Origin of the sequence: Nocardia sp. GTS18 (assembly GCF_013839555.1) — a bacterium.
Classification (GTDB): domain Bacteria; phylum Actinomycetota; class Actinomycetes; order Mycobacteriales; family Mycobacteriaceae; genus Nocardia; species Nocardia rosealba.
The window spans coordinates 1-57,378 of the sequence record NZ_JACBIU010000018.1 but is presented as its reverse complement, the minus strand read 5'-3'; the positions used below and the strand labels follow the sequence as shown (position 1 = coordinate 57,378).

Genomic DNA, 57,378 nt, shown 5'->3' with positions numbered 1-57,378 from the left:
AGGTCGGGTTCTTCTATTTCTCCGCAACCTTTCACCGGCCGTGGCCAGGAGAAGAATCTCTGGTGAACACCCCCATCGGCCCCTCTACCGAGCGGTGATTCGCGCCTAGCATCCAACACCAGGCTCGACCGAATTCAGTGGCAACGGGGGGTTGCGTGCAGGTCTCACCAGAAGAACTCAGGACGGCGGCGGGGACCATCGACGAAGTCGTCGGTGATGTCGGGCGCTTACCAGCCTTCGATGCGGGTGGTGGGGTGCTCGGAACGCTCGGGTCGTTCATGCAGGGCTCGCTCACCGGTCCCGAACTCGACAAACTCGAATCAGCCCGCACCAAGGCCCTGCGTGTGGTGTCCGGACGGTACAGCGAGCTCGCCAGCGTGCTGCGGCACAGCGCCGACGCCTATCGGGAAACTGATATCGACACCGCGACCCGGCTGAGTGCGCTAGGCGACCTCAACGCGGGAGTGCGCTGACATGGCGCCTACCCGTTCACAAGTCATGTACTGGAATATCGACCTCGATTACCCGGCGCGACAAGCTGATTCGATCAGCCAAGGGCTCGTCACCGCCGCGTCGAAGATGTACACGACGATCGCGGGGCTCGACTGGTCGGGCGAGGCGTACACCGCCGCCGCGACCCGCGCCGATCGCGAGCAGACCCAGATGCGCGTTCTGGCAAGCGCATTCGACGACCTGGCCGCCGCATGCCGCACCGGGCAAGCGGCGATGGCGCCGATCGTGCAGAGCCTGAAGACAACCGTCCGAGACCTCGAGGCGGACAGTTTCACTGTGCACGAGCAGTGGGATGTCTCAGAAACGCTGACCAATGCCGCACCCGATGCGGTCCGTGCCAACGAAGCGGCCAATCAGACGGTGTCGTTGCAGCGTCTCGCCGCCGAGCTCGGCTGGGCGGATGAGGCATGCGCACAGGCCATCCGTACCGCTCTCACCGCGATTGCCACGCTGGCGCCCGAGTCGGCGGGCCTCAACCCGACCACCGCCGAACGCGACCTCGCGGACTTCATGAGTGGGAAAGCTACGCCGGAGGAACTCGAGCGGTTGACCCTCGCCACCACCCTCACTGAGCAGCAGCGTGCCGACCTGCTCGCTGGGCGACCGGTGGATCTACCCCAAGAACAGTACGATTACCTGCAGCAACTGATGCGCTCGATGGACGGCAAGAGCGTCGAACAGATCGCGGCGATCGGTGCGGGGTTGCCCGAGGACCAGCAGAACACCGTCAGCGCCGGTGTCGCCAACGCACTGCAGCTCATGTCGAACCCACAGGTCACCACAATGGGCATGGTGGGTGATACCGCTCAGGTTGCCGATCGCGGCGGCATGACCCAGCTGCCGGCCCCGATCCGCACACTGCTCACCGAGAGCCCGCTGCAGAAGGGCAAACCGGGCGATTCCGGCCACGGCAATCCCGTCGACCTCGGCGACACCGTGCCCCGAGCCGATGATTTCACCACGCTCGCCGAGTTGATGAACCGCGGCGACGACGGTCTCGCACAAGGCAGCGATCTGGACCGGGGTGTTCTGAAACAGGCGGCGGAAATCGTGGGCGGGGCAAACACCGTCGGCGAAACCGGAATCACCGCTGACAATCCGGACAAGCTCGCCAGTCGGATGCTGGAGGCGGCATCGGGCGACCATCAGGCGGTTCACGACTTCCTGACCGGCGACAATATGTCCGCAACTGTGTCTCCGGGGCAGACTTACGATGCACAACAGCACATCGGCGCATTGCTCGACAACAACTGGGCGGGCCAAGAACAGGGACTCACCGCCGTGTTGCAGGGCATCGATGCGCATGCGATGTCGGATGACCAGCATCTGAATTCGCAAGCGGGGGCCTCGGCCGGGGAAATTGCCGAATACATAGGCTCCCACAAGGATCAGCTGCTGCATATAGACGGCAGTGTCGAGTCGATCGGCTCGGCGAATCCCAAGATTACCGGGGCGCTCGGCGATCTGATGTCGAACTACATCCCGAATATGGTCGGCGTCCGACCCGAACTACTGCAGACCGGTGGATTCAGTGCACTCGGTCAGGATCAGGTGAACAATATCTTCGCGGTGATGGATTCCAATCCCCAAACGGCCGTGAATTTCAACACCTCGGCCTATGCTGCGATTTCGCAGCTGAATCAGCAGTTCGGGCTGAGCGGTGGTCAGGACTCGGCGCTTGGCATGTGGGCAGGCAAGATCGATCAGGGAGCCCAGGTCGGGATGCAACTCGAGTTGGACACCCGTATCAAGGACCAGGCCGAGGCGCTCAAGGAAAAGCAGGCGTTGTTCGATTCTGTGCGTGAGGGAACCGCCTTTGCGGGCAAGCGATTGCCGATTATCGGCGACGACAGTACCGAATTGGCATGGAAGATGACTTCTCCCCACGTGCGTTCGTGGCTCCTCGGATCGGTGCCCGAGATCGGACCACAAGCCGACATCAGCGCGGAGGGGAACTCGTCCGAGCGCTACTACAACGTGTTGCAGGGGATGTCGCTCGCATCCGGACAACCGGACTATCGTAACGACCCCGACGTCGGGCAATTCTTCGATCCGGCAACAGGGAAACTGAAGTCGTACGAGGACATCGGCCGGATGAACGGAGATTCCCCCGAGACGAATTTGGTCGAGTTCAATGGTGCGATGATGCGTTTTCTCCTCGGTCTCGTACAGTACGAAGCTCAGTGGGACAACGGGAAGGATCCCCGCGAGAGCGGGACTCGGTGATGGGGTGGGCGCGAGTGTGGGGCGCCGCCGCGGTAGTTCTCGTCGGTACGTGCGCCGGCTGTTCACCGAAGGATGCGGAGCCTTACCGATTGCCCGAGTATCTTCATGTCAGTTTTCGCTGGTCGGCAGATCCGGGTATCGAGGTGCGGTCCGCACCCGCTGCAGTTGTCCGGGGATTCGTTGAATCGTCGTTTGTCGCATGGGCGACCAACACAACCTTCCTGCACGAAGGTGTTGCCGACACAACGTATCCGGGATTTCGGGTATTTTTCGATAATGCCGAGACCAGCACGACTTTGTATTTCGGAAAGTTCGGACATGAAGTCATCGCCGCTGATCGACCAGCTTTCGGGACAATGTATGCGCATTTCGTCGACCTCGATCAGCAACCCGACGGTGGTTGGCGTGCGGGGGTCTGTACCTGGGCCGACGCGGTGGTGACTCAGCGGGGGCCCCGCGAATTTCAGCCGTTCGGTGCGAACGCCCTCAATCCACACTGGACAACGCTGGACTTCAGGCGGGCTACCGACAGACCAGCGGTGGTGGCGACGCTGTCCGGGCCCGCGCGATACCCCACCGACGATGTTTTCGAAGGATGGGTGCTGCGCGACACCACCATCACCGAGAAGTGGTCCACGCGCGCGGCCAGCGACCCTTGCGCCACAGTTGAGAACCCAGTGCCTCCGGAGCTGCGCAACCCGCAACCCTTCAGGCAACCTGCGGCGCTTCCAGAATTGCCACCCGAACCAGGATGGCCTGAGTAACAGGCGGATTCGGGGAGCTCGCGCTGGATCCTCTCACTTCGGGAGGGAACGCATTACTTCTACACTGCCGTCGGGCCGACCTTCTGATTACTCTGAAACGGTTAGTTCGTCCTGATTCATCGGTGCGGTAGCAACGGGATGGAGGATCGGCGTGGCTGTTTACGAGGTGGGGCATCGGTCGGCTGTGGTGAGTGGGGCGGGGTCGGGGATCGGGCGGGCGGTGGCGCTCGGGTTGGCAGGGAACGGGGCGTCGGTGGTGGTGTTCGATCTGAACGAGGGGGCGGCGCGGGAGGTTGCCGACGAGATCGTGGTGAACGGGGGGGACTGCGGTGGCGCTGGCCGGGGATGCGGCTGATCCGGGGGACGTGGCAAGGAGTGTGGCGGCCGCGCAGGAGATGTTGCCGTTGGGGATCGCTGTGAACAATGCGGGAATCACGGGGGAGCGCAACGCGATCGGTGATTATTCGATCGAGGGGTGGCGCAAGGTGATGGCGGTGAACCTCGACTCCGTGTTCTACGGAATGCGCGAGCAATTGCCGGTGCTCGCGGCGAACGGTGGCGGGGCGATCGTGAATATGGCCTCGATCCTCGCCAGTGTCGGAAATCCCGAATACGCCGGATATGTCACCGCCAAGCACGCGCTGCTCGGTCTGACGAAGAACGGTGCCCTCGAATACGCCAGGCAGAATGTCCGCGTGAACGCCGTCGGACCCGGCTACATCCGCACCCCGCTACTGGCCGACGATCCCGAAACCACCAAGTTCCTGGAAGACAAGCACCCGATCGGCCGTCTCGGTACGCCGGAAGAGGTCGCCAACCTGGTCCTGTTCCTCGCCAGCGACGCCGCCAGTTTCATCACCGGCAGTTATCACCTCGTCGACGGTGGCTACACCGCGCAGTGAAAGTGCCTGCCTACCAAGCTGACTGGTTTTGATCGGCGGCCGCTCGGGCGATGAGGTTTTGGAGCTCGTTGTTCAGGCGGTCGGAGGTCAGGGGGTGGGCTGAGACTCGGGTCGCGTCTCGAAGGAGATAGCGGCCGTCGTTGGTGTAGTCGATGACCTGGAGTGTTGTGCCACCTTCTTGCCAGCCGTCCAGGGCGGGACCCTTGTCGACGCGGAATTCGGCGGAGGTGCGGAACGGGCGTTTGAGGAATGCCAGGGCGTGTTCGGCCGGAGTACGACGGGTGGCGTAAGGGTCTGGGGTGGTGGTGAATTCGTCGCGGTGCAGGTCGAAACCCTGGCTTGTGCCCGGCGGAACCGTCGGCAGGATGGAGATCAGCCGCTGGGTCACGGCGTGGGCGGGGCGCAGGGAGATGAGGATGTTGCCGCCCTGGCCGTATTCGGGGCCGGGGAGTTGAGCCGCGACGGTGCCGATGGTGGACTCGGTCGTCGCACACGCTCGGACCATGCGGGTCCGGCCGTCGAAACGGTGACCGAACAATTCGATGCGGATCTCCGGATGCGCCAAGGCGTGCAGGGCGTGGTAAAGCGATTCGTCGTCACCGATCTTGGCGATGAGGGAATCGGCGGCGATGCGGCATTCACGGTCGAACTCGGCCTGGGTCTCCACGCCTGCGGTGAAGGTCAACGGCCACGGCATGCGGTCGTGGCCGAGAGTTTCCCAGGCGACCCAGAATTCGAACTGGGTGAGCTCCCAGTTGTCGGTCATGCGTCCCCACCGATGACCGGCGGGACATGCGCCCGGTCCGGACCGAGCAGTTCCTCCTGCACGCCGCGCAGATAGTCGGGAGCCCCGTGTTCGTTCTCGTCGTCCTTGCCACCGCGCGCGCCCGGTGCGCCCATGCCGCCCATGCCGGGCATCCCCGCCCGGCCCGCCGACCCGCCTGCGGACGCGGCGAGCTTCTGGCCTGCTCCGGCGCCGGGGGCGGCACCGCCTGCGCCGGGGAGCGAGCTGCCCGCGCCGGGAACGCTCGGGCTTCCGCCGCCCGCACCCGCACCCGCGCCTGCGCCGCCGCCTGAGCCCAGGCCGTTCGGGGTGGTGCCTGCGGGCGTGGTTGCGGCTGGGTTCGTCGCAGGGGTGGAGGCCGGTGTGGTGTCCTCGGGTGTCGTGGCGGCGGGTTCCTCCGTCGACGATGAGGAATCGTCGCCGCTGTCCTCGTCGTCGCCCGGTTCGGTCGTTGTAGGGTCTTCCGGCTCGGTGGTCGTGTTTGCCGGGTTCGTACCCGGGGTTCCACCGGTGTTGCTGTTGTCGCCGTTGGTGATTCCGCTGCCGGGGCCGTCGTCGGGATCGCCGTTCCCCGGGTTGTCCTGCTGCGGTTTGGACGGTCCCGGCACCTTGGGGACCTGGGTGTCGGACTGCTGGGCAACCGGCTGGTAGACGGTTCGCATGACCTCACGGGCGGCGGCCTGCGCGGCTTCCGCCCGGCCGGCGCTTGCGCTATCGATGACCTTCCCGGTGGCGGGCGAGAGAACCGACACCAGGATTCCCAATTTGCTGTCGCCCTGGTCGTCGGACTCGTGCGGGACCGAGTACTTCACCTGCTGAAAGCCCGACCGCGCCTCGTCCATCTTGTTGGCGATCAGCTTGGCGGCCTGATCGACCTTGTGGATATCGGTGAGATACGCCTTGGTGCTGGCCAGTGCCTGAGTGGCAGCGCTACCCGCCCATCCACGCTCCATCTCCTTGCTGATGTTGTCGTGGAAGGCGGTCGCTTTGGCCGTCGTATCGTTGGCCAGCTGGGTCCAGCCTTGAATGCTTGTACTCATCTGGCCGATGTCGATCGACTCGACGAACTGCATGATGCGGGAATGCGACATGTCGGTGAAAGTCTCCATCACCGGCGGCACGACCTGCTGGGTGTACTCACCGGAGAAACCCGAGGCCAGGGCCTGGTTCTCGCCGTAGATGCGGTTCCGCTCCTTGTTCCCGTCGGCCTGCGCGTCCAGTTCGGACTGCGCCGGCGCGATATCGGAATCGAACAGCGAGCCGACGCGATCCGTGGCCGCGCGCAGATTCGACAGTCCGGTCATAAAAGCTACGAACGGCATGGTTCCCCCAGTAGTCAGTCGAGCTTGTTGGTCTGCTGCTTGATCGCGAGTTGAGAGGCTTCGTCGCAGTTCTTGAATGCGGCACCGGCTTTGCGGTACATATCGGCCATTTGGGTAAGGATCTCGATGTGTTTGGTTACCGCATCCGTATACGAGCCACTGCCAGTTCCGCCGTTGGCGAGTTCTGCGAACTTCTTACCAAGAGTTGTAGCGGAATTCAGGTCGCCGAATGAGTCCACGAGCACCATGTCTTGTGCGCGGAGTGCCAATGAGCGTAAATCTGCGATGTAGTCATCGCACCATTTCGCGCAGCGTTCGGCCGCATCGTGTTCAATGATGAGACGACCGGCGGCCGCTTCGCCCGCGAGTGTCTGAAAATCGTTCGCAACCACGTTCGACTCTGCCATCGTCAGGTCCTTGTCTCGCGCTTACCGGGGCAGGACACTCACGAAATGCGGGGCGGCATCGTTTGCGAGTGTGCACGGGTCGGTCGGCGATTTGTCGTCGATGAACTTGCTGGCCTGTAGCAGAACTGTCCCTTGGCTGCTCTCGAAAGCTAATCCGCACTGGTTCGGAGGCGTACGGGTGCCGAGCAGATACTGGGTTGCCTTACGGTCGCCGACGGTCACGTCCTTGAAGTCGTGTAGGTAGTCGTTTGCGCGAACTTCCTGCATCGTATTGGCCGTGGTGAACAGTGAGATGAAATGATCGCCCGCGTTCCACCCGCACCCCTTCCACTCAGCCCTCGGCACCGAGAACGGATTGTCATCCTTCGACGCCGGATCGGCTCCCGCCGCGACCAACGCACTCTCCGGCACCCCACACGGATCGAACAACTGCTCCTTCGTCAACGGAGCACCACTCACCTCCGGCTGCCCGTCCACACTCTGCCCACACCCGGAGAGCACGAGCGCAACGCCCACCCCCACGGCGATCCCCACCAGTCGCATCGTCTCTCCTCTTCGCACAGAACCACTCGCTCTCTTTAGACGCGTGCCGACCCATTCCGGTTCCATTGCCGACCACCCCTCGAGTTGACGGGCCGACGCTGTCAGCCTCCTGCGGCCCGCGAGCGTTGCGGCTGGGCCGGGCGACGTAAAGCCGCTCGCCCACCGTATCCACGGTGTCCATATCGGCGGCGACCGAGTTATCGCCGTGGCGGTGCCCGTGGGTCGGCACGGGCACCAGTAGCGATCAGGCGGGGACGTTGGCTCCGTAGCCCAGATCATGGAGGGCGGCTTTGATCTTGGACTGGGCTTCGTCGAGGGATTCGGGGGTGGGGGAGTTGTCGGCTCCGGAGATGTCGAAGTCGCCCATGGAGTAGGCAGGGAAGACGTGGGTGTGAAGGTGGGGGACCTCGAGGCCAGCGATGAGGAGGCCGGCGCGTGGGGCGTCGAAGGCGGTGCGGACGGCCTGGCCGATCTTCTGGGCGACGGCCATGAGGCGGGCTATCACGTCGGGGTCGATGTCTTGCCACTGGTCGATCTCGGCGCGGGGCACCACGAGGGTGTGGCCCTGGGTGACGGGGGCGATGGTGAGGAAGGCGACGAATTCGTCGTCCTCCCAGACGAAGCGGCCGGGGATCTGACCTGCGATGATCGCGCTGAAAACGGATGCCATGCAGGCGAGCCTAGTTAGATCGCGACGTAGTGGGACAAGATGCCCTGCACCTCGTAGATGTCGACCTGGCGGTTGAATCGCTGCTTGACCGGTTCGTGGCTGCCGCTGAGCCAGATGTAGAGCTCGGCGTCGAGGTCGAAGGTGCCTGCTGTTTCGACGGCGAAGTGGGTGATCGAGCGGTACGGGATGCTGTGGTAGCTCACCTTGCGGCCGGTGACGCCCTGTTTGTCGATCATGATGAGGCGCCGGTTGGTGAACAGCATGGCGTCGCGGACCAGCAGGTAGGCGGCGTACACCTGCTCGCCCTGGCCGAACAGTTTGGCGTATTCCTGCTGGGCGGCGGCGGGGTCGATGCGACCCGCGTTGCCCATCATGCCGTCGAGCAATCCCACGATCGTCCCCCGCTTCCGCTGTTGGATCCATTGTGGCCCAAGCCGACCCGATACGGCCAGGGTGAACTGTGGTCGACGGGCGGATGTCGGGATCAGGGGGTCGCGAGTGGACGCGCGGCGGCGCGACTAATCTGTTCCGGTGCGCGTACTCGTCATCGGTTCCGGAGCCCGTGAACATGCCCTCGTCCTGGCGCTGCGCCGGGATCCGTCGGTGACGGCGGTGATCGCCGCCCCGGGCAATCCCGGTATCGGCCAGCAGGCCGAGCTGCGGCCGGTCGATCCCTGCTCGGCCGAGGACGTGGCCGCGCTGGCCGGTGAGGTCGCGGCCGACCTGGTGGTGATCGGGCCGGAGGTGCCGCTGGTGCTCGGTGTGGCCGACGCGGTGCGCGCGGCCGGGATCCCCGTGTTCGGTCCGTCGGCCGACGCGGCGCGGATCGAAGGGTCCAAGGCGTTCGCCAAGGATGTGATGGCGGCGGCGGGTGTGCGGACGGCGCACAGCGAGATCGTCGACACCCCGGCCGACCTGGACGCCGCACTCGACCGTTTCGGCCCCACCTGGGTGGTCAAGGACGACGGTCTCGCCGCGGGCAAGGGTGTCGTGGTGACCGCCGATCGCCGGGCCGCCCGCGATCACGGTGCCGAACTGCTCGAGCAGGGTCATCCGGTGCTGCTCGAGTCGTTCCTCGACGGGCCGGAGGTTTCGCTGTTCTGCCTGGTCGACGGCGAGACCGTGGTGCCGCTGCTGCCCGCGCAGGACCACAAGCGCGTCGGTGACGGCGACGCGGGCCCCAACACCGGTGGCATGGGCGCCTACACCCCGCTGCCGTGGCTGCCCGCCGAGACGCTCACCGAGATCGTCGACGAGGTCGTGAAGCCCGTTGCGGCCGAACTGGTTCGGCGCGGCAGCGGTTTCTCCGGGCTGCTGTACGCCGGTCTGGCGATCGGCACCAACGGTCCCGCCGTCGTCGAATTCAATTGCCGCTTCGGTGATCCCGAGACCCAGGCGGTGCTCGCGCTGCTCGACAGCCCGTTCGCCGAGCTGCTGCACGCCACCGCCACCGGCCGCCTCGCCGAGGTCGATCCGCCGCGCTGGAAGGACGGTTCGGCCGTCACGGTCGTGCTCGCCGCCGAGAACTACCCCGCCCGGCCCCGCACCGGCGACGTGATCACCGGCGCCGAGGAAGGCGCGCTCGACGGTGACACCCTCGTCCTGCACGCGGGCACGGCCCTGCGCGAGGACAAGGCCCTGGTCTCGGCGGGTGGCCGCGTCCTCAACGTCGTCGGCATCGGCGAGGACCTGGCCGAGGCCCGCGAACGCGCCTACGCCCGTCTCGCCAAGATCAAGCTTCCCGGCAGCCACTTCCGCACCGATATCGGCGCCACCGAGGTCGTAGTCCCGGAACGGAAGCGGTAGCCGGTCAGGTCAGGCTGAGCCCGTGCAGGGCCAGCCAGGCCTGCGGGTCCACGTGCTGGCCGTTCTGGACTATCTCGAAGTGCAGGTGGGGGCCGGTGGAGTCGCCCCGGTTGCCGATGCGGGCGATCTGCATGCCCGCGGGGACGCGTTCGCCCGGGGAGACGAAGAAGTCGTACATGTGGCCGTAGATGCTGATGGTTCCGTCGTCGTGGCGGATGCGGACCCACAGGCCGAAGCCCTGGGCGGGGCCCGCCTCGACGACGGTGCCGTCGGCGACGGCGTAGATGGGGCTGCCGATGGGGCCCGCGATGTCGATGCCGCGGTGCATGGTGCCCCAGCGTGAGCCGAAACCGGAGGTGAACAGGCCCTTGGCGGGCAGGCTGAAACCGCCGGTCGACGGGGTGCTCGCACCGGGAACCATGACGCCCGGCACCACGGGGGCGCGTTCGCCCATCCAGTCCTGCCACTGGCCCGACGACGCGGCCGCCGCCTCGGCTTTGGCGCGTTCCAGGGTGGCCCGGGCCGCCGCGGCGACCACTGCGGCCTCGCGGCGCTTCTCGCCGTTGTCGATGGCGACGAGCAGGCGGCGCACCGACTGCGGGTTGGGTGGGATCTGCGGGGGATAGGCGATGGCGACCCGCTGGGCCTCACCCGGTGCGAGCGGCCGGTCGACGAGCCCGCCGAACTGCCCGTCCGAAGCCGCGAGCACCGCGACCACCGCGACGCCCGCGATGAGCACACGCCGCTCGACGAGCACCGCACGCACCCGCTCGCTGCTCGGCCTGCGCGACCACAGTTCCGTCGCCCGCCGAGAAGGCCGCTCCCAGAACACTTTCCGAATGTCACCACGGCGCAGGTCAGCCGCGATATCCCCGAGCGCCGGATGCTTGCCGGCCCACGCCGACACCCGATCACGCACCGGCACCTGTGCAGGTAGATGCTCACGCCAATTCGCCCGGAGCACAAGACCGTTCATGGTCGAACGGCGAGTATGTAAGGTACCCGACCTGTTCGGTGTGACAGCCCCCATTTCATCGCTGTCCGACTCGGCACCGCCGTCCGAGCCCGCCCTCGGCCGTGCGGCGTGGCCCGCCGTCGGGACGACATCGCCGTTCGCCCTTGTCCCGCGTGGCGTGGAATCACCGTTCGCCTGCACGTCGCAGGCCTCGATCCCGTGCGCCTCCTCGGTGGTGTTCGCATCGGCGGACGCGGTGTCGCGATCGACCATCGCTCCGGGCACGGCATCGGCGACGACTCCTCGCCCCGCATCGGCAGGCTCGCGCACCCCACCCGACGCGAGTCCGTCCACCTCGGTCCGCCTCATACCGCCCCCACGACCCTGTCCCGGCGCCACGCTTCCAGTGGCGTCGGTGCCTGCGTATTCGCTGTCGGAGCCATTGTGCCGACCATATCTGTGCAGGCGCGCGATCGGGTGATCTACCGTCTCTCGGGTGTCCACAGAATCGCTACGGTCGACCATTCCTCCCTTCTACGTGATGGACGTGTGGAAGGCGGCCGCCGAACGGGCCAGGTCGCACGGTGACGTGCTGGTACTCGCGGCGGGGCAGCCGTCGACGCAGGCGCCCGCGCCGGTGCTGCGGGCGACACGTGCGGCGATCGACCACGAGCTGCTCGGGTACACCGAGACGTTCGGGATCCTGCCGCTACGCGAGGCCATCGCGGGCCATCACAGCGAGACCTACGGCTACGACGTGCACCCCGACGAGGTGGTGGTGACCACCGGATCGTCGGGCGCGTTCACGCTGATCTTCCTCGCCGCCTTCGACGTGGGCGACACCGTCGTGGTGGCCCGGCCGGGCTACCCGGCCTACCGCAACACGCTCACCGCCCTCGGTTGCCGGGTCGTCGAGCTGGACTGCGGCCCGCAGACCCGCTTCCAGCCGACGGTGGCGATGCTCGAGGCACTACCCGAACCGCCTGCGGGGCTGGTGCTGGCGAGCCCGGCGAATCCGACCGGAACCATGATCGACCCGGCGGAGCTGGCCGCCATCGCCCGCTGGTGCGAAACGCACGGCACGCTGCTGATCTCCGACGAGATCTATCACGGCATCACCTACGCGGGCGCGAGCACGCCGACCTCCTCGGCGTGGGAGTTCTCCCGCGACGCGGTGGTGATCGGGTCGGTGTCGAAGTACTTCTCGATGACCGGGTGGCGGCTGGGCTGGATGCTCGCGCCCGCGCACCTACGCCCCGCGTTGCAGCGGCTGGCGTCGAACATGACGGTGTGCCCGCCCGCGATCTCGCAGTACGCGGCGGTGCACGCCTTCGGGCCCGAGGCCAAGGACGAACTCGACGGGCACGTGCGGCGGTACGCGACCAATCGGGCGTTGCTGCTCGAGGGTTTGCCCGCGCTCGGCATCACCGATCTGGCACCCGCCGACGGTGCCTTCTACGCCTACGCGGATATCGGTCATTTGACCAGTAATTCACTGGAGTGGTGCGCACGGGTTCTCGCCGAAACCGGAGTGGCGGTGGCACCGGGACTCGACTTCGATACCGAGCGCGGTCTTCGCACGATTCGCTTTTCCTTCGCAGGCGCCACAAACGACATTTCCGCAGCGCTGGACCGGTTGTCAACGGTGATGTCCCCCAACAACTTTCCCTAGTACGAACACATCGGTGCCGGGATACGGTAAAACTCAGATATCCCGAATTCCCAGCGTTTCCCCGATGACGATTGCGCACGGTTGAACTGATGATGACTGGCACGATGGCACGGTGACCACCGCGACGACTCCGAAAGGCGAACGACGTCGCCAGGCTCTGGTGGCGGCGGCGGCTGAACTGTTGCTCGAAGGCGGCTTCGACGCCGTGCGACATCGTTCGGTGGCCTCGAGAGCCGATCTTCCCCTCGCGTCCACCACCTACTACTTCGCCTCACTGGAAGATCTGATCGCCAGCGCCGTCGAGTTCAGCGGCGCCCGTGAACTCGACGCGATGCGCCGCCGCGTCGGCGACGTGAGCCACCGCCGACGCGGTACCGAGGCGACCGTCGACCTGGTGCTCGACCTGCTGGTCGGTCCCGACGACAGCGATCTCGACGCCCGTGGGCAACTGATCGCCCGCTACGAGCGGTCGGTCGCCTCCGCGCGGCATCCCGAGCTGCGCGAGGTGCAGCTACGACTACGCACCCAGCTCGAAGACCTGCTCGCCGATGTGTTGCGCCGCTCCGACCGGGTGGTGCGTCCCGAGCAGTTACGCAGGCTCGTCGCCGTCGTCGACGGTGCCGTCGTCGCCGCGCTGATCGAGGGACACCCCGAGCCGCGCCGCCCCGCCCGAGCCGGCTTGCTCGAGATGATCGACATCGTCGCCCCGCCCGTGGTGCCCAACATGATGCCCCAGCAGGGCGAACGGGTCAGGCAACTAGACTGAGTGCTCGTGAGCCTCGTCCCGAATGTCCTCGCCACCCGATACGCCAGCCCGGAGCTCGTCGCGCTCTGGTCGCCCGAGAACAAGATCGTGCTCGAGCGCAAGCTGTGGCTCGAGGTGCTGCGCGCCCAGTCGCAGCTCGGGATCGACGTTCCCGCAGGGGTGGTCGAGGACTACGAGCGGGTCATCGATCACGTGGACCTGGCCTCGATCGCCGAGCGCGAGCGGGTCACCCGCCACGATGTGAAGGCCCGCATCGAGGAGTTCAACGCGCTGGCCGGCCACGAGCACGTGCACAAGGGCATGACCAGCCGCGACCTCACCGAGAACGTGGAGCAGCTGCAGATCCGGCTCTCGCTCGAGCACGTCTACGACCACGGTGTCGCCATCGCCGCGCGGCTCGGTGAGCGGGCCGCCGAGTATCAGGCGCTGGTGATGGCGGGCCGCTCGCACAATGTCGCCGCGCAGGCCACCACGCTCGGCAAGCGTTTCGCTTCGGCCGCCGACGAGGTGCTCGTCGCGCTCACCCGGCTGCGTGAGCTGATCGACCGCTACCCGCTGCGCGGCATCAAGGGCCCGATGGGCACCGCCCAGGACATGCTCGACCTGCTCGACGGCGACGCGGGCAAGCTCGCCGCCCTCGAGCAGCAGGTGGCGACCCACCTCGGTTTCAAGAACGTCTTCACCAGCGTGGGCCAGGTGTACCCGCGCTCGCTCGACCACGACGTGCTCTCGGCGCTGGTGCAGCTGGGTGCCGGGCCGTCGTCGTTCGCGCACACGATCCGCCTGATGGCGGGCCACGAGCTGGTCACCGAGGGATTCCAGCCGGGTCAGGTCGGGTCCTCGGCCATGCCACACAAGATGAACACCCGCTCCTGTGAGCGGGTGAACGGTCTGCAGGTGGTGCTGCGCGGCTACGGCTCGATGGCCGCGGAGCTGGCGGGCGCGCAGTGGAACGAGGGCGACGTGTTCTGCTCGGTGGTGCGTCGTGTCGCGCTGCCCGATGCCTTCTTCGCCATCGACGGGCAGATGGAGACGTTCCTGACCGTGCTCGCCGAGTTCGGTGCCTACCCGGCGGTGGTGTCGCGCGAGCTCGACCGGTACCTGCCGTTCCTGGCCACCACCCGCATCCTGATGGCGGCGGTGCGCGCCGGTGTCGGCCGCGAGACCGCGCACGAGGTCATCAAGGAGCACGCGGTGGCCGTCGCCCTCGCCATGCGTGAGCAGGGGCGCGAACCCGATCTGCTCGACCGGCTCGCCGCCGACGACCGGATGCCGCTCGACCGCGCCGCCCTCGACGCGGCGCTGGCCGACAAGTCCGCGTTCATCGGCGCGGCCACCGATCAGGTGTCCGAGGTGATCGCCCAGGTGCAGAAGCTGGTCGAGGCCAACCCGGAGGCCGCGCGGTACACGCCCTCGCCGATTCTGTAGAGCCGTGCGCGTGAGCCCGCCCCTGCCCGCCCTGCGGCGGCGGTGGCGGGCTCTCGTGCGTTTTCGATACCGTGCGCGGATGAATCCGTACACGATCTTCGCCGACATCGTCGCCGGTCGGGCGCCCGCTTCCAAGGTGTACGAGGACGATGATGTCCTGGCGTTCATGGATATTCGTCCCGTGACGCCCGGCCATGTGCTCGTGGTGCCCAAGGTGGCCGCGCCGAGCCTTGCCGAACTCGATCCGGTGTTGGGCGGCAAGCTGTTTCAGGTGGGGCAGCGGATCGCGGCGGCTCTGCGTGACAGCGAGGTGGCCGCCGACGGCGTGAATTTCTTTCTCGCCGACGGGGTTACGGCTGGGCAGGAAGTGTTCCACGTGCACCTGCACGTCATTCCGCGCACGCCCGGCGACGGCTTCGGGCTGCGCGCGCGACCCACCTCGCCCGCCCGCGCCGATCTGGATTATCTCGCGGGCTCGATCCGGGGCGCTCTTACCCGCTGACCTGCGATTTCGGACGAAGCGGGCAATACATACCCAAAAGTTTGCCGAAGAAACGCCCAAATCGCCGAATGCTTCCTTGGTGTTCATCGGTGGGTTACTTTGGACTGTCATTGGCATGCGGTTATGGAGGGTAGATCGTGCGTCGTTCAGGTGTTGCTGCTTCAGTGCTGGCATTCGCCATCGCGTTCATCGGTCCGGGCATTCTGCAGCCCGCACCCGCCGCGGCCGCGGACATCGTCGGGGAGCGTGCGCTCACCCCGAACCGCACCGCGATCACCGTCACCTCGCCCGCGATGGGGCGCAATATCGAGCTGCAGGTTCTGCACCCGGCGGGTGGCGGAGCGCGCGGTACGTACTACCTGCTCGACGGCCTCGATCCGGGCATCGGCCAGAGCACCTGGACCAATGCCACCGACGCCGAGGCGTTCTTCCGTGGCAAGCACGTGAACGTGGTGCTGCCGATGGGCGGGCAGGCCAGCTACTACACCGACTGGATCGCCGACGACCCGCGTTTCGGCCGGTACAAGTGGGAAACGTTCCTCACCCGTGAACTGCCGGGCCTGATCGACGCTCGCTTCGACGGCAACGGCGTGAACGCCATCGGTGGCCTGTCGATGGGCGGCAACGCGGCCTACATCCTGGCCGCTCGCAACCCCGGCCTCTACCGGGCCGTCGCCGGCTACAGCGCGTGCCCCGACATGGGCATGGCGGCGGGCGCGATGATGTTCTCCATCACCAACCGCGGTGGTAACCCACTCAATATGTGGGGCGCGCCGGGCAGTCCCGAATGGGCGGCGCACGACCCGGCCCAGCTGCTCGACAACCTGCGCGGCAAGGCGCTGTACATGTCGACCGGCACCGGCATCCCCGGCCACCACGAGGCCCAGCTCAAGCCTCAGCTGCCGGAGAACATCGTTCTCGGCGGCCCCATCGAGGTCGGCGTCAACGGCTGCATGGCTTCCTTCGGCCAGCGGCTTGCGGCCGCGGGCATCGGGGCCGACATCGACTACCACCCTGTCGGCACCCACTCCTGGGGTTACTGGCAGGACGCCCTGCACCACTCCTGGCCCACCATCGGACCCGCTCTCGGGGCCTAACGTGTCGAGCGGCGGCGCAGCAATGCGCCGCCTGCCACGGCCAGGATCGACAGTGCCACGGCGACAAGGACGTAACCTGCGGGGAAGCCGAGGATTTCGACGTACTCCTTCTCGACTACGCGGTCGCGCACTGCGGTGTCGGTGTCGGCCGGGCCGAAGGTGAAGTCGGTGGTGATGGTGGCAGGGCGGGGAATGGAGACCGACAGTTCGGTCAGGTAGGTCTTGCCCGCGGCGAGCGCGATCAGATCGGGGTCGGTGAGAGCGCCCACGGGGGAAGCGAATTCGGTCGTGGTGAACTGGGATTCGGTGTCGGCGTCGGTGCGGGTCAGGCGGTGGTCGCCGAAGACGTAGAGGTGCACCGACTGGGGAGTGGTCGCCGCCGCCGACATGCGCATCGGGTAGACGAGGCGATCGGAATCGAAGGTGAGGCGCACCGGGTCCAGGGCGCCGTCGAGGGGTTCGGGGCTGGTGAGCCGCATGGCGACGAACGACCAGCCTTCGCGCAGATACGGGTCGAGGGTGGCACTCACCTCGGGGCGCAGTTGATAGCCGTTGGCGGACAACCATTCCCGCACACCGGTGAGGTCACCACCGCGCAGCGTTGTCGCCTCGAGCGGACCCAGTTGCACCTGGCCGAGCACTTGCGGCCCGGAACCCGGCGCACCGCCGGAGGACTCGTATCTGTCGCTGTCGAACCAGTACCGGTCGACCACCACCTCCGGCGCGGTCAGCCGCGACAGCTCGGCGAACGAAGCCGCACTACCCGCCGACACCGCGGCAGGCGTGGGGGTCGGCACGATCAACGCCGCATCGGCACCGGTGAACCGCATCCCCAACCGCATCAGAATGGTTTCGCGCCGCCCGTCCCAACCGAGCACGGCGGTCTCACTGTCCACCCGCGCCGAGCCGTCGCCGCTCACCACCCCGCCACACGCACACGCCACCGCGTGCGCCACGACAACCGAACCGGAAGCCAGCAGCAGCGCACCGGCGACAACAAGCGAACGAACCGTCCCGCGAATCCCCATGCGAGCAGGTTACGGACCCCGCCCCGAGCCGCCATCCGCAGAAATACTCACCGCCATGAGCGGGGCGGATCCCGGTGACGGCCGAGTTGGCGGGCCGGGGTCGGGGGTGGCGACTACGGTGGACACATGGCTGGCGAGAATCAGACGGTGGTGTCGGCGCCGATCGCGAAGAAGGTGCCCGTCGAACGGGTGCACCACGGCGACACGTTCGTCGACGAGTACGAGTGGCTGCGGGACAAGGAAGATCCCGAGGTCATCGCGTACCTGGAGGACGAGAACGCCTACACCGCGGCGCGCACCGATCAGCTGCAGCCCCTGCGGGACAAGATCTTCGACGAGATCAAGGCGCGCACCCAGGAAACGGACCTGTCGGTGCCGACCCGGCTGGGGGAGTACTGGTACTACTCGCGCAGCTTCGAGGGCAAGCAGTACGGCGTGCACTGCCGCTGTCCGATCGACGCCGAGGCCGAGGGCATCGACGCCTGGACGCCGCCGCAACTCGAGGTCGACACCTCCATCGAGGGTGAGCAGGTGCTGCTCGACAGCAATGTGCTCGCCGAGGGGCTCGACTTCTTCGCACTCGGTGCGTTCTCGCTGAGCCACGACGGCAACCTGCTCGCCTACTCGGTCGACAGCACCGGCGACGAGCGCTACACCCTGCGCATCAAGGACCTGCGCACCGGCGAACTGCTGCCCGACGAGGTCGTCGGCGCCGCACCGGGGGCCACCTGGTCGCTGGACGGGACGCACATCTTCTATCAAACGGTCGACGAATCCTGGCGCCCCGACACCGTGTGGCGGCACCGCGTCGGCACCGCGTCCACCGACGACGTGAAGGTCTTCCACGAGCCGGACGAGCGCTACTGGGTGAGCGTCGGCGCCACCCGCTCCGAGAAGTACCTGATGATCTGGCTGGGTTCCAAGATCACCACCGAGGGCTGGGTGCTGGAGTCGGACAACCCCGAGGGCGAGTTCCGCGTGCTGCTGCCACGGCGCGAGGGTGTGGAGTACTCGGCCGAGCACGCGGTGATCGCGGGTGCGGACCGTTTCCTGATCCTGCACAACGACGTGGTCGACGGCGTGAAGGCGGAGAACTTCGTGCTCGCCGAAGCGCCTGCCACCGACCCGTCGGACATGACGATCCTGATCGGGCACCGCGAGGACGTGCGGCTCGAGGACATCGACGCCTTCGCCGACCACCTGGTACTCGGCTACCGCCGCGGCGCCCTGCCCCGCCTCGCGGTGTGGCCGCTCACCCCGGCGGGCTACGGCGAGCTGACCGAACTCGAGTTCGGGCTCGAATTGTTCTCCGCCGGTATGGGATCCAGCCCGGAGTGGGAGCAGCCGACGCTGCGGGTGGGTGTCACCTCGTTCATCACCCCGATGCAGGTGTTCGACTACGTGCCAGCCACCGGGGAACTGCTGCTGCGCAAGGAGCAGCCGGTGCTCGGTGGCTACAACGCCGAAGACTATGAGCAGCACCGTGATTGGGCAGTGGCCTCCGACGGCACCCGCATCCCGATCTCGCTGATCCAGCGGCGCGATCTGCCCGCCGGGCCCAAGCCGATGTTGCTGTACGGGTACGGCTCCTACGAGGCCAGCATCGATCCGTCGTTCTCGGTGTCGCGGCTGTCGCTGCTGGATCGCGGCATGGTGTTCGCGGTGGCCCATGTGCGCGGCGGCGGCGAGATGGGCCGGCTCTGGTACGAGCACGGCAAGACCCTGTCGAAGATGAACACTTTTACCGACTTCGTCTCTGTCGCAAGCCATCTCGTCGACGCGGGGACCACCGCACCCGACCGGCTCGTCGCCGACGGCGGCAGTGCGGGCGGTCTGCTGATGGGCGCGGTGGCCAACCTGGCGCCGGAGCTGTTCGCGGGCATCCTGGCCAATGTCCCGTTCGTCGACCCGCTCACCTCCATCCTCGATCCGTCGCTGCCGCTGACGGTGATCGAGTGGGACGAGTGGGGAAATCCGTTGGCCGACAAGGACGTCTACGAGTACATGAAGTCGTACTCGCCGTACGAGAACGTCGAGGCCAAGGACTATCCGCCGATCCTGGCGATCACCAGCCTCAACGACACCCGTGTGCTGTACGTGGAGCCGGCCAAGTGGGTCGCCAAGCTGCGCGCCACCAAGGCCGGTGACAGCGAAGTGCTGCTGAAAACGGAGATGAGCGCGGGCCACGGCGGGGTGAGCGGCCGCTACGAGAAGTGGAAGGAAGTCGCGTTCGAGTACGCCTGGGTGCTCGACACGGTGGACCTGGCCGACAAATAGACGCTCGCTACTGTTCATCGCGCAACCACGCGGCCGTCACCTCCGGCTGCCATCGTTGACACATGAACGGCGAGCTGATCGTTTCGGTGTCGGGAATCCGGGATACCACGCGCGATGCCGCGATCGAGTTCGCGGAGCTGATGGATCAGCGCGGGGTGCGGCTGTCGTTGCTGGTCGCGCCCCGGCTGAAGGGCAAATACCGGCTGGTCGACGATCCGGCGACGCAATCGTGGTTGCGCGGGCGGCGGCTGGCCGGTGACGCCATCGTGCTGCACGGCTACGACCAGGCGGCCACCAAGTCGCGGCGGGCCGAATTCGCCACGCTGCCCCGGCACGAGGCGACGCTGCGGCTCAAAGCGGCCGATCGGGTGATGGAACAGGTGCAGTTGCGCACCCGGCTGTTCGCGGCCCCGCGCTGGGACGCCTCCGCCGGTGCGCTCGCCGCGCTCCCCGACGTGGGTTTCCGCCTCGCCCTCGGCCTGACCACCATGCTCGACCTGGAGAACAATGTGGCGCAGCGTTCGCGGGTGTACGGCATCGGCGAGGGCTTCCGGGCCGAACCCTGGTGGTGCCGGGCGCTGGTGATGGGCGCGGCCCGCACGGCCCGGCGCGGCGGCGTCCTGCGCCTGGCGATCTCGGGTGCGCAGTTGCAGCGCTCGGGCCCGCGCCAGGCCGTGCTCGACGCGGTCGACCTCGCGCTCTACCACGGCGCCCGGAGCACCGTTTACCGCTGGGAGCCGGTCCCGGCGAGCAAAGCCGCCTGACCGGCCCCGCCGCGCGCGTATCGGCGATCACCCGCGCGCGGCGGCGGCCTATCGGCTGCCCCTGCCTTCGCTGTCCGAATATTCGCGCTGTAATCGTGCCCGTTTCGAAGCCGCCGGTCGGCTGCCACACGGTTACGATCCTCGAGCGTTATTCGAGGGTTTCCGCTAGTTGTGCGAACACGGCAGGAGGCAGCGCTGATGACGGGCACCGCGACGAAAGCCGCGACCACCACGAAATACCTGTCCTGGGTGACATTGGCGCTGATGACCACGAGTTCGGTGGCGAGTCTGCGGTCCGCACCGACAATGGCCGTCTACGGACTTGCCTGTGTTTTCCTCTACATCGTTCCCGCCGTTCTCTTTCTCATGCCGACCTCGCTGGTCGCGGCGGAATTGGCATCGGGCTGGGACGGCGGTGTCTACAAATGGGTGGGCGACGGCCTGAGTAAACCGCTGGGTTTCCTCGCGGTGTGGTGCCAGTTCGCCATGACGATTTTCTACTATCCGAGCCTGCTGGCTTATGTGGCAAGCACTTTCGCCTACATCATTCACCCCTCGCTCGCGTCGAACGGCCCGTACGTGGCGATCGTGATCATCACCGTCTACTGGGCGGGGGTGTATGTGTCCTCGCGCGGCACGACGACGGTGGCCGGGTTGTCCAGCATGGGACTGATCATCGGCACGCTGGTTCCCGGCACGCTGCTCGTCGTCCTCGGGCTGGTATTCCTCGGCCAGGGCAATCCTTCGGCGGCACCGATGGACTCGGCGAATCTGCTGCCTGCCTGGACCGGCCTGGCGAGCCTGGTCCTGATCGTGAACAACTTCCTGTCCTACGCGGGGATGGAGATGAACGCGGTCCACGTGTCGTCGCTGCGCAACCCCGGCAAGGAATTCCCCAAGGCCATGGCATTGGCAGCAGGATTGGTGCTGGTCATCTTCATCCTGCCCGCGCTCGCGATCAGCTGGGTGGTGCCCTCGGCGAGTTTGAGCCTGACGGCCGGGGTGATGCAGGCGTTCGACGGATTCTTCAGCCACTTTCACATCGGATTCCTCACCCCGATCGTCGGCATCGCCCTGGTGGCAGCCGCGCTGGGCGGGATGCTCACCTGGCTGGCCGGACCGTCCAAGGGGCTGCTGCTGATCGGGCGGAGCGAGGGCTATCTGCCGCCGGTCCTCACCCGGCTCAACAAGCATGGTGTACAGCAGAACATGCTGGTCGCCCAAGGAGTTTTCACCACGGCCATCGCCTTGCTCTACGCATTGATTCCCAATGTGTCGAGCGCGTACTGGATTCTGTCGGTGATCACCACGCAGGTATATCTCATCATGTATGTGCTGATGTTTGCAGCGGCCGCGAAATTGCGCCGCGACGACCCGGATCATCCCCGTGGTTACCGGGCGCCCGCGTTGTACGCGCTGTGTCTGCTCGGATCGGTGTCCTCGGTGGCGGCGTTCGCCATCGGTTTCGTGCCGCCCTCGCAATTCGGTAGCGGTAATCCGCTGATGTATTTCGCGATTGTCGGCGGCGGTATGGGCATCGTCGGGTTGCTCATTCCCTATCTGTTCTATCGGAATCGCCGGGAAAGCTGGAAGATCGCCGTTCCGCAGGAGGCTCAGTGATGAGTACCGCAGATGCCCCCGACCGCACCAGGATCTGGATATACCTCACGGCCGCCGTGCTGCTCGTCGTTTTCGCCTTGATCGGGTTGCTCACCTTCGACGAAATCCACCGGAACAACGAGGCGACCGCGAAAGCCGAACAGCTGCACAGCAATTTGCTCGCCGCAGGCCTGTCCGCGCCCGAGCCGGATGTCATCGCCTCGGCGCTCGGTGACGACGGCGGCTCGGTGTGCCAGGACCCGGACGCGGCCCACATCAAGGCGAAATATCAAGCCGCGCTCAGCAATGGCGCGTCCGGGCCCGGACAGCGGCCGGTGATCGGCTCGAAGGAGGCCGCCGAGGCGGTCGGCCAGGCGATCGCCGTCTACTGCCCGCAGCACCTGGCCGACTACCGTGCACATCTCGACACCCTGCATCTCGACGACACGACGAAGTGAGGCCACGATGACCAAGGCTCCCGATGTCGACGCGCTGCGCGCCAAGGTTTCCGGACTCATGGGCGAGGCGAAAAACGACCTCGCACAGCTGGTTTCGTTCCGATCCGTGGCCGACCCGCGCCAATTCCCGGCGGAAGGCTGCACGCAGGCAGCGCAATGGGTGGCCGATGCTTTCACCGAGCTCGGGCTGACGGTCGGCCTGCACGAGACGCCCGACGGCAGCCAGGCCGTCATCGGGCACCGGCCGGGTCCGCCCGGCAGCCCGACGGTGCTGCTGTACTGCCACTACGACGTGCAACCACCACTCGATGACCAGGCATGGGAAACCCCGGTCTGGACGCTCACGGAGAAGGACGGCCGCTGGTACGGGCGCGGCGCCGCCGACTGCAAGGGCAATATCGTCACCCACCTCACGGCCCTGCGCGCGATCGGCCCCGACTTCCCGGTCGGCATCAAGCTGGTGGCGGAGGGCTCGGAGGAACAGGGCACCGGTGGGCTGGAGAAATTCGTCGTCGCGAATCCCGAGCTGCTCACCGCCGACGCCATCCTGGTCGCCGACTGCGGCAATTTCGCCGTCGGCCTGCCGACCTTCACCCAGACCCTGCGCGGGCAGGTGAATGTCGTCGTCACCGTGACGACCCTCGCTGGGCCGATGCATTCGGGCATGTTCGGTGGGCCCGCACCCGACGCGCTGGCGGCGATGATCCAGCTGCTGTCGTCCCTGCGTGACGAGCACGGCAACACCACCGTCGACGGCCTCACCGCCGACCAGCAGTGGACCGGGGTGCAATACCCGCCCAAGGACTTCCGGGCCGACGCGGGCGTCCTCGACGGCGTGGACCTGATCGGCGGCGGCACCGTCGCCGACATGCTGTGGGCCCGTCCGGCGCTGACCGTGCTCGGCATGGACGTGCCCGCCGTGGTCGGCTCGTCGGCGGCGATCCAGCCGAGCACAAGGGCGCGGCTCAACCTGCGCATCCCGCCCGGCACCGACCCGCAACACGCCTACGAACTATTGGAAAAGCACCTGCGGGCGCACACACCGTGGAGCGCGCGGCTCGACATCGAACTGGAGGGGCTCGGCGAACCGTTCGTCGCCGCCGAACACGGCCCCGCCCGCGACGCGATGTCCGAGGCGATGGCGACCGCGTACGGCCGACCGGCCACGACGGAAGGCCAGGGCGGTTCGATCCCCCTGTGCAACGTCTTCGCCGACACCTACCCGAAGGCCGAGATCATGCTGATCGGGGTCGAGGAACCGAAGTGCCTCATCCACGCGCCCAACGAGAGCGTCGATCCGAGCGAGATCGAGCACATGGCGCTGGCCGAGGCGTTGTTCCTGATTACCTACGCGCGCTAGAACTGGTCCTGGTCCTCGGGGTCGATCACCCGGAACTCGGTTCCGGCCGGTGCCATCTCGGCGAGGCGGCCGAAGTAGATGCCGTGCGCGGAGCGATCGATGATGCCGAAATGGATCGGCAGGGCGGTGCGTGGGTTGACCGCGCGCAGGTAGTCGACGGTGTCCCAGATCCGCATCCACGGGGCGACGGCCGGGATGGCGAGCACGCCGACCGGCACCGGCGGCACCCACAGCGAGTCACCCGGATGCACCAGCTGGGCGGGATCGGCGGCGGTGCCCAACTGGAAGACCGTGTTGTCGATCACCGGGATCTCGGGGTGGATCACCGCGTGGCGGCCGCCGCCACCGGTGATCTGTAAGTCGCCGATGTCGAGAACCTGACCGGCAGATACCGGCTCCCAGCCCTCGCTGCGCTGCTGGGCGGTCTGCGGGTCCGACAGCAGCCGGGCGCCCGGATTGGCGTCGATCAGGTCGGCGATCCGGTTCGGGTCGATGTGGTCGGGGTGCTGGTGGGTCACCGCGATCGCGTCCAGACCGGTGATGCCCTCGAACCCGTGCGCGAACGTGCCGGGATCGAACAGCACTTTCGCGCCGTGCAGTTCCACGAGGATGCAGGAATGGCCGAAGTGGGCGATACGCATGACCCGATGCTAAGCGCCACAGACCCCGGAGGGCTGGCACGACGGCCGGGTCAACTAGGATTTCTGAGGTAACCCCCACACCACATGAGGAGCATTGCGTGGCACGAGTCGTGGTCGAGGTCATGCCGAAGGCCGAGATTCTGGACCCCCAGGGGCAGGCCGTGGTCGGCGCGCTCCCACGTCTGGGATTCGCCGGCATCTCGGATGTACGGCAGGGCAAGCGATTCGAGCTCGAGGTGGACGACAGCGTCTCCGACGCCCAGCTCGAACAGATCGCCGAGGCGCTGCTGGCCAATACGGTGATCGAGGACTGGAAGGTCGTCCGGGTCTCATGAGGGAGCGGAGCGAGCTCACAATGGGCACAGCTGCCCCAGCGCTCATGCCGGAGCCGAGCGTCAGCGAGGCGGAGGCATGAGTGCTCGCATCGGGGTCATCACGTTCCCGGGCACGCTCGACGATGTCGACGCGGCCCGCGCGGTGCGCCTGGCGGGCGCCGACGCGGTGAGCCTGTGGCACGCCGACGCCGACATCAAGGATGTCGACGCGGTGATCGTGCCCGGTGGCTTCTCCTACGGCGACTACCTGCGCTGCGGCGCCATCGCCCGGTTCGCGCCGGTGATGGGCGAAGTGGTCCGGGCCGCCGGTCAGGGCCTGCCGGTGCTCGGCATCTGCAACGGCTTCCAGGTGCTGTGCGAGGCCGGGCTGCTGCCCGGTGCGCTCACCCGCAACGAGGGCCTGCACTTCATCTGCCGGGACGAATGGCTCACGGTCGAGGCGACGAACACCGCCTGGACCTCGCGGTACGAGCCCGGCGCGCAGATCCTCATCCCGCTCAAGTCGGGCGAGGGCCGTTTCCAGGCGTCGACGAAGGTGCTCGACGAGCTGGAGGGGGAGGGCCGCGTGGTGTTCCGCTACTCCGGCGAGAACCCGAACGGTTCGCAGCGCGGAATCGCCGGTATCTCCTCGGCCGACGGCCGGGTCGTCGGCCTGATGCCGCACCCCGAGCACGCCACCGAGGCGCTCACCGGGCCGAGCGACGACGGTCTCGGGATGTTCTTCTCCGTGATCGACAGCTTCGTCAACGCCTGAATCAGTCCAACCGGTCGATGATGTCGAAGTCGACCCCGTCGGCCCGCGCCAGGTGCGTGGGGCCGACGGCCTGATTGCCGAGGAAACCGCGCCGGGTGGCCGGGCTGTCGACGGCGAGACCCTCGGCCAGCCGGGCCTGCAGGGTCGGCACGTCGAGCGTGCCGACGGTGTCGGCCACGCTGCGCAGCAGATGCACCGCCTCATAGGTGGAGTTGCCGAACGTTGTGAGCCCCGGGGCGAATTTCCCCTGGTGGCGGCGGTAGCGGGCGCGGCGGTCGTCGCTGTGGTCGAGGAAGAAACTCGAGGCGACATACAGATTCGTGTTGGCGCCGGGCCCCGCGCTGAGCAGCACGTTCTCGTCCACGGCGGGGCTGAGGCGCGGCAGGAAAGTCGGTAGTCCCACGGCGGTGAACTGCTTGTTGAAGCGGGCGGTGTCGGCGCCGACCATCAGGATCAGGACGGCGTCGGCGAACAGCAGGGCGGGTTCGTCGAGGAAGCTCGCGAAATCCGTGGTGCCCATCGGCACATAGCGTTCCAGCACGATATCGGCGGGTGAGGGCAGCGCGCGACGCAGCGCGTGCGCGGTCTGGCGCGGCCAGACGTAGTCGTTGCCGATCACCGCCCAGCGGCGCACCCCCAGCTCCCGGCCCATCCACGCGGCGGCGGGCACGGTCTGGTGATCGGGATGTTCGCCGACCATCAGCACGCCCGCGCGTTCGTCGGGCAGGCCTTCGTGATCGGTGGCGTACAGATACGGCACCCGGCTGTCGACGGCCGTGGCCACCGCACGGCGCACGGCCGAGGTGTGCCAGCCGGTGATCGCGCCGACCATTCCGGTGGCGAGCAATGCCTCGACTTCATTGGCGACCACGCTCGGTGGGCGGCCGCCGTCGATGGTCGTGAGCCGGATCTCGCGGCCGAGAATTCCTGTGCCGCTGTTGATTTCGTCTACCGCAAGCGATATCGCCGCAGTACACGACGGTGCGATGATGCCACCCGGGCCCTGGGTGGGCACGATCGAGAGAATCTCGATCGTCTCATCCCGGCTCTCGTCGAAGGTGGGCATTCTGTACTCTATCGCCTAGCTCGAGCAGCATTGTTCGAATGAATTTCTCGGCAGGTGGGAATGCGATCGGTGTCCATCATAAGTGGCTGTTCCACACTGCACGGCGCGCTGCGCTCGGCAGAGCGAAATTGGGTTCGCCGATTAGACGCGGCGCTGTCGGCCGACAATCTCACCGATGACCACTGGGCGATTCTCACCCAGCTGTCCACCGAGCACGGCGTGACCATGTCGGAGCTGGCCTCGCAGGCCCGCCTGGCCCCGTCCTCGGCCACCCGGCACGCCGACAATCTCGCCGAGCGCGGCCTGATCTTCCGCGTCGCGGCAACCGATGACCGGCGCCGGATTCTCATCGGACTGAGCAGCCTCGGCGCCAAGCTCGTGGCCAAGATCCGGCGCGAGGAACAGCTGGCCGAAGAGGAGTTGAAGGCGCGGCTGGGAGCCCGACGCTACAACGATCTCGTGGCTGCGCTCGCGGTGATCGCCGACCAGTAGCGGGTGCCGGTCCCGGCGTTCGGCCGCCGGAGCCGACGGTATTGCCCCTAGGATCGGCCCTATGCCGGTATCTCTGACTGCGGCCACGGCCAGTGGATTGTGTGCGTTCATCGATGCTTCGCCGTCGCCTTTTCATGTGTGCGCGACCGTCGCGGCGGAATTGGATGCCAATGGCTTCACGCCGTTGACCGAGGCGCAGTCCTGGGACGACGCGGGTGGGAAACACTATGTGGTCCGTGGCGGTTCGCTGATCGCCTGGGCCGATTACGACGCGGCGCCCGCCGACCCGTTTCGCGTGGTCGGGGCGCATACCGACAGCCCCAATCTGCGGGTGAAGCAGCATCCGGATCTGGCCGGGTCCGGGTGGCAGCTGGTCGGGCTCGAGCCCTACGGCGGTGCCTGGCTGAATTCGTGGCTCGACCGGGAGCTGGGGATCTCGGGGCGGCTGAGTGTGCGCGACGGTGCACGGATGCGCGACGTGCTGGTGCGCGTCGACGAACCGATTCTGCGGGTGCCGCAGCTGGCGATCCACCTGTCCGAGGACCGGCGCGGGGTGACGCTCGACCCGCAACGCCACGTGAACGCCATCTGGGGCATCGGTGATTCGCCCGCCTCGTTCCTGGATTTCGTGGCCGAGCGTGCCGGGGTGGACGGCGGCTCGGTGCTCGGCTGGGAACTGATGACCCACGATCTGGCGCCGAGCACCATCGTCGGCCGCCGGCACGACCTGGTGAGCGCGCCTCGCCTGGACAATCAGGGCACCTGTTACGCCGGACTGCAGGCGTTCCTCGCCGCCGCCGACGACCCCGGCGCGGCCACGGCGGTACTGGTGATGTTCGACCACGAGGAAGTGGGCAGCCAGTCCGATCGCGGCGCCCAATCGGATCTGCTGCCTGCCGTGCTCGAGCGGATCGTGCTCGCCCGTGGCGGTGGACGCGCGGACTACCTTGCCGCGCTTGCCGGTTCGGTGGTCGCCTCCGGTGACATGGCCCATGCCACCCACCCGAACTATCCCGACCGGCACGAACCCGCGCACCGGATCGAGGTCGGCGGCGGGCCGGTGCTCAAGGTCAACCAGAACCTGCGCTACGCCACCGACGCCGCCGGGGCCGGGGCGTTCGCGCTGGCGTGCGCCCAGGCCGAGGTGCCGTTGCAGCGGTATGTGCACCGCGCCGACCTTCCGTGCGGATCGACCATCGGCCCGATGACCGCGGCCCGCACCGGCATATCCACCGTCGACGTGGGCGCACCGCAGCTGGCCATGCATTCGTGCCGCGAACTGATGGGCGCCGCCGACATCCCCGCCTACGCCTCGGCGCTGGCCGCCTTCCTCACCCCGACGCCACTGGACTGAGGCCGATAGGTGATCACGGCGTACACCAGGACCGCGAAAGTGGCCCACACGTAATTACTTCCGATGATCTGCTGCCACCACGCCCAGTCGAGCTCGTGATCGCGGTTGTGCGGCAGCAACCATTGCGGGCCGATGATGAAGACCACCGTGAACACGGCGACCAGCGTCGTGAACGCGCGCGAACGCCTGCGCACCGCCAGGTCGACGGCGACGACCAGCGCCAGGGCCACCCACACCCAGTGATGCGACCACGACACAGGCGAGACGAGCAGGATCGCGGCGGCGTTCACCAGCATGGCCGCCACGTCACGTCCCGCCTCGATGAGCCGGTACATCCATATCGCTGCCAGCGTGATCGTCAACGCCGACAACAGGATCCAGAGCGCGGTGGCCACCGAGGAGTCGATGCCCAGTCGGTACAGAGTGCCCTTGATCGACTGGTTCCCGGCGAAATACGGAGTGCCGATGCGGCCGGTGTCGGTGACGGTGTGGAACCAGTACTCGACCGAATCACTCGGGAAGAGCAGGAAGCCGACGCCGACGGCGCCGGCGGCCGAAACCACAAGCGTCGCCGCGGCCTTCCAATCGCGGCGCAGCAGGAAATACAGCAGGTAACCGGCCGGGATCAGCTTGATCGACACGGCGATGCCGATCAGCATTCCGCGCGGCCAGAACGGTTTGCGCACCAGGATGTCGACGGTGACCGCCGCCATCAGGATCAGATTGATCTGCCCGAAGTTGACCGTCTGCCGCACCGGTTCCAGGAACTGCGCCAAGCCGAGACCGGCGATCACCACGGCGAGCACCGTGATCCGGTCGAACTCGGGCCGCACCCGGATGAGCACGAGCCACAGCGCGATCGCCAGGCTGAGCAACGAGGTGGTGAGCACGAGCACCTCGGCCGCGACCAGCGGCAACAGGGCGAGTGGGACGAAGAACAACGCGGCGAGCGGAGGATAGGTGAACGGCAGCCCGAGCCCGCGCACCGGCGGCATCGGTCCGTAGAGGTCGCCGCCGTCGAGCCAGACACGGGCACCGGTGCGGTACACCTGCAGGTCGATGAAGGCGGTCCACCAGTTCGCGGCGAAGGCGATCACGCCGGAGACCACGAACAACGCGATCGCGGCGGCCAGCAGGCGCCGTTGCCGACCCGGCCGCGAGTTCTGTTCCCGATCCCGGGCGCCCGACGCGATGCGCGCGGAAAACGGCGGCTCTACCTGCTCGGCAACCCCCGGACTTTCGTTCACGGCGCCAGCGTAACGGGTGCTCACCGCGGCGAACCGCAAGTGTGATCAGACCGGATCCGCGCACCACCGGCGGCCGGGGAGTACAGGCGGCGGGCCGCGACGGCCCTACCGATAGACTCGGAGCCAAGTTCCCCCCGGCCGAAAGGACCCTGGTCTCCCGTGACACTGCAGGTCGACACCGTCGCCACCGCCGCAGCCACCCCGGATGCTCCGCAGCCGTACAAGGAACTCGGTCTCAAAGACGACGAGTACGCCCGCATCAAGGAGATTCTCGGCCGTCGGCCCACCGACGCCGAGCTGGCCATGTACTCGGTGATGTGGAGCGAGCACTGCTCCTACAAGTCCTCGAAGGTGCACCTGCGCTACTTCGGTGAGACCACCACCGACGAGATGAAGGCCTCGATGCTGGCCGGCATCGGCGAGAACGCCGGTGTGGTCGACATCGGCGACGGCTGGGCCGTCACCTTCAAGGTCGAAAGCCACAACCACCCGTCGTACGTGGAGCCGTACCAGGGCGCGGCCACCGGCGTCGGCGGCATCGTGCGCGACATCATGGCCATGGGCGCGCGCCCGATCGCGGTGATGGACCAGCTGCGCTTCGGCGCGGCCGACGCCCCCGACACCCGTCGCGTGGTCGACGGGGTGGTGCGCGGCATCGGCGGCTACGGCAACTCCCTCGGCCTGCCCAATGTCGGCGGCGAGACGGTGTTCGACGCCTCCTACCAGGGCAACCCCCTCGTGAACGCGCTGTGCGCCGGCGCGATGCGCGTGGAAGACCTGCACCTGGCCTTCGCCTCCGGCGCGGGCAACAAGATCATCCTGTTCGGCGCGCGCACCGGCCTGGACGGCATCGGCGGCGTGTCGGTGCTCGCCTCCGACAGCTTCTCCGGCGACGAGTCCGGCACCGGCCGCAAGAAGCTGCCCGCCGTGCAGGTGGGCGACCCGTTCACCGAGAAGGTGCTCATCGAGTGCTGTCTCGACCTGTACGCGGCCGGCCTGGTCGTCGGCATCCAGGACCTCGGCGGCGCCGGACTGTCCTGTGCCACTTCCGAACTCGCCGCGGCGGGCGACGGCGGCATGCACATCGACCTCACCAAGGTGCCGCTGCGCGCCAAGCACATGACCCCCGCCGAGATCCTGTCGAGCGAGTCGCAGGAGCGCATGTGCGCGGTGGTCACCCCCGAGAACGTCGACGCGTTCATGGCGGTGTGCAAGAAGTGGGATGTGCTGGCCACCGTCATCGGTGAGGTCACCGACGGCGACCACCTCGTCATCAGCTGGCACGGCGAGACCGTGGTCGACGTGCCGCCGCGCACCGTCGCCCACGAGGGCCCGGTGTACGAGCGCCCGGTGCAGCGCCCGGACTACCAGGACGCGCTGATCGCCGACACCACCACGAACCTGCCCCGGCCCAAGACCGCCGACGAGCTGCGCGAAACCTTGCTGACCATGCTGGCCAGCCCGCAGCTGTGCAGCCGCAAGTGGATCACCGAACAGTACGACCGCTACGTGCGCGGCAACACCGTGCTCGCCGAGCACGCCGACGCGGGCGTGGTTCGCATCGACGAGACCTCGGGCCGTGGCATCGCCCTGGCCACCGACGCCTCGGGCCGCTACACCAAGCTCGACCCCTACACCGGCGCCCAGCTGGCGCTGGCCGAGGCCTACCGCAACGTCGCGACCACCGGCGCCACCCCGAAGGCCGTCACCAACTGCCTGAACTTCGGTTCGCCGGAGGACCCGGGCGTGATGTGGCAGTTCCAGCAGGCCGTGCGCGGTCTCGCGGACGGTTGCGCGGCGCTCGGCATCCCGGTCACCGGCGGCAACGTGAGCTTCTACAACCAGACCGGCAAGGACGCCATCCTGCCCACCCCGGTGGTCGGCGTGCTCGGCGTGATCGACGACGTGCACCGACGCATCCCGACCGGCCTCGGCCTCGAGCCGGGTGAGTCGCTGATCCTGCTCGGCGACACGCACGACGAACTCGACGGCTCCATCTGGTCGCAGGTGGTGCACGGTCACCTCGGTGGTGTGCCGCCCAAGGTCGACCTGGCCCGGGAGAAGCTGCTGTCGGAGGTGCTCGTCTCCGGTTCGCGCGACGGCATGATCTCGGCCGCCCACGACCTGTCCGAGGGCGGTCTCGCGCAGACCGTCGTCGAGGCCGCGCTGGCCGGTGAAACCGGTTGCCGCATCGTGCTTCCCGAGGGCAGCGACCCGTTCGTGCAGCTGTTCTCCGAGTCGGCCGGGCGCGTGCTCGTCGCGGTGCCGCGCTCGGAGGAGACCCGGTTCACCAAGATGTGCGACGCGCGGCAGCTGCCGTGGGTGCGCATCGGCGTGGTCGACCAGGGTTCGGATTCGATCGAGGTGCAGGGCCAGTTCTCGGTGACGCTCGCGGAATTGCGTGAGGTTTTCGAGGGCACGCTGCCTAAGCTGTTCGGAGCGCACACCTAGAGCAGGAGGAGCCGAGCTTGACCACATCGGAGACGAGCTCGGCACCCACCGGCGCCACCGCTGCACCCGCCGACAATCCGTTGTTGCGCGGAGTGCACCTGGCGGAACGGTTCTTCCACCCGAACTACACCGGGTTGCTCGTGGCGACCATGCTGTTCGGCTGGTCGCTCACACCGTCGCTGCTGCCGCGCGACTGGTTCTTCCAGGGCCTGGTCAGCGGTATCAATGCCACGATCGGGTACGGCCTCGGGTGTGCGTTGGCCTGGGCTTGGCGGCGGTGGGTGGTGCCGCGGGTGACGGTGCCGGAGCAGCTCGCCGCGTGGTGGGCGGAGCGTCCGCGGTGGACGCCGATGGCGGTGAAGGCGCTGATCGTGGTGGCGTGCGTGGTGTTCGCGGTGCTGATGTCGATCCAATCGGGTCGCTGGCAACGCGAGATCACCGATCTGATGGGGATGGCGCCGGTTTCGGACTCGTACGCGCGCACGGTGCTGCTCGGCGCCGCCGTGGTGGGGCTGCTGATCTGGATCGCGCGTGGAGTGCGCAAGTTGGTGCGTGGGGTGGCGCGCGGTCTCAATCAGTGGATCCGGGTGCCCGCGTCGTTCGCGCGACCGCTCGGGGTGCTGATCGTGGTGATCGGCGCGGTGCTGCTGTTCAACGGCGTGCTGGCGAAAGCCTTTTTCACGGTGGCGAATTCGGCGTTCAGCGCGCGCAACAGCCACACTTCCGCGCACGCGATCCAGCCGACGCTGCCCGAACGGTCCGGCAGCCCCGGCTCGCTGGCGGCGTGGGAAACGCTCGGTTCCGAAGGCCGCTGGTTCGTCTCGAACGCACCGACCGCCCTCGCCATCAGCCAGGTCACCGGCAAACCGGCCCGCGAACCCATCCGGGTATACGCGGGGCTGGAATCGGCCGACGGATTCGAGGCGCAAACCGATCTGGCCGTGGCCGAACTCGAACGAACCAAGGCTTTCGACCGCAAGGTGCTGGTGGTGATCAGCACCACCGGCACCGGCTGGGTCGACTCGACCAGCGCCGAATCGGTCGAGTTGATGTTCGGCGGGGACAGCGCTCTGGTCGCCACCCAGTACTCGTACCTGCCGAGTGCGCTGTCGTTCCTGTCCGACCGGGACAAGTCGATGAGCATGGGCCGCATGCTGTTCGACAAGGTGTACGAGCGCTGGTCGACGCTGCCCGAGAACGCTCGGCCCCAACTGCTCGTCTACGGGGAGAGCCTCGGTTCCCAGGGGTCGGAGGGCGCGTTCTCCGGGCTGGCCGACATCCGCAACCGCACCGACGGTGTGCTCTGGGTCGGCCCGCCCAACTCCAACCGGCTGTGGTCGGAATTCGTCGCCCGCCGTGATCCGGGAACCGACGAGATCACCCCGATCTTCGCCGACGGGCTCTCGGTGCGCTTCGCCGCCAGCGCCGATCAGCTCGCCCGGCCGTCGGACAACTGGACCGATCCGCGCATCGTGTATCTGCAGCACGCCTCGGACCCGGTGGTGTGGTGGTCGCCCGACCTGCTGTTCAGCAGGCCCGACTGGCTCACCGAGAAACGTGGTCCCGATGTGTCACCGGCGATGTCGTGGTATCCGATCGTCACCTTCTGGCAGGTGGCGGCGGATCTGCCACGGGCGCAATCGGTCTCGAACGGACACGGCCACAATTACGGGAATCTGGTGCCCGATGCCTGGGCAGCGATCGCTCGACCACCGGATTACACACCGGAATTGGCGCAGCGGATCCGGCTGTTCCTCGACGAATCCGCGGCCACCGAGCATCAACTGAAGTAGCCGAACCCCTCGATCGGCTACTTGCGGCTACGACACCGACTTGAACGGATTGTGTTCGGCGATCAGCTGTTCGATGCGTGCCTCGTCGAGGCGGCTCATCACGGTCTGGGTTTCCTGCTGGTCGCGCACCACCTTGGCGAGGGTGAAGCAGCTCGTCACCAGGAACAGGCCCGACATGGCGAGGAAGGCGCGCTGCCAGCCGTCCAGCGGCAGGTAGGCGATGCCCGCGCCGGTGCCGAACAGGCTGACGGCGAAGGCGATTGCGGCCTGGGCCATGTAGGCCGTGGTGTTCTTCGGCTTGGCATTGGGTGTGCTCATGGAACAAGCATGGGCGGCGCAGGATTCGCGCGGGCGCGTGAAACTACTCACCGGCGATGGGTACTTGCCGAAAGTGACCGACCCACCACTCACAACGACTGCCCCTGGCGCGCCCGCCAGCCATACTTGATCGGTGTCTGCGACCGGGTCGACCCTCGTCACGCTGCGTACGCGCGGCAAGCGGGTGGTGCGGCGCGTCGAGGACATCGTCGACCTGAACTACCCCGGACTCGTCGTCGCCACCCTGTTCTTCGCGCTGTCGGTGACGCCGTCGCTGGTGCCGCGCGACTGGCTGTTCCAGGGGCTCATCAGTGGGATCAACGCGGCCGTCGGCTACGGGCTCGGGTGCTTGCTCGAGTGGGGGTTGCGGCGGTGGGCGCGGCCACGGATCCCGCTGGCGGGGCCGCCTGACCGGGTGCGATACGCCATCAAGGCCGTGGTGCTGGTGGTGTGCGCGGTCGCGGCAGCCGGGATGCTCGTGCAGTCGGCGCGCTGGCAGCGGGAGATCACCTCGCTGATGGGGATGGAGGGCACGACCACCCCCGCGTATCTGCGGACCGGGCTGCTCAGTGTGGCCGTGGGGGTGGCGGTGGTCGCGGTGTACCGAACGGTGCGCGCGCTGATCCTCGTGCTGGCCCGTCAGCTCAACCAGTGGGTGCGGGTGCCACGCGAATTGGCGCCGTCGGCCGGGGCATTGGTGCTGGTGGTGTTCGCGGTGACGGTGTTCAACGGGGTGGCCTCGCGGGCGTTCTTCGCCGTCGCCAACTCCGCGTTCAGTGTGCGCAACGACCGGACCACCGAGTACGCGGTGCAGCCCGTGGCACCGGAGAAGTCCGGGAGCCCGGCTTCGCTCGCGCCCTGGGAGACACTCGGTTTCGAAGGGCGGTGGTTCGTCGCCAACGGTCCCGATGCCGCCGACATCGCCGCGGTGACGGGAAGGCCTGCGCGCGAACCGATCCGGGCCTATGTGGGGTTGGAATCGGTGCGCGGGGAGCAGACGGCGGCCGAGCTGGCGGTGGCCGAACTCGAGCGGACCAAAGCCTTCGAGCGGGCGGCGATGGTGCTGGTGACGACCACCGGGACCGGGTGGGTGAATGGGATGGCAGCCGGTTCGCTCGAATATCTCTACGGAGGTGACACGTCGATCGTGGCCACCCAGTACTCGTATCTGCCCAGCGTGTTGTCGTTTCTGTCCGACCGGGAGAAGGCTGCGGCGGCGAGCCGTGAGCTGTTCGACGCGGTGTACCGGCGGTGGTCGGCGCAGCCGGAACAGTTGCGGCCCAAGCTGTTCGTCTACGGGGAGAGCCTCGGGTCGCAGGGGTCGGAGGAGGCCTTCGACGGGCTGGCCGATCTGCGGGAGAAGGTCGACGGGGCGCTGTGGGTGGGGCCGCCCAATTCCAATCGGCTGTGGCGGCAGTTCGTGGCCCGGCGCGATCCGGGTTCACGAGAGGTGGCGCCGGTGTACGCCGACGGGCTGGTCGTCCGGTTCGCCGATGACGCAACGGATTTCGACTCCCCAGAGGTATGGCGCGAGCCCCGCATCGCCTACCTGCAGCATCCCTCCGACCCGATCGTGTGGTGGTCGGCGGACCTGATCCTCACCCGGCCGGACTGGTTGCGTGAACCGCGTGGTGACGATGTGTCGACACAGATGCGATGGGCGCCGTTCGTGACGTTCTGGCAGGTCACGGCGGATCTGACCAACGCGCAAGGGGTGTCGGACGGACACGGGCATCGATACGGGAGCCTCGTGCTGGACGGATGGTTGGCGGTGACGGGGCAGTCGGTGAGTGCCGATGTGGTCGAGAAGGCCAGGGTGGCAGTGGAATCCGCCGAGAAGCTGGAGCGGGAGGTGAAGTGAGAGCCGGGGAGAACGTGATTGGGGCCGGGCGGGAAGCGGGCACCGGGATCTGTGCGAATGAATCGGGTGCCGGGGTCTGGACGGTACCGGTAACGAGCGGTGCGCGTGAGATGAGAGCCGGGCGCGCGTTCATGCGGCGCCGGGCACGCGTGCGGAGCACTCGAGTGCGCCGAGTGGTCGAAGTCGGTGTGGCGCTGTGTATACCGCCGGTGTGGAACAACTGGTTTGTGCCTGCCCTCGGTCTGCCTCTGCGCGGACGATCGGTGGCCAACGTGCTGTTCGCCGGCGCGTACACCGGGGTGTTCAGTGGTCGCCCGAACTGGTTGTCCGCCAGCGGTTTACGGTGGGGTCTCGGTAGTTCTGCGGTGGTTCTCGCGGGTTACGGCGTGGTCTTGGCCGTTCCGGCGTTGCGCAAGCTGCCCGCCGAAGTCGCAGTGCGCGTCCCCGAAACCTCCACCCTCGAATGGATCGCCGTCCACATTCCCGTCGGCACGGTCCTGGCCGAGGAAGCCGTCTTCCGCGCCACCCTCGACCCGCTCCTCGATTCCCGCGGCTGCCCGCCCATCGTCGGCGCCGCCGACTTCGCCCTCTGGCACATCCACCCCGCCCGCACCGCGGGCGACTCCCTCCCCGTCACCCTGGCCGCGACCACCGTCGCCGGCCTGATCTTCAGCGCCCTGCGCCGCCGCGCCGACAGCGCCACCGCCCCGGCCCTCCTGCACCTCACGATCAACGCGGGCGGCGCCCTGTTGCCCACCCTGGCCACCTACGTCGAGACCCGACTTGCCGCCTGATCAGGCATCGGTCGGCTGCGCGGCCCGCTGACCATCCAGCCCTAGAGGCGGCCGCGATGTCGCGGACCGCGATGCTCGGGCGACGGTTTCGCCCTTCTCGGCGCGTCCGGCAACTCGGGGCATACGGTCTCTCGATTGCTGTCGGGGGCGGTCGGTAGCGTTTCACGTCATGGCTGGTCGGAATGTGGTCGATCCCGCTCAGGTGCGGGCGGCGGTGTTGGCGGTGGCGCAGTGGCTCGGGGACGAGAGTGTGCCCGCGCCGGGGCGGGGGGAGTTGGGGGCGGCGGTGAAGGGGACGGCGCGGGCGTTGGCGGCGAGTGCGCCGGGGCATTCGGTGGAGGTGCGGGTGCCGCCGTTCGTCGCGGTGCAGTGCATCGAGGGGCCTCGGCATACCAGGGGGAACCCGCCGAACGTGGTGGAGACCGATGCGCGGACGTGGTTGTTGCTGGCTACCGGGCTGCTGGAGTTCGACGATGCCGTGGCTTCGGGCGCCGTGTCGGCGTCCGGGACCAGGGCGGCGGAAATCTCCGGTTGGCTGCCGATCGTTCCCCTCCCGACGCCGCGCTGACGAGCCGCCCGCGCGGCTGACGGCTCAGTCGGAGTTGTTCTTGCGGTGCAGGCCCTTGTAGTCGTAGTAGCGGGTGATGATCGTGCCCGCCACGACGGCGATCGCGATGCCGAGCAGTGCCATCCAGATTCCCCGATCGAGCCCGGCCGAGTAGTTCGCGTCGAAGTACAGGATCGAGCGCACGCCGAGGAACACCTGGTGCATCGGTTCGAATTCGGCCAGCCAGGACAGGTAGGTCGGGGTCGCCTCGATGGGCACGGTGCCACCCGAGGACGGCAGGCCGAGGATGACGAACAGCACCAGGTTCACCAGCAGGCCCGCCGTGCCGAGCGCGGCCAGCGTCATCAGCGCCGTCCAGCCGACCGCGACCATGGCGAGCACCGAGTACAGGTACAGGGCGAGCGGATTGTCGATCGGCATGCCGACGAGCTTCGCCGCCAGCAGGAACACCGCCGAAACCACCACCGCGACAACTGTCGACACGCCCCACTTGACGAGCAGGGTGTGGAACCGGGAGATCGACGACGTCGGATAGTGCACGAACCACGGCCCGTACTCGGTTGGTACGAAACCGAACTGGGCGTCGACCATGGTGTGGATGACCATCGCCCCCACCATCCCCGCCAGCAGCAGGAGCAGGGCGAAGAAGAACGCCGTCAGGCCCTGACCGGTGCCGGGAGGCAGCGGTCGGTACTCCTGGGTGACGGTGTCGATGGGACTTTCGAGACTCAGCATCGCCGCACCGGAGATCTGCGGCGCGGGCGCGCCCTCCGGCGTCTGCGCGAGGGTGGCCTGCACCTGATCGACCAGCTGGACGCCGACCTGCTTGTCGACCTCGGCCAGCGCCTGTTCGCCGATCCGCTGCAGGATGGCGTCACCGTAGGCGCCCATGCGCGGATTGGTCTGCAGGGTGATGATGGGCTGTTCCATCTCGCCGGGCACGATCGAGCCCGCGCCGAGAATTCCCAGGCGTTTGCTGAAGTCGCCGGGGATGATGATCGCGCCGTACACCTGGCCGGTACGCAGCAACTGCTCGGACTCCGGCTTGCCGACCACCCGCAGGTCGATCTTGTCGGCGGGCACGTTCGCGACGAGCGCGTCGGTGACCTGCTTGCCGAAGTCGACCCGGCGCTGCTCACCACCGGTGTCGAGGACATCGCCCACATCGAGATTCACCAGCGCGACCGGGAAATCGTGCAGATTCTTCTCCGGATCGGCCACATAACCCAGGTACATCACCCCCAGCAGGCCGGTGAGCACGGCGAGCACCAGTGTCGGGGCGAACACAATCTTGGCCCAGTGACGCCGAGGGCGCGTCGATGTGTCGAACATCGCTTCGCGGGCGGACGTCTTGCCGGAATCGCTCGGCGTCGACCTGGCGTTCTCACTGTTCGAACGCGATTCACCGGCTGCAACGTCTGCACTGTCGTCCGTCGTCACAATCGGCACGGTAACAGCTCGAAGCGGCCGATCAGCGTGTTCCGCGCGGAGATTGCTGCCGGGATGCGAGCACCCGTGGTACGCACCGGCAATTCACCCGTAGACTGACGAGTGCCCCCAGCCCGCCCGAACAGGGAGCAAACGGTGACCGACGCCGATCCGACGATCGACACAACATCCGCCATTTCCGACGAGCCCGAAAACGAGCCTCGCGAGGAGTGTGGCGTCTTCGGCGTCTGGGCTCCCGACGAGGACGTGGCCAAACTCACCTACTACGGCCTGTACGCGCTGCAGCATCGCGGACAGGAGGCGGCCGGTATCGCGGTCTCCGACGGCTCCCAGATCCTGGTCTTCAAGGATCTCGGCCTGGTGTCCCAGGTCTTCGACGAGCAGACGCTCGGCGCCATGCCCGGCCATATCGCGGTCGGCCATTGTCGCTACTCCACCACCGGTGGGGTCACCTGGGAGAACGCCCAGCCCATCTTCCGCACCACCGCCGTCGGCTCCGGCCTGGCGCTGGGCCACAACGGCAACCTGGTGAACACCGCCGAATTGGCCGGGCGCGCACGCGAACTCGGCCTGATCGGTGCGGGTGTGGTGAACGGCCGCCCGCAGATGACCGGCGCCACGTCCGACTCCGACATCGTCACCGCGCTGCTCGCGCACGCCTCGGCGGACTCGAGCATCGAGCAGGCGGCGATGGAACTGCTGCCGCAACTGCGCGGCGCCTTCTGCCTGACGTTCATGGACGAGCACACCCTCTACGCCGCGCGCGACCCGCACGGTGTGCGTCCGCTGGTGCTCGGCCGCCTCGATCGCGGGTGGGTCGTCGCCTCGGAGACGGCCGCGCTCGACATCGTCGGCGCCGCCTTCGTCCGGGAGATCGAACCGGGCGAGCTGCTCGCCATCGACTCCGACGGTGTGCGCTCGCTGCGCTTCGCCAACCCCGAACCCAAGGGTTGCGTCTTCGAATACGTGTACCTGGCGCGCCCCGACACGACCATCGCGGGTCGTTCGGTGCATTCCACCCGCGTGGAGATCGGCCGCAAGCTGGCCAAGGAGAGCCCGGTCGAGGCCGACCTGGTGATCCCGGTGCCCGAGTCGGGCACGCCCGCCGCGGTCGGCTACGCCCAGGGCTCCGGCATTCCGTACGGCCAGGGTCTGATGAAGAACGCCTATGTGGGCCGCACCTTCATCCAGCCGAGCCAGACCATCCGTCAGCTCGGTATCCGGCTCAAGCTCAACCCGCTGCGCGAGGTGATCCGCGGCAAGCGGCTCATCGTCGTCGACGACTCCATCGTGCGCGGCAACACCCAGCGCGCCCTGATCCGGATGCTGCGCGAGGCCGGTGCGCTCGAGATCCATGTGCGCATCGCGTCGCCGCCGGTGAAGTGGCCGTGCTTCTACGGCATCGACTTCGCCTCGCGCGCGGAGCTCATCGCCAACGGCGCGGGCGGTTCCGACGACAGCTACGAGGCGATGGTCGAGAACGTGCGCCGCTCCATCGGTGCCGATTCGCTGGGCTACATCTCCACCGAGGGCATGATCGCGGCGACCGAGCAGCCGGCCTCGCGGCTGTGTACCGCCTGCTTCACCGGCGAGTACCCGATCGAGCTGCCGCAGGAGGCCGCCATCGGCAAGAACGTGCTCGAGGGGATGCTGTCGGGCCAGTCCGAGGCCGCGCTGCTCGGCGGCAATGTGAACGTCGACGCGCTCAGCCGCCCATAACCCATCGGCACAAGGGACCGGTCAGGATAAACCTGATCGGTCCCTTTTGTGTTGTGTACCTACAATTTTCCGGCCTATCCGAATTACGTAAGATTTGTTCATAACATCCGCGTAATTTTTCGCTCGATTTGAAACTGGGCGGTAATGGTTCGCCTGTACGGTCCCTCGTTATATCGCTAGCTCACCGCGTCGTCGCCGCTCCCGTGATCCGGGTGCGGCGACATCGCGGCGTTCGAGAATGGGACCTGATGTTGAACAGTGCAAAGAGCGCTCGCAAGAATCGCGCGAAACAAGCTGCGGCAGTGGGTGTTGCGGCTGTTGTCGCCGCCTCGCTTGCGGCCTGTGGGTCGGGACGCACCGATGACGCGGGCTCCGGCGCGGGGCTGGTCGTCGGCACCACGGACAAGATCTTCGCCCTCGACCCGGCCGCGGCCTACGACAACGGGTCGCTGCTCGTGGAGAACCAGATCTATTCGTATCTGCTGAACTTCGCACCCGGCGATACCACGCCCAAGCCGGATGCGGCGGAGAAATGCGAATTCACCGCACCGACGGTGTATACCTGCAAGATCAAGTCGGGTCTGAAATTCGCCAACGGTAATCCGTTGACCGCCAAGAGCGTCAAGTTCTCCTTCGACCGCATGGTCGCGATCAACGACCCGCACGGTCCCGCCGCACTGCTCGGCAACCTCGACAAGACCGATGTAGTCGACGATCTCACCGTCGCGTTCACCCTGAAGGTCGCCAACGATCAGACCTTCCCGACGATCCTGCCCACCCAGGCCGGACCGATCGTCGACGAGAAGGTGTTTCCGGCCGACAAGGTCGCCACCGACGAGGAAGTCGTTGCCGCCAAGGGCTATTCGGGCCCGTACACGATCAGCACCTACGACAAGAACAAGCTGGTCGAGTACAAGGCCAACGCCGACTACAACGGCATCCTCGGCAAGCCGAAGAACGACTCGGTCTCCACCAAGTACTACGCCACCTCCGACAACCTGAAGCTGGACCTGCAGAACGGCGCCATCGACGTCGGCTACCGCTCGTTCACGCCGACCGACATCGACAGCCTGCGTGCCGATTCCAAGGTGAAGGTCACCGACGGGCCCGGCGGCGAGCTGCGCTACATCGTGTTCAACATGAACACCATGCCGGGCAACACCCCCGAGCAGAAGCTGGCCGTGCGCAAGGCGATGGCGTCGTCGGTGGACCGCGAGGCGCTGGCCGCCGGTGTGTACAAGGGCACCTACCAGCCCGCGTACGGCTATGTGCCGCAGGGCATGATCGGTGCGGCCGAGCCGTTGAAGGACCTCTACGGCGCCAAGCCCGACAAGGACAAGGCGGCGAAGTTCCTCGCCGACGCGGGCGTGGCCACCCCGGTGACGCTGAACCTGCAGTACAACCCCGACCACTACGGCTCCAGTTCCTCGGAGGAGTACGCGGCGGTCAAGTCCCAGCTCGAGGCGTCGGGCCTGTTCAAGGTGAACCTGCAGTCCACCGAATGGGTCACCTACCAGAAGGAACGCGCCTCCGACGGCTACCCGATGTACCAGTTCGGCTGGTACCCGGACTTCCCGGACGGCGACAACTACCTGGCCCCGTTCTTCGGCCCGAACAACTTCCTGCAGTCGCATTTCGAGAACCCGGGCATCAACGCCCAGCTGACCGCCGAGCTCACCGAAGCCGATCCGGTCAAGCGAGTGGAGCTGATCAAGAAGATCCAGGCCGATCTGGCGCAGAACCACCTGCCGACGCTGCCGCTGCTCTCGGGCAAGCAGGTCGCGGTGTCCAAGCCCGGTGTGACCGGTGTGGATGAAACCCTCGACGGCTCCTTCAAGTTCCGGTTCACGGTACTGAGCAAGTGAGTGACGTTCCCGTCGCGCCCGGATCACCGGTCCGGGCGCAACGTTTCGGGTGGATGCGCGGCGGGGGTTCCCGCCAGGTGGCTTTGCTGCGGTACCTGCTGATCCGGCTCCTGCTGATCGTGCCGACCGCGTGGTTGCTGGTGACAGTGGTGTTTTTCCTGATGCGGGTGATCGGTGACCCCATCAGCGCGGCCATGGGTGGCCGGTTGACCCAGGACCAGATCGAGGAGCGCAAGGACGCGGCCGGGCTGAACCGGCCGATCCTGACCCAGTACTGGGAGTACATCACCGGGTTCCTGCGCGGTGACTTCGGGCGGACCCAGGACAACGAGGCCATCGCCGATGTGGTCGTCACCTACGGTGCGGCCACCTTCGAGCTGGTGTTCTGGGGACTGCTCGTCGCCTTCGCGGTGGGTATCCCGCTGGGCAGATACGCTGCGACACACCGGGATACGCCTGCCGACGCGGTGCTGCGGTTCTCGGCGGTGCTCGCCTACGCGGCGCCGGTGTTCTTCGTCGGCATGCTGCTGAAGCTGGTCTTCTCGGTGTGGCTGGGCTGGTTCCCGGTCGGTGGCCGGGCCAGTACGGATGTGGAGCTGGCGCTGCAGCACGTGTCGCCGAAGACGAACATCCTGTTCATCGATTCGATTCTCTACGGCGAACCGTCCTATGTGCTCGACGTGCTCGAACACGCGGTGCTGCCCGCGGTTGCGCTCGGCCTGCTCACCGGCGGCATCTTCCTGCGGCTGGTCCGGGTGAACCTGATCCAGACCCTGCGCAGCGACTACGTCGAGGCGGCGCGGGCGCGCGGGTTGTCCTCGCGGGTGGTCACCGGGCGGCACGCGGTGCGCAACGCGCTCATTCCGATCATCACGGTGATGGGCATGTGCATCGCGATGATGCTCGGCGGCGCGGTGCTCACCGAGACCACGTTCGAATGGAAGGGCCTCGGCTATCAGCTCGCCGAATACCTGCGGGCCCGTGACTTCATTGCGGTGCAGGGCATCGTGGCGTTCATCGCGCTGCTCGTCGCGGTGATGAGCTTCCTGGTGGATGCCGTTGTCGCACTGATCGATCCGAGGGTGAGGTTCTGATGGCAGTCACGAAACGCAGGCTGCCCGGCACCGAATTGTTGTCGAAAACCGTGGGGATGCAGCGGGTCACGCTCATCACCGGGTTGATTCTGGTGGCCGGATTCGTGCTGGTCGCGGCCTTCGCGCCGCTGCTCGCGCCCTACGATCTGGCGCAGAACACCTCCGATGGTGTGGCTTTCGCATCGCAGCAGGGTCCGTCGGCCGAGCACTGGTTCGGTACCTCGGTGCGCAGCGAGGACGTGCTGTCGCGGGTGCTGTTCGGCGCCCGCACCGCGCTGCTCGTCATCGCGATCGCGGTGACGCTGTCGCTGCTGATCGGGGTGCCGCTCGGGTTGCTGTCGGGCTACGTGGGCCGGTGGGTCGACCGGGTGCTGGTGATGGTGATGGACGCGATCTACGCGTTTCCGTCGCTGCTGCTCGCCATCGTCGTCTCGATCGTCATCGCGGGCGGCACGTCGAGCAGCTTGGGCGGCATGTTGTCGGCGGCGATCGCCATCACCGTTGTGTATGTGCCGCAGTACTTCCGGGTGGTGCGCAACGCGACGGTGGCGGTGAAGACGGAGCCGTACGTGGACGCCGCGCGGGTGACCGGTGCGTCGACGGCGCGAATCATGTTCCGCCACATCATGTCCAATGTCACCGGGTCGCTGCCGGTGATCGTCACCATCAACGCGGCCGATGCCATCCTCACCCTCGCCGCGCTCGGCTTCCTCGGGTTCGGCATCGAACCCACCCAGGCCGCCGAATGGGGTTACGACCTGAACAAGGCGCTCAACGATGTGTCCAACGGGATCTGGTGGACCTCCATCTTCCCCGGCACCGCCATCGTGCTCGTGGTACTCGGCATGACCCTGGTCGGGGAGAGTCTCGACGAATCGCTGAATCCGTTGCTGCGTACCAGGCGTGCGGTCACTTCGAAGGAGTGCGTCGATGAGTGAGAAGACTGCCGCACTGGCCGTTTCGGGCCTGTCGGTCACCTTCACGACCGATGCGGGCCCGGTGAACGCGGTACGCGATGTGTCCTACGAGGTGTTTCCCGGTGAGGTGCTCGCCATCGTCGGCGAGTCCGGGTCGGGCAAGTCGGTGAGCTCACGCACCGCGATCGGGCTGCTGCCGCAGTCCGCGTCGGTGCGCGGTCTGGTGACCATCGGCGATCGACCGGTCACGTCGATGACCGAGAAGCAGCTCACCGCCCTGCGCGGCGGTGCGGTGTCGATGGTGTTCCAAGAGCCTGCCCGGGCGCTGGACCCACTGTTCACCGTCGGGTTCCAGATCTGTGAAGCGCTGCGCGCGCATAGCGGGATGAGCAGGAAGGACGCCAAGGCCAAGGCCGTCGAGTTGCTGCGCCTGGTCGGGCTGCCCGATCCGGAGCACCGGGTCGACTACTACCCGCACCAGCTGTCGGGCGGGCAGAAGCAGCGCGTGATGATCGCCATCGCCATCTCGTGCGAACCCAAGGTGATCATCGCCGACGAACCGACCACCGCGCTCGACGTGACGGTGCAGGCCGAGATCCTCGAACTGCTGCGTGATCTGCGCGACCGGCTCGGCAGTGCGATCGTGCTCATCACCCACAACATGGGTGTCGTCGCCGATCTGGCCGACCGGGTGGTGGTGATGCGCGCGGGCGAGGTGGTCGAACAGGCGCCGGTGCACGAACTGTTCGCCAGCCCCAAGGCCGAGTACACGCGGGCGCTGCTCGACGCGGTTCCGCACCTGGGGTCGGCGACGGCGCGGCCGGAGCCGGACCGGACCGTCGAGCCGGTGCTCGACGTGCGCGACCTGGTCGTCACGTTCCCGGGGCCGTTCGGCAGGCCGCCGTTCCGGGCCGTCGACAACGTGAGCCTGCAGATCCGGCCGGGGGAGACCCTCGGCCTGGTCGGTGAATCGGGCTCGGGCAAGTCGACCATCGGGCGGTGCGTCGCCGCCCTGCAACGGCCCACCGAAGGACACGTGTTGATCCGCGGCCAGGACATCGCGGGCCTGTCCCCGCGCAAGCTGCGGCCGATCCGGCGACGCTTCGGGTTCGTGTTCCAGGACCCGGCGGGCTCGCTCAATCCCCGGATGACCGTCGGCGAATGCGTCGCCGAACCGCTGCTGGTGCACGGGGTCGGTGACAAGGCGAGCATCCGGGAGCGGGTGCGGCACATGCTCGACGACGTCCACCTGCCCGCGGGCACCGAGAACCGGTACCCGCACGAACTGTCCGGTGGGCAACGGCAACGCGCCAGTCTGGCCCGTGCCCTCGTCCTCGACCCCGACCTGCTCGTCGCCGACGAACCGACCAGCGCCCTTGACGTCTCGGTGCAGGCCGCGGTCCTCGAGCTGTTCGCCGAACTGCAGCGCGGCTGCGGCTGGGCATGCCTGTTCATCAGCCACGACCTCGCCGTCGTCGACCAGCTGGCCGACCGGATCATGGTGCTGCGCGACGGAACCTGCGTCGAAGAAGGCGACAACGAACAGATCCTGCGCAATCCCCAGCACGACTACACCCGCCGGCTCGTCGCGGCCGTTCCCGTCCCCGACCCGGTGGAACAGCGGCGCCGTCGTACCGAACTGGCCACCGGCTGAGGCCGGCCGTCGGTAACCGCACCGAGCGGCCCGCGGGTGGGGCGAGTCCACCACCCGCGGGCCCGCGTTGTAAGTGCGAGGAGCCGGACGGCGGGGGGACTGGCGGATCACTTAGAGTTAACAGGCATCTATCCGCCGATTCGGTTTGGAGCTTTCCCCACAATGACTGAACAGACACCCAGCGGTGCAGGCGCTTCCTACGCCGCCGCGGGCGTGAGCATCGAAGCCGGTGACCGCGCCGTCGAATTGTTCGGACCATTGGCGAAGAAGGCCAGCCGACCCGAGGTGCAGGGTGGGATCGGCGGATTTGCCGGACTGTTCGCGCTCAAGGGCGGGTACCGGGAGCCGTTGCTCGCCGCCTCGACCGACGGCGTGGGCACCAAGATCGCCGTCGCCCAGGCGCTCGACAAGCACGACACCGTCGGCCTCGACCTGGTCGCCATGGTCGTCGACGACCTGGTGGTGTGCGGTGCCGAACCGCTGTTCCTGCAGGACTACATCGCCATCGGCAAGGTCGTCCCGGAGAAGGTCGCCGAACTGGTCTCCGGCATCGCCGAAGGCTGCATCAAGGCGGGCTGCGCGCTGCTCGGCGGCGAAACCGCCGAACACCCCGGACTGATGGACCCCGACGACTACGACCTGTCGGCCACCGGAGTCGGCGTGGTCGAAGCCGACTCCGTGCTCGGCCCCGACCGGGTGCGCCCCGGCGACGTCGTCATCGCGATGGGTTCCTCGGGTCTGCACTCCAACGGCTACAGCCTGGCCCGCAAGGTGCTGCTCGACATCGACCGCATGTCGCTCACCGGGCACGTCGAGGAATTCGGCCGCACCCTCGGTGAGGAACTGCTCGAGCCGACCCGCATCTACGCCAAGGACTGCCTGGCGCTGATCGCCGAAACCGATGTGCGTACCTTCTCGCACGTCACCGGTGGCGGTCTGGCCGCCAATCTGGCGCGCGTGCTGCCCGCCGGGCTGGTCGCCGAACTGGATCGCGGCACCTGGAACCCGGCGCCGGTGTTCAAGATGATCGCTCAGCGCGGCCGGGTCGAGCGGCTCGAGATGGAGAAGACGTTCAACATGGGCGTCGGCATGGTGGCCATCGTCGCCCCCGAGGACGCCGACCGTGCGCTGGCGGTGCTCACCGCCCGCCACATCGACTGCTGGACACTGGGTCAGGTCAAGAAGGCCGCCGACGCCGACGCGCCGCGCGCGGTGCTGCTGGGCGACCACCCCAGGTTCTGATCGTCCGACAACTCAGCCGGGTCGCGAACGCGCGGCCCGGCTTTGTCGTGTTCAGGGGTTTGCCGACGGCCCCGCACGGCTATCCGACAAAGGTAGGGTCCGCCGCCTCGAGGAGGTCGGGGTCTCGAGTCCGGCGAACACGACGAGCGTCCTGTGTGTGCACAGGACGCTCGTCGTGTATTCGGATGTTCGCCGTACTGCTGCTGCGAGCCTGCGACGTTGCGCGGAACAACGGCTGAAGGGGGAGGCCACCACGAGCCTCCCCCTTCACCGGCGTTCGGTCAGCGACGCCAGCTGTCGTAGTCGTCGTCCTCGTTGTTCCAACGGGACGGCGAATCATCCGCGTCGTGCTCGTCGGATAGCAAGCCGCCACTCCCTCGGGAGTGGAGTGGAGTGCTATCCGCCAGCTCGCGCTGAAGGCTCGCGAAGTCGGTCGGCGTGGAGCTGTACTTGAGCTCACGTGCGACTTTGGTCTGCTTTGCCTTAGCCCGGCCACGGCCCATGGCTGACCCCCTCGCGTCACTGCGGGGCGGCCTGGGGTTTGTTGGCGGCCCCGTTCGAATTAATACTCTTCCTGACAGACACTTTAGCGTGTGTCCGGCGGTCGCGCTCCCAGGAGTGGGTGAAGAGCTGTCGAACGGGTGTCAGAGCACTCCGGGGATCGCCCGGATCACCCCGACGCGGGCGTCGCCGCCGAGGACCGCGGTGGCCGCGAGGTCGGTGTGTTCGTCGGTCCAATCGATGCCGAGTTTGCGCAGAATTGCCAGCGTCAGGGGCATTCGGGCACGGTCGTGACCGTCGTCGATCTTGTAGGCGAACCCACGTCCGTCCGGGAGCGCACCCGCGTGCACGCCGTCGGCGCCGATTTTGCAGAAGAGTCCGGGCGTGGCCGACATCGCCTGGAGATCGGGCCCGTTCGTGCCGGAAATCACTCGCGGATTGCTCCGCACGGCATCGGCGATCCGGCGTTCGGCGGTACCGGGCTCGGCGGTGGTGAACACCGCGAAGGCGCGCGCCAGGTTGATCAGCGAGACGGGGACGATCGGCAGGCCGCAGCCGTCGATCCCCAGGTCGGTCTCGGGTTCGCCGGTGACGTCGGCGATGGTGGCGAGAACTGCCTGCTGCAGTGGGTGTTCGAGGTCGAGGTATCCGGTGCGCGGCCAGTCGTTGATCGCGCAGGTCGCCAGCATCGCGGCGTGTTTGCCGGAGCAGTTCATGTACAGCGGGCTGCGGCCCGCGCCGGTGATGGCGGCGGCGCGGGCGTTCTCCTCGAACGGCAGGTCGGGTGGGCAGGCGAGGTCTGCCGGGGTGTGGCCGAAGCGGTCGAGCAGCCGGGTGACCAGGGCGATGTGGTCGGGCTCGCCGAAATGTGAGGCGGTGGTGATGGCGAGTTCGTCGTCATCGACGGGGTCGAAGCCGTTGCGCAGCAGGGTGAGTGCCTGCATGGGCTTGTTCGTCGAGCGGGGGAAGATCGGGCCGTGCACCTCACCCAGCTCGACGGTCGGGGTGCCGTCGGCGTCGAGCACGACGACCGAACCCCGGTGCACGCACTCGCGGAAGCCGGACCGCACCACCTCGACAAGTTCCACGCTCACGCCCGGACCTCCACACTTCGTTTCCTGTTGTGCCGGTCGATCTGCATGCGGATGTCGTCGGAGATGGTCGGCTCCTCCGTGAGCAGCCGGGTGAGCAGTGCGGGATCGGCGCCGGTGAACAGGTCGCGCACGGTGATGCCGTGGGCCGGGACGTGCACCACCCGCACCTCGTCGCCCGCGCCGATCGTCCCCTCGGTGAGCACCCGGAAGTAGGTGCCGGTGTCGGCGCGCAGGGCGAAGCGTTTCACCCACTGCTTCTCGCCGGACCACTGCTGGAAGGTCGCGCACGGAACGCGGGGACCGCTCACCTCGAGCAGGGTGTCGCCGATCGCGAAGCGGGCACCGAACACCGCGTCGCTGAGTGGGAGGCCGGTCACCCGCAGGTTTTCGCCGAACCAGCCCGCGGGCAGATCGCGGCCGAGTTCCTCGGACCAGCGGAGGGCGTCTTCCTCGGCGTAGGCGTAGACGGCTTGGTGCACGCCGCCGTGGTTGACGGTGTCGCACACGTGATCGCCGTCGAGTCCGAGCGCACGCACCCCGACCCGACCGGCGACGGGCCGCTTGTCGATGGCGCTGCGGCCCACGCGGGTGCGCATCTCGAGTTCGGCGTGCACCACGCACACGGCCTCGACACGGCCGGTGTCACCGGCGCGCAACTGCGGGCGGCTCATCGACCACGCAGGCGGTCGACGGCGGCGCGCCCGGCTTGCACGCCCTCCTCCGAGGGGACCGAGTCGGGATCGATGGCGGCGGCCATGGAACCGACCACCAGTTCGGTGCCCGCCGGGACGGAGCGTTTCACCAGGGCCAGCGCGATCGGGCCGAGCTCGTAATGGTCGACGACGGTACCGAGGCGACCGACGGTGCGCCCACCCGCGGTGACGTCGTCGCCGGTGGCCGGCCGTTCGTCGGCGGAACCGTCGAGGTGCAGCAGCACCAGGTTGCGCGGCGGTTTGCCCAGGTTGTGCACGCGCGCAACGGTTTCCTGGCCGCGATAGCAGCCCTTGTTCAGGTGCACCGCGCCCTGCTCCTCGACACTGCCGATCCAGCGGGCCTCGTGCGGGATGGTGCGCTCGTCGGTATCGATGCCCACGCGCGGACGGAGGGCGGCCACACGCAGTGCCTCGTAGGCCCACATGCCCGCGGGACGGGCACCGGCCGAGGTGAGCTTCGTCCACCACGTGGCGAGGTCGGTGCGGGGGACGAGCAGGTCGAAGGAATCGCCGGGCATCCGGCGCAGGAACCCACCGCCGGGCAGCGCGACGGCCGCGTACAGCCCGGGCAGTTCGCCGAGGCCGAGGGCGGGGAGCAGCGTGTCGGTCTCCGGGCCGAGCAGGCTCAGGACGGCGAAATCGGACGCCTCGGGTTTGGCGTCGGCCCAGAACACCATCTTCTGCAGGAAGCCGAGCAGCTCGGTGCCGTGCCCGCCCTCGGTGTCGAGCCAGAGGGTGCCGTCGAGGTCGGTGAGCACGAAGTGGTGCAGCACGCGGCCGTTGAGGTCGAGGTCGAGTGATTCGGCGCTGTGGCCGTCGGGCAGGTTCGCGATGTGCTGGCTGGTGATGGTGTGCAACCAGCTCAGCCGCTCGGCGCCGGTGATGCGGGACACACTGCGATGCGACCGGTCGACGACGGCGACGCGCTGCGCGGCGGCCTTCTGCTCGCCGAACGGGTCGCCGTAGTGCCAGGCGACCGCGGCATCAGGGGAGCCCGGCGCACCCGCGACGGCGCCAGGGGTTTGGAGAACAGGACTGGGGGCGACGTCCACGGACACACCACCACTGTAGGCGTGTCCGCCCGCACGCGCCGAGGGTGGGCGGTCGCGCCGCGTCGGATCCACGGCAGCCGTAGGCATAACAGAGCTATAACGCCTACGCTCGTCACATGGGAGAACGGGTTCTTGTGACACTCGACGGTGTGGTCGCTGACGCGAACACGCCGTCGCTTTATGCCGACGACATCGGAGCACTGCGTGGCGACGGTGTGTTCGAAACGATATTGGTGCGCGGCGGCACGGCCACCGCGCTGGAATTCCACCTGGCCCGGCTGCGCCGCTCGGCCCAGGCGCTGGAACTGCCTGAGCCGGGGCTGGCGAAATGGCGCAGCGCGGTCGAGCTGGCGGTCAAGGAGTGGGGTGCCGAGGAAGAGGGCATGCTCCGCCTGATCTACACCCGCGGCCGCGATTCCGAATTCGACGCGCCCGGCTCGGGTCTTGTGCCCGACGAGCCGGCACCGACCGCGTATGTGCTCGTCTCCCCGGTGCCCGCGCGGGTCGCGCAGGCGCGTGCCGAAGGTGTGAAGGTGATGTCGCTGGCCCGTGGCATCTCCGTCGACCTGGCGCAGGCGGCGCCGTGGCAGCTGCTCGGCGCGAAGACGCTGTCGTATGCGACGAACATGGCCGCGCTGCGGTTCGCCCGGCGGATGGGCGCCGACGACGTGATCTTCCACAGCACCGAACACCGGGTGCTGGAAGGCCCGCGCTCGACCGTGGTGATCGCGCGCGACAAGCAGCTCATCACCCCGCCCGCCAAGATCGGTGTGCTGCCGGGTGTCACCCAGCGGGCCCTGTTCACGGTGGCGGAGAAGAAGGGGTGGGAATGCAAGTACCAGTCGATCTTCACCGCTGATCTGTTCGATTGCGACAGCATCTGGCTGCTGTCGAGCATCACGCTCGCGGCCAGGGTGAATCAGCTCGACGGGGTGCGGCTGTCCGCGCCCGACAATGCTCAGGAGATCATCGACATGGTCGACGCGGGGATCGACCGGCCGGGGACCATCGGCGACTGGTGAGCGCCTGTGGGGCGCGGGTGGGCGCGCCCCTGCGCCGGGTCGTGGCGGTTGTCACCCTTGATCGGGGTACCCGTGCGCGTACTCTCTACTACAGGACGTCGTAGTAGTGGATGGAGGCCGGATGGACACCTTGGACATCTCCCGGTGGCAGTTCGGCATCACCACGGTTTATCACTTCGTCTTCGTACCGCTCACCATCGGTCTGGCGCCACTGATCGCCATGATGCAGACGGCGTGGGTCGTCACCGGTGACGAGAAGTGGTACCGGCTCACCAAATTCTTCGGGAAACTGTTCCTGATCAACTTCGCCCTCGGCGTCGCCACCGGCATCGTGCAGGAATTCCAGTTCGGGATGAACTGGAGCGAATATTCCCGCTTCATCGGCGACGTCTTCGGCGCACCGCTCGCGCTGGAAGCGCTTGTCGCGTTCTTCATGGAATCGACCTTCATCGGCCTGTGGGTGTTCGGCTGGACGCGCCTGCCGAAACTCGTTCACCTGGCGACCATCTGGATGGTCGCGATCGGTGTGAACGCCTCGGCCTATTTCATCGTCGCCGCCAACTCGTTCATGCAGCACCCGGTCGGCGCCCGCTACAACCCCGAGACCGGGCGCGCCGAACTGGAAAGCATCTGGGCGCTGCTCACCAACAACACAACCCTGGCCGCGTTCCCCCATGTCGTCGCCGGATCATTCCTCACCGCAGGCACTTTCGTCGCCGGCATCGCCGGCTGGTGGATGGTGCGCAACGCGCGCAGCGGTGACGCGGACAAACTCGAGCAGGCACGCACGATGTGGCGGCCCGCCGCCCGCGCGTCGCTGGTCGTCATCGCGGTCGCCGGGGTCGGCGTGCTGTTCACCGGCGACATCCAGGGCAAGCTGATGTTCGAACAGCAACCGATGAAGATGGCGTCGGCGGAATCGTTGTGCCATACCGAAACCGACCCCGATTTCTCCATTCTCACCGTCGGCACCCACAACAATTGCGACAGCGTCGTGCATGTGCTGAAGGTGCCCTATGTGCTGCCCTATCTCGCCGAAGGCAAATTCGACGATGTGACGCTCGACGGTGTCGTCGACCTGCAGAAGACCTACAACGTGAAATACGGACCGGGTGATTACCGGCCGAATCTGTTCGTCACATACTGGTCGTTCCGTGCCATGATCGGACTGGCCGCCGGGTCTGTGCTGCTGCTGTTCGCGGCATTCTGGATGACCCGTGGTGGGCGCGTGCCCGATCGGCCCTGGTTCGCGTGGTTGAGCCTGCTCGTCATCCCCACACCGTTCCTCGCCAACAGCGCGGGCTGGGTGTTCACCGAAATGGGGCGGCAGCCGTGGGCGGTGGTGCCCAACCCCACCGGCGACCCGAATATCCGGATGACCGTGCAGCAGGCGGTGTCCGAGCACGCGCCGATGACGGTGTTGTTCTCGCTGATCGTGTTCACACTGCTTTACGGTGTGCTCGCGGCGGTGTGGTTCTACCTGATCCGCCGCTACACGATCGCCGGACCCGACGAGCCAGTGCACCACGACGGTCCGCCTGCCGATGAACAACTGTCCTTCGCGTACTAGGAGACGGCGATGAGTTTGCCATTGTTCTGGTTCATCCTGATCGGCGTCCTGTTCACCGGCTACTTCGTGCTCGAGGGTTTCGACTTCGGCGTCGGGATGCTCATGCCCGTTCTCGGCAAGGGCTCCGACACGCGACGCCGCGTGGTGCTCAACACCATCGGCCCGGTGTGGGACGGCAACGAGGTCTGGTTGATCACCGCGGCCGGGGCGATGTTCGCCGCGTTCCCCGAGTGGTACGCGAGCCTGTTCTCCGGGTTCTACCTGGCCTTGCTGCTGTTGCTCGTCGCCTTGATCCTGCGGATCTGCGCGATCGAATACCGCGCCAAGATCAACGACCCGAAGTGGCGGGCGTGGTGTGACCGCGGTATCGGGATCGGCTCCTGGATTCCGGCCCTGGCCTGGGGGTGGGTGTTCGCGAACCTGGTGCGTGGCGTGCCCTTGAACGAAGACCGCCAGATCGTCGGTTCGGTCTGGGATCTGTTCAGCCCCTACGCCCTGCTCGGCGGACTGGCGACGGGCATCCTGTTCCTGCTGCACGGTGCGGTGTTCCTGGTACTCAAGACCGGCGGCGAGGTGCGCGAGGACGCCCAGCGTGTCGTCCGATTGCTGCTCGTGCCGACCGTGCTGGTCGTCGGTGCGTTCGGGTTGTGGACTCAGCTCGCCTACGGCGCAGGCTGGACCTGGGCGGCGGTCGGCGTGGCGTTGCTCGGACTGGTCGTCGCCGGAGCGGCGAACATGGTCGGTCGCGACGGCTGGGCCTTCGTCGGCACCACGCTGACGGTGATCTCCGCGACGGTGCTCATCGTCGGCTCGATGTACCCGAACGTGCTGCCCTCCACCATCAGCCCGGCGTTCGACCTCACCATCGACAACGCGTCGTCCTCGCCGTACACGCTGAAGGTGATGAGCTGGGCGGCCCTGCTCGCCACGCCGGTGGTGCTGATCTACCAGGGGTGGACGTACTGGGTGTTCCGCAAGCGGCTCACCGTCGACCAGATCCCGGCGCCGACAGGGCTGCCGTTCGTCGGTAAGGAGTGAGGTGATGGGCGCGCTCGGTGGGTCGGCGGGGGCGCCCGAAGTACGGCGGCGCGGGCCGATCGATCCGCGGTTGCTGCGGTACGCGCGGTCGGCTCGGCCGCACCTGGTGATCGCGGTGCTGATCGCGCTGGTCATCACGGCGACCATCGTGGTGACGGCGGTGCTGTTGGCGCGGGTGCTCGCCGGTGTTGTCACCGACCCGTCGCGGCGCGACTTCGACTCGTGGACAACCGAACTGGTCGTGCTCGGCGTCGTCGTGGTGGTGCGTGGGGTGGCGAGCTGGTGGCAGGCGCGGCTGGCGCACCGGGCGGGCAGTGCGGTGGTGGCCGAGCTGGAGAACGCGGTGCTGCGGGCCGGGGCGGAACTGTCTCCGCGCGAACTGGATTCGCGGCGTACCGAGATCGCGGTGGTGGTCGGCAACGGGCTCAGCGGGCTGCGCGGGTGGTTCACCGGCTACCTGCCCGCGCTGCTGCTGGCCTGTCTCGTTCCACCGATCGTGCTGGTGGTCATCGCTTTTCACGATCCGACTTCGGCCGTGATCGCCGTGATCACGGTGCCGCTCATCCCGATGTTCATGGTGCTCATCGGGCTGCTCACCCAGGGTCGGGCCAAGGCGACGCTCGCCGCGAGCACCAGGTTGTCGGATCAGATTCTCGACCTGTTCGTCGGCATGCCGACGCTGCGGGCACTCGGGCGCGAAGGTCCGGGCGTGGCCGGTATGGCGAAACAAGTACAGGCGCTCGGCGATTCGCTACGGCAGCGGACGATGCAGTCGTTGCGGATGGCGTTTCTGTCCTCGATGGTGCTCGAGGGATTGGCGACGCTGAGCGTGGCGCTGATCGCGGTGGCCATCGGTTTGCGGCTGGTGTTCGCGGAGATGACCCTGTACGCCGGGCTTGTCGCGTTGATCCTCGCACCGGAGGTGTACTGGCCGCTGCGGCAGGTGGGGGAGAAGTTCCACGCCGCACAGGACGGGATGGCGGCTGGAGAACGAGCCTTCGCCGTGCTCGATTCGACCACTGGATCTGCTCACGGCGCGAAACACGCTGCTGCACGATCACTTCAGCCATCCGACGTGGATGCCGCGGATGTGGTTGCCGTGCACGCAGATACGAACGCTGCGCCGCCGGAATCGGCATCGTCGGTGGGTTGCGCTGTGCGGGCGGATCGGCGCGATCCAGGGTCTGTGGTGGAGCCGGGCGAACGGTCGGGTTCGCGGATCCAGCTGTGCGAGTTGACCGTCACCGCTCGCGGTGGGACGGCGCCGCATCGGTTGACCGCCGAGTTGATGCCGGGCTCGGTAACGGTGCTCACCGGGGCGAACGGGTGCGGGAAATCCACTACGCTGCAGGCGATTCTGGGACTGATCGAGCCTGACAGTGGGACTGTTCTCGTCGATGGCAGGGATGTCGGCGACCTCGATACCGACAGCTGGTGGGCGCGCATCGCCTGGTTGCCGCAGCGGCCGGTGCTGGTTCCGGGAACGCTGCGCGAGAATGTCGAACTCCTCGGTGTGCCCGGCACCGCCGCCGACCTGGACCGGCTGGAACAGATCAGCGCCGCAACAGGATTCGACACCGTGCTCGACGAGCTCCCACAGCGCTGGGACACCGTCCTCGGTCAGGGCGGCACCGGCCTGTCCCTCGGCCAACGCCAGCGCCTTGCCCTCACCCGCACCCTCGCCGCCCACCGCCCGATCCTGCTGCTCGACGAACCGACCGCCCACCTCGACGCGGTCAGCGAACACCGAGTCCTCACCACCCTGCGCACCCTTGCCGCCGAAGGCGCGACCGTCGTGGTCGTCGCCCACCGCCCGACCGTCCTGTCGGCGGCCGACGTGGTCGTCGAGGTCGTGGGCGAAACCGAGGGTCAGCGGGGCGGGCGGGACGATTCGGACGGGAGGGCTTTGTGATCGCCGATCTGCGGGACATGTGGCGGCTGCTCGGGTTGTCGCGGTGGCGGGTCGCGGTGGCTGTGGCGTGGGGGGTGCTGGCGCTCGGGAGTGGACTCGCGCTGGCGGCGCTGGCGGCGTGGTTGATCGCGCGCGCCTGGGAAATGCCGCCGGTGCTGCATCTGAGTGTGGCGGTGACGGCGGTGCGGGCGCTGGGAATCTCCCGGGGGCTGGCCCGGTACCTGGAGCGACTGGCCACCCACGACGTCGCCCTGCGAGCCATGACAACGGCGCGCACCACGGTGTACCGCACCCTCGCGCAGTCGGACATCTGGTGGTGGCGTGACCGGGCAGTCGAGAGTGGCGGGACGGTCGAGGACAGGTCGACGGGCATCGTGCTCGACAGTGAGCAGCCCGGGTCGCCGGGGAGACGGCGGTTGGGGGAGTTGCGGCGAGGGGATCTTCTGGTTCGGGTCGGGGCCGATATCGATGATCTCGGTGCTGTGGTCGTGCGGGTGTTCGTGCCGGTGGCCGTCGCGGTGGTGTTGTCGGTGGCGGCGGTCGGGCTGATCGCCACCATTTCTGTGGCGGCAGCCGTGATTCTGGCCGCTGCCCTTGCTGTTTCGGGCGTGCTGGCGCCATGGTTGTCGGCGGTGGCCGGGCGCGACGCCGAACGTGCGGTGCGGCGGGATCGGGGTGAGTTCACGGCCGAGGCGCTCACCGTGCTCGATCACGCGGCCGAACTGCGGGTCGCCGGACGGTTGGACGCGGCACTCACGGTGGCAGACGAGGCATCCGGGCGCGCGGTCGCCGCCGAAGACTCGGCCGCCGCCCGCAGCGCGTGGGCCGCCGCCGCGACCCCGCTGTCGATCGGGATCAGCGCCCTCGGCGCCCTGCTGGTCGGCATCGCCGCCTACGGGCCGACGGGTGGCCTCCCCGGCGGCATGACTCCCATGGCTCTCACCATCCTCGTGCTGGTCCCCCTCTCGGCCTTCGAGGCCGTCGCATCGCGTCGAACAGGGTCGCCGGAACCAGCGGTC

General features: G+C 67.5%; 52 protein-coding genes and 1 pseudogene. 36 read left to right on the top strand and 17 right to left on the bottom strand.

All coding sequences use genetic code 11. From position 1 onward, the window contains the following. The first annotated feature begins 155 nt into the window (after positions 1-155). From HYG95_RS16075 to HYG95_RS16060, 5 genes are all read left to right on the top strand, one after another. Positions 156-473 (top strand): type VII secretion target, encoded by a 318-nt coding sequence (locus HYG95_RS16075; RefSeq protein WP_181698732.1) that lies wholly within the window; start codon positions 156-158, stop codon positions 471-473. Between the two features lie 25 nt (positions 474-498). Beyond that, a complete protein-coding gene (locus HYG95_RS16070; protein ID WP_181698731.1) occupies positions 499-2,739 on the top strand; it encodes a hypothetical protein in 2,241 nt (746 codons plus the stop codon). A gap of 89 nt (positions 2,740-2,828) precedes the next feature. Beyond that, positions 2,829-3,503: a hypothetical protein gene (locus tag HYG95_RS16065; RefSeq protein WP_181698730.1), complete on the top strand. Its 675-nt coding sequence runs from the start codon at positions 2,829-2,831 to the stop codon at positions 3,501-3,503. A gap of 151 nt (positions 3,504-3,654) precedes the next feature. Next, on the top strand, positions 3,655-3,858 hold the full coding sequence (locus HYG95_RS25180; RefSeq protein WP_370465819.1) for an SDR family NAD(P)-dependent oxidoreductase: 204 nt from the start codon (positions 3,655-3,657) through the stop codon (positions 3,856-3,858). A 10-nt stretch (positions 3,859-3,868) separates the two neighbouring features. Next, a complete protein-coding gene (locus HYG95_RS16060; RefSeq protein ID WP_370465818.1) occupies positions 3,869-4,405 on the top strand; it encodes an SDR family NAD(P)-dependent oxidoreductase in 537 nt (178 codons plus the stop codon). Positions 4,406-4,415: 10 nt separating this feature from the next. Here HYG95_RS16060 and HYG95_RS16055 read toward each other — a convergent pair whose 3' ends face one another. The 6 genes from HYG95_RS16055 to HYG95_RS16030 all read right to left on the bottom strand — a co-directional run bounded on the left by HYG95_RS16055 (position 4,416) and on the right by HYG95_RS16030 (position 8,505). Then, complete coding sequence (locus tag HYG95_RS16055; protein ID WP_181698729.1) at positions 4,416-5,171, bottom strand: ESX secretion-associated protein EspG; 756 nt, start codon at positions 5,169-5,171, stop codon at positions 4,416-4,418. Further along, positions 5,168-6,493, bottom strand: coding sequence for a hypothetical protein (locus tag HYG95_RS16050; RefSeq protein ID WP_181698728.1), 1,326 nt, complete (start codon positions 6,491-6,493; stop codon positions 5,168-5,170). Before HYG95_RS16050 ends, HYG95_RS16055 begins: the two co-directional genes overlap by 4 nt. 32 nt (positions 6,494-6,525) lie before the next feature. After that, the gene (locus HYG95_RS16045) at positions 6,526-6,918 is read right to left on the bottom strand and encodes a hypothetical protein (RefSeq protein ID WP_181698727.1); all 393 of its coding nucleotides are present in this window, start codon (positions 6,916-6,918) and stop codon (positions 6,526-6,528) included. A gap of 21 nt (positions 6,919-6,939) precedes the next feature. Next, positions 6,940-7,461 carry a DUF3558 domain-containing protein gene (locus HYG95_RS16040; protein ID WP_181698726.1) on the bottom strand — a complete coding sequence of 174 codons (522 nt, stop codon included), beginning with the start codon at positions 7,459-7,461 and terminating at the stop codon, positions 6,940-6,942. 244 nt (positions 7,462-7,705) lie between these two features. Beyond that, positions 7,706-8,131, bottom strand: coding sequence for an HIT family protein (locus HYG95_RS16035; RefSeq protein WP_181698725.1), 426 nt, complete (start codon positions 8,129-8,131; stop codon positions 7,706-7,708). A 14-nt stretch (positions 8,132-8,145) separates the two neighbouring features. Further along, positions 8,146-8,505 carry a PH domain-containing protein gene (locus HYG95_RS16030; RefSeq protein WP_067492299.1) on the bottom strand — a complete coding sequence of 120 codons (360 nt, stop codon included), beginning with the start codon at positions 8,503-8,505 and terminating at the stop codon, positions 8,146-8,148. A gap of 157 nt (positions 8,506-8,662) precedes the next feature. Between HYG95_RS16030 and purD the strand changes: the two genes are divergently transcribed. After that, the gene (gene purD / locus HYG95_RS16025) at positions 8,663-9,937 is read left to right on the top strand and encodes a phosphoribosylamine--glycine ligase (RefSeq protein ID WP_181698724.1); all 1,275 of its coding nucleotides are present in this window, start codon (positions 8,663-8,665) and stop codon (positions 9,935-9,937) included. A gap of 4 nt (positions 9,938-9,941) precedes the next feature. Here the strand turns inward: purD and HYG95_RS16020 are convergent, their stop codons facing one another. Further along, positions 9,942-11,261, bottom strand: coding sequence for a M23 family metallopeptidase (locus HYG95_RS16020; RefSeq protein ID WP_370465817.1), 1,320 nt, complete (start codon positions 11,259-11,261; stop codon positions 9,942-9,944). Between the two features lie 127 nt (positions 11,262-11,388). Between HYG95_RS16020 and HYG95_RS16015 the strand changes: the two genes are divergently transcribed. The 5 genes from HYG95_RS16015 (at position 11,389) to HYG95_RS15995 (ending at position 16,357) form a co-directional block, all read left to right on the top strand. Further along, positions 11,389-12,564 (top strand): pyridoxal phosphate-dependent aminotransferase, encoded by a 1,176-nt coding sequence (locus HYG95_RS16015; RefSeq protein WP_133733948.1) that lies wholly within the window; start codon positions 11,389-11,391, stop codon positions 12,562-12,564. Between the two features lie 112 nt (positions 12,565-12,676). After that, complete coding sequence (locus HYG95_RS16010) at positions 12,677-13,330, top strand: TetR/AcrR family transcriptional regulator (protein WP_067492301.1); 654 nt, start codon at positions 12,677-12,679, stop codon at positions 13,328-13,330. Between the two features lie 6 nt (positions 13,331-13,336). Beyond that, positions 13,337-14,758 (top strand): adenylosuccinate lyase, encoded by a 1,422-nt coding sequence (gene purB / locus HYG95_RS16005; protein WP_181698723.1) that lies wholly within the window; start codon positions 13,337-13,339, stop codon positions 14,756-14,758. Between the two features lie 79 nt (positions 14,759-14,837). Beyond that, positions 14,838-15,260, top strand: coding sequence for an HIT family protein (locus HYG95_RS16000; RefSeq protein ID WP_181698722.1), 423 nt, complete (start codon positions 14,838-14,840; stop codon positions 15,258-15,260). A gap of 164 nt (positions 15,261-15,424) precedes the next feature. Then, a complete protein-coding gene (locus tag HYG95_RS15995; protein WP_181698721.1) occupies positions 15,425-16,357 on the top strand; it encodes an alpha/beta hydrolase family protein in 933 nt (310 codons plus the stop codon). Here the strand turns inward: HYG95_RS15995 and HYG95_RS15990 are convergent. Beyond that, positions 16,354-17,385: a DUF2330 domain-containing protein gene (locus HYG95_RS15990; RefSeq protein ID WP_181698720.1), complete on the bottom strand. Its 1,032-nt coding sequence runs from the start codon at positions 17,383-17,385 to the stop codon at positions 16,354-16,356. The genes HYG95_RS15995 and HYG95_RS15990 overlap by 4 nt on opposite strands. Before the next feature lie 126 nt (positions 17,386-17,511). Between HYG95_RS15990 and HYG95_RS15985 the strand changes: the two genes are divergently transcribed. The 5 genes from HYG95_RS15985 to HYG95_RS15965 all read left to right on the top strand — a co-directional run bounded on the left by HYG95_RS15985 (position 17,512) and on the right by HYG95_RS15965 (position 23,843). Beyond that, entirely contained in the window at positions 17,512-19,662 is a 2,151-nt protein-coding gene (locus tag HYG95_RS15985; protein WP_181698719.1) for a S9 family peptidase, read from the top strand. Between the two features lie 62 nt (positions 19,663-19,724). Beyond that, on the top strand, positions 19,725-20,426 hold the full coding sequence (locus tag HYG95_RS15980; protein ID WP_067640755.1) for a DUF2334 domain-containing protein: 702 nt from the start codon (positions 19,725-19,727) through the stop codon (positions 20,424-20,426). 198 nt (positions 20,427-20,624) lie between these two features. After that, positions 20,625-22,046, top strand: coding sequence for an APC family permease (locus HYG95_RS15975; protein ID WP_181698718.1), 1,422 nt, complete (start codon positions 20,625-20,627; stop codon positions 22,044-22,046). After that, positions 22,046-22,483 carry a hypothetical protein gene (locus HYG95_RS15970; RefSeq protein WP_181698717.1) on the top strand — a complete coding sequence of 146 codons (438 nt, stop codon included), beginning with the start codon at positions 22,046-22,048 and terminating at the stop codon, positions 22,481-22,483. The genes HYG95_RS15975 and HYG95_RS15970 overlap by 1 nt, the downstream gene beginning before the upstream one ends. A 7-nt stretch (positions 22,484-22,490) precedes the next feature. Beyond that, positions 22,491-23,843, top strand: a complete 1,353-nt coding sequence (locus tag HYG95_RS15965) for a dipeptidase (protein WP_181698716.1) — start codon at positions 22,491-22,493, stop codon at positions 23,841-23,843. On the opposite strand, the gene HYG95_RS15960 is transcribed toward HYG95_RS15965, so the two are convergent. Next, the gene (locus HYG95_RS15960; RefSeq protein ID WP_067492318.1) at positions 23,840-24,484 is read right to left on the bottom strand and encodes an MBL fold metallo-hydrolase; all 645 of its coding nucleotides are present in this window, start codon (positions 24,482-24,484) and stop codon (positions 23,840-23,842) included. The two genes, HYG95_RS15965 and HYG95_RS15960, sit on opposite strands and share 4 nt — an antisense overlap. 98 nt (positions 24,485-24,582) lie before the next feature. Here HYG95_RS15960 and purS point away from each other — a divergent pair, with 98 nt between their 5' ends. Both purS and purQ read left to right on the top strand, forming a co-directional pair. Continuing rightward, complete coding sequence (purS, locus tag HYG95_RS15955) at positions 24,583-24,819, top strand: phosphoribosylformylglycinamidine synthase subunit PurS (protein WP_056818769.1); 237 nt, start codon at positions 24,583-24,585, stop codon at positions 24,817-24,819. 76 nt (positions 24,820-24,895) lie between these two features. Beyond that, positions 24,896-25,573: a phosphoribosylformylglycinamidine synthase subunit PurQ gene (gene purQ, locus HYG95_RS15950; RefSeq protein WP_181698715.1), complete on the top strand. Its 678-nt coding sequence runs from the start codon at positions 24,896-24,898 to the stop codon at positions 25,571-25,573. Position 25,574: 1 nt separating this feature from the next. On the opposite strand, the gene HYG95_RS15945 is transcribed toward purQ, so the two are convergent. After that, complete coding sequence (locus tag HYG95_RS15945) at positions 25,575-26,639, bottom strand: substrate-binding domain-containing protein (RefSeq protein WP_181698714.1); 1,065 nt, start codon at positions 26,637-26,639, stop codon at positions 25,575-25,577. 60 nt (positions 26,640-26,699) lie between these two features. Here HYG95_RS15945 and HYG95_RS15940 point away from each other — a divergent pair, with 60 nt between their 5' ends. Together HYG95_RS15940 and HYG95_RS15935 are read left to right on the top strand one after the other, a co-directional pair. Next, entirely contained in the window at positions 26,700-27,131 is a 432-nt protein-coding gene (locus HYG95_RS15940; protein ID WP_181698713.1) for a MarR family winged helix-turn-helix transcriptional regulator, read from the top strand. A gap of 61 nt (positions 27,132-27,192) precedes the next feature. After that, entirely contained in the window at positions 27,193-28,485 is a 1,293-nt protein-coding gene (locus tag HYG95_RS15935) for a M18 family aminopeptidase (protein WP_181698712.1), read from the top strand. On the opposite strand, the gene HYG95_RS15930 is transcribed toward HYG95_RS15935, so the two are convergent. After that, a complete protein-coding gene (locus HYG95_RS15930; RefSeq protein ID WP_370465816.1) occupies positions 28,437-29,732 on the bottom strand; it encodes a glycosyltransferase 87 family protein in 1,296 nt (431 codons plus the stop codon). The genes HYG95_RS15935 and HYG95_RS15930 overlap by 49 nt on opposite strands. 159 nt (positions 29,733-29,891) lie before the next feature. On the opposite strand from HYG95_RS15930, the gene purL reads away from it, so the two are divergent. Both purL and HYG95_RS15920 read left to right on the top strand, forming a co-directional pair. Next, a complete protein-coding gene (gene purL, locus HYG95_RS15925; protein WP_181698711.1) occupies positions 29,892-32,183 on the top strand; it encodes a phosphoribosylformylglycinamidine synthase subunit PurL in 2,292 nt (763 codons plus the stop codon). Between the two features lie 17 nt (positions 32,184-32,200). Beyond that, a complete protein-coding gene (locus HYG95_RS15920; protein WP_255495404.1) occupies positions 32,201-33,976 on the top strand; it encodes an alpha/beta-hydrolase family protein in 1,776 nt (591 codons plus the stop codon). A 27-nt stretch (positions 33,977-34,003) separates the two neighbouring features. Here the strand turns inward: HYG95_RS15920 and HYG95_RS15915 are convergent, their stop codons facing one another. Continuing rightward, on the bottom strand, positions 34,004-34,294 hold the full coding sequence (locus HYG95_RS15915; RefSeq protein WP_067492324.1) for a YiaA/YiaB family inner membrane protein: 291 nt from the start codon (positions 34,292-34,294) through the stop codon (positions 34,004-34,006). Between the two features lie 133 nt (positions 34,295-34,427). On the opposite strand from HYG95_RS15915, the gene HYG95_RS15910 reads away from it, so the two are divergent. The 3 genes from HYG95_RS15910 (at position 34,428) to HYG95_RS15900 (ending at position 37,517) form a co-directional block, all read left to right on the top strand. Beyond that, positions 34,428-36,155 (top strand): alpha/beta hydrolase, encoded by a 1,728-nt coding sequence (locus HYG95_RS15910; RefSeq protein WP_181698710.1) that lies wholly within the window; start codon positions 34,428-34,430, stop codon positions 36,153-36,155. Between the two features lie 164 nt (positions 36,156-36,319). After that, positions 36,320-36,949 (top strand): type II CAAX prenyl endopeptidase Rce1 family protein, encoded by a 630-nt coding sequence (locus HYG95_RS15905; protein ID WP_370465815.1) that lies wholly within the window; start codon positions 36,320-36,322, stop codon positions 36,947-36,949. A 169-nt stretch (positions 36,950-37,118) separates the two neighbouring features. Then, a complete protein-coding gene (locus HYG95_RS15900; RefSeq protein WP_181698709.1) occupies positions 37,119-37,517 on the top strand; it encodes a sterol carrier family protein in 399 nt (132 codons plus the stop codon). A 24-nt stretch (positions 37,518-37,541) separates the two neighbouring features. On the opposite strand, the gene HYG95_RS15895 is transcribed toward HYG95_RS15900, so the two are convergent. Beyond that, positions 37,542-38,804: a YhgE/Pip domain-containing protein gene (locus tag HYG95_RS15895; protein WP_370465814.1), complete on the bottom strand. Its 1,263-nt coding sequence runs from the start codon at positions 38,802-38,804 to the stop codon at positions 37,542-37,544. Positions 38,805-39,101: 297 nt separating this feature from the next. On the opposite strand from HYG95_RS15895, the gene purF reads away from it, so the two are divergent. From purF to purM, 6 genes are all read left to right on the top strand, one after another. Next, positions 39,102-40,685 carry an amidophosphoribosyltransferase gene (gene purF / locus HYG95_RS15890; RefSeq protein ID WP_181698707.1) on the top strand — a complete coding sequence of 528 codons (1,584 nt, stop codon included), beginning with the start codon at positions 39,102-39,104 and terminating at the stop codon, positions 40,683-40,685. A 248-nt stretch (positions 40,686-40,933) separates the two neighbouring features. Further along, positions 40,934-42,550 (top strand): ABC transporter substrate-binding protein, encoded by a 1,617-nt coding sequence (locus HYG95_RS15885; RefSeq protein WP_225281289.1) that lies wholly within the window; start codon positions 40,934-40,936, stop codon positions 42,548-42,550. Between the two features lie 53 nt (positions 42,551-42,603). Then, positions 42,604-43,644 carry an ABC transporter permease gene (locus HYG95_RS15880; RefSeq protein ID WP_181698757.1) on the top strand — a complete coding sequence of 347 codons (1,041 nt, stop codon included), beginning with the start codon at positions 42,604-42,606 and terminating at the stop codon, positions 43,642-43,644. Then, entirely contained in the window at positions 43,644-44,582 is a 939-nt protein-coding gene (locus HYG95_RS15875) for an ABC transporter permease (RefSeq protein WP_181698706.1), read from the top strand. Before HYG95_RS15880 ends, HYG95_RS15875 begins: the two co-directional genes overlap by 1 nt. Then, positions 44,575-46,215, top strand: coding sequence for an ABC transporter ATP-binding protein (locus tag HYG95_RS15870; protein ID WP_181698705.1), 1,641 nt, complete (start codon positions 44,575-44,577; stop codon positions 46,213-46,215). Before HYG95_RS15875 ends, HYG95_RS15870 begins: the two co-directional genes overlap by 8 nt. Positions 46,216-46,377: 162 nt before the next feature. Further along, positions 46,378-47,457, top strand: coding sequence for a phosphoribosylformylglycinamidine cyclo-ligase (gene purM, locus HYG95_RS15865; protein ID WP_067640787.1), 1,080 nt, complete (start codon positions 46,378-46,380; stop codon positions 47,455-47,457). Positions 47,458-47,738: 281 nt separating this feature from the next. Here purM and HYG95_RS15860 read toward each other — a convergent pair whose 3' ends face one another. From HYG95_RS15860 to HYG95_RS15845, 4 genes are all read right to left on the bottom strand, one after another. Continuing rightward, positions 47,739-47,960, bottom strand: coding sequence for a DUF3073 domain-containing protein (locus HYG95_RS15860; RefSeq protein WP_084457250.1), 222 nt, complete (start codon positions 47,958-47,960; stop codon positions 47,739-47,741). A 141-nt stretch (positions 47,961-48,101) separates the two neighbouring features. Beyond that, on the bottom strand, positions 48,102-49,052 hold the full coding sequence (locus HYG95_RS15855) for an asparaginase (protein WP_181698704.1): 951 nt from the start codon (positions 49,050-49,052) through the stop codon (positions 48,102-48,104). Then, a complete protein-coding gene (locus tag HYG95_RS15850; RefSeq protein WP_181698703.1) occupies positions 49,049-49,723 on the bottom strand; it encodes an MOSC domain-containing protein in 675 nt (224 codons plus the stop codon). The genes HYG95_RS15855 and HYG95_RS15850 overlap by 4 nt, the downstream gene beginning before the upstream one ends. Beyond that, positions 49,720-50,823, bottom strand: a complete 1,104-nt coding sequence (locus HYG95_RS15845; protein WP_370465813.1) for a folate-binding protein YgfZ — start codon at positions 50,821-50,823, stop codon at positions 49,720-49,722. The genes HYG95_RS15850 and HYG95_RS15845 overlap by 4 nt, the downstream gene beginning before the upstream one ends. Positions 50,824-50,933: 110 nt before the next feature. On the opposite strand from HYG95_RS15845, the gene HYG95_RS15840 reads away from it, so the two are divergent. The 5 genes and pseudogenes from HYG95_RS15840 to HYG95_RS15820 all read left to right on the top strand — a co-directional run. Beyond that, a complete protein-coding gene (locus tag HYG95_RS15840; protein WP_181698701.1) occupies positions 50,934-51,839 on the top strand; it encodes an aminodeoxychorismate lyase in 906 nt (301 codons plus the stop codon). Between the two features lie 121 nt (positions 51,840-51,960). Beyond that, a complete protein-coding gene (locus tag HYG95_RS15835) occupies positions 51,961-53,409 on the top strand; it encodes a cytochrome ubiquinol oxidase subunit I (RefSeq protein ID WP_181698700.1) in 1,449 nt (482 codons plus the stop codon). A gap of 9 nt (positions 53,410-53,418) precedes the next feature. Next, positions 53,419-54,447 carry a cytochrome d ubiquinol oxidase subunit II gene (gene cydB, locus HYG95_RS15830; RefSeq protein WP_181698699.1) on the top strand — a complete coding sequence of 343 codons (1,029 nt, stop codon included), beginning with the start codon at positions 53,419-53,421 and terminating at the stop codon, positions 54,445-54,447. A gap of 4 nt (positions 54,448-54,451) precedes the next feature. After that, the gene (gene cydD, locus HYG95_RS15825; RefSeq protein WP_181698698.1) at positions 54,452-56,359 is read left to right on the top strand and encodes a thiol reductant ABC exporter subunit CydD; all 1,908 of its coding nucleotides are present in this window, start codon (positions 54,452-54,454) and stop codon (positions 56,357-56,359) included. Positions 56,360-56,376: 17 nt separating this feature from the next. After that, positions 56,377-57,378: pseudogene (locus HYG95_RS15820) on the top strand (ABC transporter ATP-binding protein); the annotation flags it as partial.

Bases quoted from the DNA above. Each gene is read 5' to 3' on its own strand.
- HYG95_RS16070 (WP_181698731.1), top strand. From the start codon at position 499: ATGTACTGGAATATCGACCTCGATTACCCGGCGCGACAAGCTGATTCG.
- HYG95_RS16055 (WP_181698729.1), bottom strand. From the start codon at position 5,171: ATGACCGACAACTGGGAGCTCACCCAGTTCGAATTCTGGGTCGCCTGG.
- HYG95_RS16050 (WP_181698728.1), bottom strand. From the start codon at position 6,493: ATGACCGGACTGTCGAATCTGCGCGCGGCCACGGATCGCGTCGGCTCG.
- HYG95_RS16045 (WP_181698727.1), bottom strand. From the start codon at position 6,918: ATGGCAGAGTCGAACGTGGTTGCGAACGATTTTCAGACACTCGCGGGC.
- HYG95_RS16040 (WP_181698726.1), bottom strand. From the start codon at position 7,461: ATGCGACTGGTGGGGATCGCCGTGGGGGTGGGCGTTGCGCTCGTGCTC.
- HYG95_RS16035 (WP_181698725.1), bottom strand. From the start codon at position 8,131: ATGGCATCCGTTTTCAGCGCGATCATCGCAGGTCAGATCCCCGGCCGC.
- HYG95_RS16030 (WP_067492299.1), bottom strand. From the start codon at position 8,505: ATGATGGGCAACGCGGGTCGCATCGACCCCGCCGCCGCCCAGCAGGAA.
- HYG95_RS16020 (WP_370465817.1), bottom strand. From the start codon at position 11,261: ATGAGGCGGACCGAGGTGGACGGACTCGCGTCGGGTGGGGTGCGCGAG.
- HYG95_RS16000 (WP_181698722.1), top strand. From the start codon at position 14,838: ATGAATCCGTACACGATCTTCGCCGACATCGTCGCCGGTCGGGCGCCC.
- HYG95_RS15990 (WP_181698720.1), bottom strand. From the start codon at position 17,385: ATGGGGATTCGCGGGACGGTTCGTTCGCTTGTTGTCGCCGGTGCGCTG.
- HYG95_RS15985 (WP_181698719.1), top strand. From the start codon at position 17,512: ATGGCTGGCGAGAATCAGACGGTGGTGTCGGCGCCGATCGCGAAGAAG.
- HYG95_RS15980 (WP_067640755.1), top strand. From the start codon at position 19,725: ATGAACGGCGAGCTGATCGTTTCGGTGTCGGGAATCCGGGATACCACG.
- HYG95_RS15975 (WP_181698718.1), top strand. From the start codon at position 20,625: ATGACGGGCACCGCGACGAAAGCCGCGACCACCACGAAATACCTGTCC.
- HYG95_RS15970 (WP_181698717.1), top strand. From the start codon at position 22,046: ATGAGTACCGCAGATGCCCCCGACCGCACCAGGATCTGGATATACCTC.
- HYG95_RS15965 (WP_181698716.1), top strand. From the start codon at position 22,491: ATGACCAAGGCTCCCGATGTCGACGCGCTGCGCGCCAAGGTTTCCGGA.
- HYG95_RS15960 (WP_067492318.1), bottom strand. From the start codon at position 24,484: ATGCGTATCGCCCACTTCGGCCATTCCTGCATCCTCGTGGAACTGCAC.
- purQ (WP_181698715.1), top strand. From the start codon at position 24,896: ATGAGTGCTCGCATCGGGGTCATCACGTTCCCGGGCACGCTCGACGAT.
- HYG95_RS15945 (WP_181698714.1), bottom strand. From the start codon at position 26,639: ATGCCCACCTTCGACGAGAGCCGGGATGAGACGATCGAGATTCTCTCG.
- HYG95_RS15940 (WP_181698713.1), top strand. From the start codon at position 26,700: ATGCGATCGGTGTCCATCATAAGTGGCTGTTCCACACTGCACGGCGCG.
- HYG95_RS15935 (WP_181698712.1), top strand. From the start codon at position 27,193: ATGCCGGTATCTCTGACTGCGGCCACGGCCAGTGGATTGTGTGCGTTC.
- HYG95_RS15915 (WP_067492324.1), bottom strand. From the start codon at position 34,294: ATGAGCACACCCAATGCCAAGCCGAAGAACACCACGGCCTACATGGCC.
- HYG95_RS15900 (WP_181698709.1), top strand. From the start codon at position 37,119: ATGGCTGGTCGGAATGTGGTCGATCCCGCTCAGGTGCGGGCGGCGGTG.
- HYG95_RS15885 (WP_225281289.1), top strand. From the start codon at position 40,934: ATGTTGAACAGTGCAAAGAGCGCTCGCAAGAATCGCGCGAAACAAGCT.
- HYG95_RS15880 (WP_181698757.1), top strand. From the start codon at position 42,604: ATGCGCGGCGGGGGTTCCCGCCAGGTGGCTTTGCTGCGGTACCTGCTG.
- HYG95_RS15875 (WP_181698706.1), top strand. From the start codon at position 43,644: ATGGCAGTCACGAAACGCAGGCTGCCCGGCACCGAATTGTTGTCGAAA.
- HYG95_RS15870 (WP_181698705.1), top strand. From the start codon at position 44,575: ATGAGTGAGAAGACTGCCGCACTGGCCGTTTCGGGCCTGTCGGTCACC.
- purM (WP_067640787.1), top strand. From the start codon at position 46,378: ATGACTGAACAGACACCCAGCGGTGCAGGCGCTTCCTACGCCGCCGCG.
- HYG95_RS15860 (WP_084457250.1), bottom strand. From the start codon at position 47,960: ATGGGCCGTGGCCGGGCTAAGGCAAAGCAGACCAAAGTCGCACGTGAG.
- HYG95_RS15850 (WP_181698703.1), bottom strand. From the start codon at position 49,723: ATGAGCCGCCCGCAGTTGCGCGCCGGTGACACCGGCCGTGTCGAGGCC.
- HYG95_RS15840 (WP_181698701.1), top strand. From the start codon at position 50,934: ATGGGAGAACGGGTTCTTGTGACACTCGACGGTGTGGTCGCTGACGCG.
- HYG95_RS15835 (WP_181698700.1), top strand. From the start codon at position 51,961: ATGGACACCTTGGACATCTCCCGGTGGCAGTTCGGCATCACCACGGTT.
- cydB (WP_181698699.1), top strand. From the start codon at position 53,419: ATGAGTTTGCCATTGTTCTGGTTCATCCTGATCGGCGTCCTGTTCACC.
- cydD (WP_181698698.1), top strand. From the start codon at position 54,452: ATGGGCGCGCTCGGTGGGTCGGCGGGGGCGCCCGAAGTACGGCGGCGC.